Origin of the sequence: Bacteroides sp. D22 (genome assembly GCF_000163675.1) — a bacterium.
GTDB lineage: Bacteria > Bacteroidota > Bacteroidia > Bacteroidales > Bacteroidaceae > Bacteroides > Bacteroides xylanisolvens.
The window spans coordinates 11,613-55,273 of the sequence record NZ_GG774828.1 but is presented as its reverse complement, the minus strand read 5'-3'; the positions used below and the strand labels follow the sequence as shown (position 1 = coordinate 55,273).

Below are 43,661 nucleotides of genomic sequence, written 5' to 3'. Positions count from 1 at the left end.
CGCTTCCGGCTTTCGTTCCGGGATTGGGGAAGGACTTTCCTTCATTTCGGCCTCCGTTGAGGGAGCACCCAGAACCTGAACAGGAATTATCTTCTTGCGGGTATCCGTGTACCATTTGGCAAATAGGTTATAAGGCACTTTGTTAGACATACAAAATTTCTCAATAGAAACACCCGCAGGGATCCCTTCCAATTTATAGCGCAAAAATAGACGCTCAAAATCATTGTAACTATACATAAACTTGGATTTTGATTTAACGAAAGCAAAGATCTGGATTTTATATCGGTTATACTATACGGCATTTTTGGACGCTAACGCAAATCCTCTTAATTTATCAATATAATCTAATCTATTGTTCATGCATTTTCTAATAAATATTTATTAGCTCTCTCCTTTAATAATGTTATTTTTTCTTTAACAGTATTCCAGTCAATTTCTTCATTTGCACATGGTAGGGAATTTCGATCTATAATTCTATTACAAAGATTCAAAGATTCTAATAAAGCTTTAGCTCGTATGTCTCCACCATCTCCTTTAAAGAAGGCAAAGAAGCGCGTTTCCAACAAAATTGATAGCGCCGTTCCATGAAATGAAGAAGTTATTACACAAAATGCATTATGAACCAAATTCAGAAATTCTTTGGGACCAGCGACACATTGAGATATACCATCTTGAAAGCTATTGGCATAGAAATCACAGGAAATTACTTTGCAATGATGAATAGTCCCCAAAGATTTGGCATAATTCATCAAAGCATCGTCATCTCGCCCTTGATAAACCAATATGTATTTTTCTGATTCTATAGGCTTATCTAAAAACACACTCCAACTCTTCTTATCCAATAAAAGAGTGGGATCTACTACGGTTACTGCATCATTTACGCCATACTCACTCAACGTATTCTGCAAATCAACTTCCCTAACTGAAATTGAATCAAATCTTTTTATTGCTTCTAATACTTCTGGAATGTTAGTTTTAAACTTATTCACATCTCCAGCGCTTGCAGCATAAGTAATCACACGACCTTTAAAATTGGGAAATTGTCCATACCAAACACTATCCTTACCATTAAAGGTCTCACTCCAAACTTGGTCACTTCCAATAATAATCGTATCTAATGATGAGATAACTGAACTCAATTGATCATAATTCTTGCATTTTTTTGATAAATTGAGATGTAAATCGGAAAATTCTAAGAATTTATCAAATTGTCTCTGTAGCTTACTCGTGAATGATATGTATCTATTTAAAGATAAAATAGGATGCCTATTAACAAATGTACGTAAATTAACCTTTGGCCTTTTGGAGGCTAAATAAAAAGGGGTATAATTTATTATTGTGACATTAAAGCCTAACGATTCTAAATGCTTTTGCAAAGCATAGCACTGCAGAACTGCGCCATAATTGTAAGCACAATGAAATGTTAGTATACCAATATTCATGTTAATCTGATTATAAGTATTGTTATCTGCTTTATTTGTAAAACATCTAATTACTTCTCCCCAATACGAGTATACTTATATCCAAGTTCTTCCAATTCCTCGCGATTCCAGATGTTGCGTCCATCTACAATCACTCGACCATGCATTACTTTACAAATTACATTCCAAGTAGGCAGGCGGAATTGGCGCCATTCAGTCAAAAGCAACAAAGCATCTGCACCATCAGCACAATCATAAAGGTTTTCAGTATAGGTCACCACATCACCAATACGACGTTTGCATTCGGGCATGGCAATGGGGTCAAATACACGTACATTGGCACCAACTTTCAGTAATTTATCAATCACAACCAATGCAGGAGCCTCGCGCATATCATCGGTTTCGGGTTTGAATGCCAAACCTAACATAGCAACAGTTTTGCCATTAAGTTCAGGCATCATCTTTAAGAGTTTATCATATACAATACTCTTCTGACGTTCGTTGACACGCTCTACGGCTTCGATTACTTCCATGTGGTAATCATTATCCATACCGGTGTGAACCAAAGCTTTTACGTCTTTAGGAAAACAAGAACCACCATAACCGCAACCAGCATAAAGGAACTTCTGGCCGATACGAGCATCTGCACCAATACCTTTACGAACATGGTCTACATTAGCACCCACACGTTCGCACAAGTTAGCAATGTCGTTCATAAAGCTAATACGAGTAGCAAGCATAGCATTGGCTGCATACTTAGTCATTTCAGCACTTGGAATATCCATGAAAATAACACGGAAATTATTGATTAAGAAAGGTTGGTACAGCTTAGTCATAACCTCTTCAGCCTTCTTGCTTTCAGTACCTACAACTACTCGGTCGGGACTCATAAAGTCCTTGATGGCTGCACCTTCTTTTAAGAATTCGGGGTTTGAAGCTACATCAAAAGGAACTTGTACACCACGTTTGTCCAATTCTTCTTGGATGGCGGCTTTCACCTTTTGTGCAGTACCTACAGGTACAGTCGATTTAGTAACTAAGATGGTATATTTATGGATATTTTTCCCAAATTGACGTGCAACTGCCAATACATATTTTAAATCTGCCGATCCATCCTCATCTGGAGGTGTACCTACAGCAGAGAACACGACCTCTACATCATCTAGAACCTCGGTAAGATCTGTCGTAAAATTCAAACGACCATAACTAACATTACGTTTCACTAACTCTTCCAAACCAGGTTCGTAAATAGGCATTTCGCCAGCTTTTAGTTTGTTGATTTTGTTGACATCTACATCAACACATGTTACATGGGCACCCATTTCTGCAAAACAAGTACCAGACACCAAGCCTACATAGCCTGTGCCGACAATAGCAATATTCATTTTTTGTGTACTATTTATTATTATTCATTATATCCATTGAGAAGAAAAAAGGAAAAATAAATTTAAGAAATATACAAAAATAGAATTTTCTTTAGAACTATCTTGATGTTAAAAATGATATTCCTTTTTATCTTCCTAGTCCTATATCTCCAGCCTACATCTCCATAGTGATACATAACATATTTAAAGCCATGCTTAGCAAAATCTCTTTCAAAATCCATACGCTTAGGATGTATTTCCGACGGATGCTGTAAATTAGGCTGAATACAGTTCTCTATTTTTGCAGGAATAAAATCTAAATCATTCTTCACTGCTTCAAATAATCTGCGTCCTTTTTCTGTATTTACGAAAACCAACGATACACCTTTATCATCTTTGTTTATATTTGGATCTGTTTTCTGCCACCCCCAATAGTCAGCTATTGTGATATCACTAGGTCTTCGAGTATTACAAAAATGGCACTTACCACATGAATAACGGAATGTAATGTACTGATAAAATAAATATGTAAAGCTCATTTTATCCCCTCCATTAACAAATTTAAATGTTTCATGATGGGCGGCCCAACCATATGCTTGTTTATCTCTGAAGTTTACCCAACTGATCTTATCACCTTGTTCCTTTTCTAGATAGCACAAATAGCTATCCCACAACTTGGGTCCAGGTACACCATGACATACAATATCTAACAGATAAAGATTCTCACGAAGTTTTTTACCTACATAAGAATTGAGCCCTGATGTTTGGCAGGGGGTTCCTGAAAACAAAACGATTTTACCACCCTTAAGATCTTGTTTGACTTGTCGAAAAACGCCAGTCAAATCACTCTGTACGTACTTACTGCCTTTAAATTCATTACGTTCTTCCTTCGTCGTAGCACGTTTATGCACCACCCGAAAATGGTCGGCATAACCTGCACCATATACTACACCATCATGTTTTAATATCCAATCTGATATAGCTATAAAAGCTGCCCCACTGCGGCTAGTTTCTACTTCGCTCATATCTTTGTGCCGTGCTGCATAGGCTTCTGGTCGTGGCAGATTAAGCGAGGTGTCATAATTATCATTGAAAGCACATACCTTCTCGCATAAGCCACAGTCTGTACACTTGTCTTTGTCTACTACAGGGTAGAGAAAGCCTAATGCATCGGGCTGCATGGTGATGGCATTGTGCACACAGACACTCGCGCAAGCCGTACATCCGCAACAATCTGCAGGATTTGTGATTTGAATCATATGAATATGTAAAGTGATTATTTATTGAAGATTTTGTTTTGAATCTGACTGACCTTGTTCTTAATAAATATACGTTCTTGAGTAGTACATCCAATATAATATACAGATACTGATACAGAAAACACACATAATAAGCAAATAAGAATAAAACTGATGAATCCTTCTCTCAAATAATAAGATGCAATCATCGGAAGGATTACAGCACATACACTTACTGAAAGGACATTGAAATATACATTATGTAAATAATGGCGAGCTTTTAAACCTATCAAACCTCGGAGCATGTATAACCGTGATGCCAAGCAGCATTGCGAAATGACAATAGCTACAATAAGCACTGTTTCAGGTATCCACCCCATTCGCAACAATACATAAGAGATAGGTAGATTCATCATTTGAAGCCCTCCCACTACTAATTGATAATTACGAATTCTACCTGTAGCCAACATGACCGTAATCAAAGGGTTTGAAATAGACTCGCTCAAAGCAAATATTAAAGTAAGTTGAGCAAATAAAACTGTATGTTCTGGCACTTCTTTCAACCACAGCTGCAATATATAAGGTGTGTTACAGATAATGGGCAATGACAAAAAGAGGAGCATAAAAAATGACAGCCGTGCACCTTGATAGATGAGCGTCATCATATATGCACGATTACCAGATGCATAACTTTTAGTAATTTGCGGATTCACAGCTGTCATGAAGTTACTTACAAACCCCATAACAGCGCCATTGATTTGGCTAGCTATACCTCGTGCAGCATTTACTGTGGGACCACAAAACAGGTTGATTACTATATTTCCTCCTTGGTCGCGAAGCAAAGCCGATGAAGCCCCAATGAAATTCCACCCAGCAAAGCCAAACATGTTTTTCAGTAAGCTTAAATCCCACATCCAATGGAATGTGCATTCCTCGAAATAGCGTTTGCAATAGATGCCATAAATTAAGCGTAGCAGAAACGCGATAGCTGCTTGTAGGATGGAGTAGAAGATCAATACATCAAACGGGGTTATCTGGATTAAATATGCGATAGCCAACTTACCAATAGCTTCCACAATGCTTATGTAAGCAAAGGCTGACATGCGTTCGTGGGCAATGATGGCAGCATTGTAGGGAACGCTGATTAGGTTCACCACAAAGGTAAGGATAGAGAATTGCAGGACCCAGTTGGCCGCAACCATCCGGTCGACCGGAATGACCATCTTGGCATTCAGAAACCAAACGCCTACGGTCTCGGCTAAGAGCACAATGACGGCTCCCAAAAAAAATTGGATGGTAACTGCTGATGAAAATATCTTCTCTAGTTTTTCCTTGTTACCCGTGCCTAATTCATATGTAATAAATCGGCTGATGGCTGCAGATAAAGATCCAGAAAGCATGGAGAACATAGCCACCAAGCCACCCACTACATTATAAATACCGAAGTTATCTACACCTAGGGCCAAAAGTACCACTCTACTTGTATAGAGGGATATTACCATCAGGAACAGCATCCGAAAATACAGCAACAAGGTATTTTTCGCTATCCGTTTGTTGTTAGCTTGTTGTTTGTTCATTTATTATAAGTTATGCTATAATCTTTTCTTTTCTAGCTATATATATTAAGCAAAGAGTTGATACTAAAACTATTAAAGGACGGATATAAGCGTAAACCGACTCAGCATTTGAGCCATCTTGTAATATTTTACTTGAAACTTCCTGTGAATTAGCCCACAACTTTCACTAGTCTTCCTTTACCTTATGTTCTCCATACCCGTAACCATAGCCATAACGCTTACCATAACCATAGTATTTACCATATTTACCGTAACCGTAATAATAACCATATTTCTTCTTTTGGAGATCAAGACCATTAATAACGGTACAGATATTGGGAAGTTTATTATCAACAGCCAACTCATTAATCAAGGTAAACTCCGCTTTCCGGGTATAATCTGCACGGCATACATAAACAGATAAGTCAGCCACACGACCTATAAGCAAAGTATCGGTCACCATACCAACAGGAGCAGTATCCAAAATCACATAGTCAAAGTTCTCTTTCAAAGCTTCAATCGCTTTATCTAATCCATCACGAGCCAGTAATTCCGTAGGATTAGGTGGTACTGTTCCACCTGGAAGAATATATAAATTCTTACTGAAATCTGAAATCTGAACAAAATCCATTAGATTTTTCTCTGGATTCGACAGATATTGGGTGATTCCTTGCTCCTTTCGAGGGATATTAAAAATCTTATTCAAACCGGGTTTACGAATATCAAGCCCTACAATTACTACCCTCTTTCCTAACAGAGATAGACTAATCGCAAGATTTGAAGAAATAAAAGACTTACCCTCACCACTAACTGTCGAAGTCACTAAAATTACTTTCTGATCATTCTCAAGCATAAACTGAAGGTTAGTACGGATATTACGGAAAGTTTCGCTCATTAAAGTATTCTGATTCTCAAAAACAGCAATAGAACCAGCTTTTTCGCTGGTTAACGGTACATCACCGACAATAGGTAACCTTGTTAATTTCTCAACATCGCCACGACCTTCTATTTTAAATTTAGTCAGATCAATTAAGAAAATAGTACCGACAGGCAACCCCACTCCTACCACTAAAGCAATTAAGTAGATTATCCTAGGCTTAGGAGATACTGGCCCACCTTCAACCGCCGGCTCATCAATAATCTTCGCATTATTCGCAGTAGCGGCTAAAGTAATAGCATTCTCTTCACGTTTCTGCAAAAGCATCAAATAAAGCCCAGCCTTGATTTCCTGCTGACGTGCAATACTTACATACTGCCGTTCTTGCCCCGGAGCATCACTGATACGACGGGAAAAACGACTGGACTCACGATCCAAATCAGCCTTCACGATAAGCAAGCCTTGTAAAGTCCCATCAATAGCAGCTTTTACATTTGCTTTCATGGCACGAATACTTGTATCCAGATTTACAATCATCGGATTACTCTCCGTAGAAGTACGGAGTAAACGCTTACGCTCAATAATCAATTCATTATAACGATCTATTTGAGTAGTTAGCCCATTATCAGATAAACCGATATTACTAGGTAACACCTCATACTCATTCGACGGATTATTGATATATTTATTAAGATCACGAACTAAATTAATTTGAGTTCCATTTTCTACACGTTTTCTTTCATATTCAGCATTTCCCGATACTGCTAATTGGGCATCACTACTGATATCCGTCAATCCTGCATTTCTTTTAAAAGCTTCCAGTTTATCCTCTGTAGTACCAAGTTCCTCATCAATAATCTTAATACGTTCATTGATAAACTCTCTCGTCTTTTCGGCAACCTCATTTTTATCATTATTCGTATTCCGATTATACATTTCCATTAACTTATTGATAAAGTCCTGTCCTCGCTGTATATTCGTATTCATCAATGAAACAACTGCTACAGAAGTCGTTTTTGAGGTAGGTGCTATTTCCAATGCCCACTGATATCCTTTTGCCACTCCAAAAGGCTGACTAACTACAGCACTGATATTTCGTACTACACTTTGCCCTACTATCTTCCCATTTGATAAAGAATCTTTCAATGTAAACCCAAATGTCCCTGCATCCGTAGGTAACACCGCTGGAAGTTTATCAAAATGCTTATTATATTCATTCAAGCCTATCTTTAGATTTACATCCAAACCACCTTCTGGAGATAACTTCATATCAACCAAAGCTGCATTTGACAATTTATCCGCCTCTTGTGCCGTCAAATTCACAATTATGGGAGAGGTTTTATACAGCTCCTTTTTAGGAAACTCATCCTCATCATAATAAGTAATATAAAGTTCGAGATTATTAATAACTTCTTTCAATATTGTCTTTGAACGTAGTACTTCTATCTCGTTATCAATACTCTGCGCAGAAGTAATCATTCCACCTAATCCCAAACTTTCTATATCAGCAGCATTTCCGCTCCCACTCTTTTTATCATCTTTAATCATGATAGAAGCAGAAACCTGATACACAGGAGTCTGAAAATGTAAATACATCCAAGCACCAACCAAACAAGCTAAAACGGAAGCAACAAACCAAGGCCAGTGAATTATATACTTAAAGAGAATTTCCTGATAATTTACTTTCTCTTCGTCTAATTCACTCATATTATTGTTATACGAATTCTCTTTCATTACTAATTACTTATTTAATAAAATTACCAATATATTTGCAAGTGAAAACAAGATAGAAGTAGCAGAAACCCACAATCCCGTACTAGTTCCAATATTCGAATTCTTAGCCTTAGTCTTATTAGGTGTCACATAAATTACATCATTCTGTTGTAGCTGATAATAAGGAGACAGTACCGTTTCAGCCTTATTCAAGTCCATAGTAATAATTTCCTGCTTGTTATCTTGCCCTGTCCGGATCAGTTTCACATTATCACGCATACCATAAATGGTCAAATCACCTGCCATTGCAAGAGCTTCCAAGAGATTAATCTTCTCGTTAGAGACTACAAAACTGCCAGGCTTGGTAACTTCCCCCAATACCGAAATCCGATAATTAACAATACGCACAGTTACAAGCGGTGCTTCTTTCAAATAAGCCTTCAATTTCTCTATAATCAAGTTTTCTATTTCCAGTTTAGTCAATCCACCTACATGAATCTCACCCAATACTGGAAAGTTGATATTCCCCTGATTATCTACCAAATATTGCTGTAGAGCAGATGACGCGGTTCCTTGTCCCACCGTCTTTCCCTCCATTCCACTAGCAGTACCCGAATTTACCAGATTGAAAGGTGCAGCCAGTTCCGGAGTAAAACAAGACACGGCAATCGTCAACAAATCCTTTGGCATTACCTTCACACCTGTCTGACGAACACTCTGTTCTGTATCATTCACAAAAGCCGTATCCTGCAAATAAGGCACTTTCTTATATGATTGGCAGGATACCAGCAAAAAAGCAAGTAACGCACCCAAAGTCAATCGTTTCAGTTTTCTCATAACCACCTACTCATGTAATTTTACAACTATTGATTTAATCTTTATTCAATTTCCAATTCCTCACCTAATAAGCCTCTTTATCCCCGCGGATTACATTATACACAGTCTTATACATGATATATAAATCCAAAAGAAACGTCCAATGCTCAATATACCAGATGTCACGTTGCACACGTCCTTCCATCTGCCAAAGCTCCTTCGTTTCTCCACGGAAACCTGTCACTTGTGCCCAACCTGTAATACCAGGCTTTACAAAATGACGAACCATATATTTATTTATTAAATGAGAATATTCTTCTGTGTGCTTCAACATGTGCGGACGGGGACCCACTAAAGACATATCCCCCTTCAGGACATTAATAAATTGGGGAAGTTCATCCACATTCGTCTTGCGAATCAGATTACCGATACGGGTTTTACGAGGATCACATTCCGTAGCCTGAAGCGTATCACTTTGTGCATTCACCCGCATTGAACGAAATTTATAGCACCAAAATTCACGACCATCCTCACCACTTCGTTTCTGTTTGAAAAAGACAGGTCCAGGAGAACTTATCTTTATAGCCAGTCCCACAATGATGTATATAATCGGGAAAAGAGTACAAAGGAACAGTAGCGAGCAAACAATATCAAAGCTACGTTTCACAATACGATTTTCCAATAACTCAAGTGGCTCACGACGGATAGAAAGTACCGGGACATTACCTAACATTTCAAAATACATTCTCCGTTTCAGATAGTTCCGGACATTGGGAACGCTGAAAAAACGAATTAGATGATTCTCGCAATAGTTGATAATCGGCACAATTTCAGTACTACGGGCGGAAGGAAGACTGCAATAAAGCTGATCTACCTTTCCCGCATTACGGGTCAAATAATCAACAGCTTCGCACGGCTGTCCCAAATAAGCTATATTCATAGGATAGCGGTCTGATGGAAAATCTTCAAAATATCCTAGTACACGATATCCGGATGTCGGATCATCCGTCATGGAATGATAAAGTTCCTGCATATTTTCATGGCTACCCACCAGTACTACCTTTCGAACATTTTCCCCACTTTTACGATAAAGCTCCAGAATAGATCGAAACGTCAGGCGATAAGAAATAATAACGATAATGAGAACTACATAAAATGCCCCCAGCTGACGCAGGTTAACACATTCAAAATGGAATATGTACGAAAGCCCCAGTACTATCAATACAAAAGGAATCATATTCCGGGCCACCCGAAGCATGATTTGTTCCGGGCGAACCACCGGACGATGAAGGATCACTCCTGAACGGATGTTGCAAACCAGATAACATAAAGTCATCAAAGCCATGTTCTGGAAAAGAGGCATGGAAAACTCAAAAGGAGAACGGTTTCCCCAAAGAGAACCAAACACCCACAACAGTAAGTTCAGTAAGATGATGTCCCCTGAAAGGACAAAAGATTTTAGGACTTTATTAAAACGTTGGACTTCCTGCATTACTTTATTCTTGATTTAGATTTTCATCCATATCCTCATTTTTCTCCCTATACTCAATATAAAGTTCTCCCCATTCTACCATTTTGGCTCGAAACTCTTCTTTTGTGAGATTGTCATAGTAATAGGAAAAAAGACGGGTAAAATCACTTAGACGTAAATCTCCCCAGATGTCATCTTGTAATAAGTGGGTTTTCCCATGTGGATTTCTTTACGCATAGCCTCTATTGACAAGTGAGCACGTTCAAACTGCTCTGCGATGAAATGGCCCAGTACGGGATGATTAAATTTTTTCATGTTTATAATTTTATTAGTTGTTAAATACATTGTATTATATGTTAATTTTATGCATATCCGTTCAGACATGTCTGAACGATATATTTAAAAGCTATTTCTACCTTCGCACCGCGTTTTGAAAATTCAAGGCGATAACTTCAAATAATAAACATTATGACAAACGATTTTAGAATGTCTTATTTCATGCCTCCCATTGCTCCCATCAAAAATGAACAGGGACGGATTGTTACTCCTGCAACACTTATTCCCTCTTGCGAAGTCTCCGTAGAACAAGTTTTTCAAATAATAACCTGCAACGAGAATCTCAAAATTCTGACCGAACAAGTACGCAATTCCGGAGATATACGGACAGCAAAAGCATCACTATTGCCTTATGTGACTCCCTGTGGTACGTTCTCGCGTCGCAACAGCAAATGTTTCGTAGCTTCTTCACATCTGGTGGTGGTAGATATCGACCATCTCGATTCCTATCAGGAGGCAGTGGAAATGCGCAGTACATTGTTTAATGACCACCTTCTGCATCCTGTACTCACGTTTATCAGTCCCAGCGGACGGGGTGTGAAAGCAGTCGTACCCTACGATCATTTACCCATGGCTAACGACACAAACAGTATCATCGAAAATATGAAACTGGCAATGATGTTCACTGTGTTGCTCTATGGTACTGAAACACCTCCTCCATTCGGAGAAAAACGCAAAGGGGTAGACTTTTCCGGTAAGGACATTGTTAGGTCTTGTTTTCTTAGTCATGATCCGGGAGCGTTGTTTAGAAACAACAAATAATTAGATATTAAAAACTATAAATTAAAATTATGGACGAAATTGAATCGTTATGCCGCCTCTGTGAGGCGGTTGAAACTGCAGGAGCGGATATTGCCCCTACGTATGCTGAATATGTACAACTGGCGTTCGCCATCGCAACGGATTGCGGAGAAGCGGGACGCGAGTTTTTCCATCGGTTGTGCCGGGTGTCTGCCAAGTACGAACGGGAACATGCCGAACGGATATTCTCTAACGCACTTACTACCCGGCATGGAGATGTCCATCTGGGCACTGCATTCCATCTTGCTGAAAGGGCGGGTGTGACTCTCTGCAAAGAGGAAATGATGAACCACCGGAAAAATGCAAAAAATGCAGGAAATGCACCGTCCAAAAATCTCACACACACGCACGTGTATAATAAGGTGGACAATGAAGAACCGGACGAATCCGAAGAGCTGCAGGACGGGAGTGACCCGAACCAGCCATTGCCCTCTTTCACCGAAGCGGACTGGCCGAAAATCCTGTTGCTCATCATGAGTTATGCCACCAGCCCCACACAACGCGATGTCATGCTGCTCGGAGCATTGACCGCCATAGGTGCCAGCATGGAGCGATATGTGAGATGTCCATACGCCGGCAAACTCCAGTCTCCTTGCCTGCAAAGTTTTATTGTGGCTCCTTCCGCCTCGGGTAAGGGAATTCTTTCGTTCATCCGGCTGCTTGTAGAGCCTATTCATGACGAGATCCGCCAAAAAGTAGCGGAAGAGGTCAAGGCCTACAAAAAAGAGAAAGCCGCCTATGATACCATGGGAAAGGAGCGCTGCAAAGTGGAAGCTCCTCAAATGCCCAAGAATAAAATGTTTCTCATCTCGGGCAATAACACCGGAACAGGTATTCTGCAAAATATCATGGATGCCAACGGCACAGGACTTATCTGCGAAACCGAAGCGGATACCATCTCCGCTGCTATCGGTTCTGAATACGGACACTGGAGCGATACACTCCGCAAAGCATTCGACCACGATCGTCTGTCGTACAACCGGCGCACCGACCAGGAATACCGGGAGGTAAAGAAAAGCTATCTCTCCCTCCTGCTTTCCGGCACACCCGCACAAGTAAAACCACTCATTCCCTCGACAGAGAACGGTCTTTTCTCGCGCCAGCTGTTTTATTATATGCACGGCATATGGACATGGATCAACCAGTTTGAAAGTGGCGAAACCGATCTGGAAGCCATCTTCACAGGCATAGGCCTGGAATGGAAAAAGCAACTGGACCTGATGAAAGCACACGGGCTTCATACGCTCCGGCTCACTGATGAGCAAAAGCAAGAGTTCAATGCCCTCTTTGCCGATCTGTTTTTCCGCTCGGGACTTGCCAACGATAACGAAATGAGCAGTTCCATAGCCCGACTGGCTGTCAATACATGCCGTATCATGGCAGAAATAGCTATGATTCGTGCATTGGAATGCGACCAGCCTTATCAGTTCAAGGATTCTTCCTCCCCTCTGCTGACCCCTGACAAGGAGATTGCCGCCGATAATATCAAAGACGGCATTATCACCCGTTGGGATGTGACAATCACCGCTGAAGATTTCCATGCGGTGCTGGAGCTTGTAACTCCGCTCTATCGTCATGCCACACATATCTTGTCTTTTCTTCCTTCCACAGAGGTCAAACATAGAGCCAATGCCGACCGGGATGCACTTTTTGAAATGATGGGCAACCAGTTCACCCGCGCACAGTTGTTGGAGCAGGCTGAAAAGATGAAAATCAAACCTAACACTGCTCTTAGCTGGCTGAACCGTCTGATAAAAAAAGGATTGCTTATCAATACAGACGATAAAGGCGTTTATACGCGCACGCATGTGTGCGTGTGTTAGGGAACCCTCGGAAAAAGTGCATTTTTTGCATTTATATAACAACAGGACGTTTCATGAATCCTAAAGCGGCGCTTTAGAGGTGGTAAAGCATAGCTTTACGATTGCTAAAGCGGTGCTTTACTTTTCCGCTCTTCTAAGGTTCTCCCAAGGCATCTACAATCACTCTCACCTCCAACGGGGTGAATGAGCGGCGCTTTGATTCGTAACCTAAGTCGTACAGGCGTTGCAGAAGTCCGGGACATAAAGAGATCCATTTCTTCATCTTTCGATATGCAGCAATGTCAGTTAGTTCCGGAGAATAAAGTTGAGCCAGTTCCATGCGACCGTAGGCGCGTATTTTGAATTCGTTCATGATGAATAAGTTTCTGATTTACAATTACAAAAATAACAAAACATATTCACATATCCTACGTTTTTCCATTGAATAACCGACCGTTACTGCGCATAATTGACAACAATCGCGTGCAACTGTAGACTATTGATTTCTGCGGGTTTCAGGGTTGTATCTTTGTATCGTCGAAAGGGAAAAGAATCCCCCGGACACAATGTTTAACCCTTTAATTTATTGTTTTATGATTCGTTACAAAATTTATCAAAACCAACAGCAAAAAGGCCTGAATGCAGGCAAGTGGTTCGCCCGTGCGGTAAGCGACGAGACGTTTGATTTGGCTAAGCTTGCCGAACACATGTCAAAACACAATTCACCGTATTCCGGTGGTGTCATCAAAGGTGTGCTTTCCGACATGGTAGACTGCATCAAGGAACTGCTGCTCGACGGCAAATGTGTGAAAATCGACGACCTTGCCATCTTTGGTGTGGGCATCCGCAGTAAGGCAGCTGATACGCTGGAAGATTTCTCATTGGAGAAAAACATCACTGGTATGCGTCTGAAAGCCCGTGCTACCGGTAATTTGTCAACCACCAACCTGAAACTCGACAGCCAGTTGAAACAGCAGGCCGAATATCAGAAACCAACAACTGCCGGAGGAGGTTCTGATTCGGGTGATACCCCTGATCCGAAACCGGATGGTGGCGGTGAAGCGCCTGATCCGGCTGCTTAATCCTAAATCCTTTATTTTTAATCTTTAAAAAAGTAACATCATGAGTAATTCATCTTCTCCCCGCTCCGTATGGAGCTTCATCATCAAAGTGATTATCACCGTTGCCACCGCTATCGGAGGTCTGATCGGAGTACAGAGCTGTATGTAGCCTTATGCGTACCATCACTCTGATTATCATTCATTGCAGTGCCACGCCGGAAGGAAAGTCCCTTTCGGCGGAGGCTTGCCGTCAAGATCATATCCTTCACCGGAGATTCCGTGACATCGGCTATCATTTCTACATCACCCGGGATGGAGAAATCTACCAAGGCCGTCCTCTGGAAAAGGTCGGGGCACACTGCCGTGACCATAACACCCATTCGATAGGTATTTGTTACGAAGGAGGGCTGGATATGGCGGGACGTCCCAAAGACACGCGTACATTGGCACAACGGGCTTCTTTGCTCGGTCTGCTCCGCGAATTGAGGAAAATATTTCCTAAGACGTTGATTGTAGGCCATCATGATTTGAATCCGATAAAGGAGTGTCCGTGTTTTAATTGTACGGAGGAGTACCGGGAATTAGATGGTATTATCTAAGTATATTGACCAGCAAACTGGCAATAGATACCAGAATGGAAAATCCCGAAACCCACATCGTCGTACTTGTTCCGATGTCTGCGCTCTGCGCTTTGGTTTTATTAGGAGTGACATACAGGATGTCATTCTGTTGCAACTGATAGTAAGGAGATAATAACAAATCCGCGTCGTTCAGGTTGAGTGTAACAAACTGTTTATGCCCATTCCTGTCTTCGCGGATTAGTTTTACATTATCACGAACACCATAAATAGTCAAATCTCCTGCCATGGCAAGGGCCTCGAGCACATTGATCTGCTCATTCACTACCGGATAAACACCGGGAGAGGCCACTTCGCCCAAAACGGAAATTTTAAAACCGGACATACGGACTACTACCGTAGGTCTTTCTTTCACGTAAGATTTCAGTCTATCCGTTATCAGGTTTTCAGCTTCACGACTTGTTAAACCGTTCAAAGGAAGTTTACCTAAAACCGGATAATTGATATTTCCCTGATCGTCCAATAGAAACGTACTGCCTTGCGCATTGAAAGGCTGCGAAACAACCGGATCGGAAGTGGAAACAAGAATGGAAACTTCATCACCCGGTATCAGTCTTGCGTCCTGAACAGGCGCAACTTGCGTATTCGCCTGTTTCAAAATCTCCGCATCCTGCAAGTAAGGTACTTTCTTATAGGACTGGCAAGCCGAGAGAAAGAAGAAAAAGAATATCAGTGCAAAAGCACCGGATAATTTCGTATTCATGTAAATGGTGGATAAATGATGACGGGATTAGTTTTTCTCGCAGACAGCCTCGACATAGCCAATAGGCATATTAACGCAAGCGCATCCCAGCATATTCAGCCGGACGGCAATCTTGCTTTTGCCATCGACATTGACCAGTTCACCAACCAGCCCGGTCAGAGGTCCTTTCACAACACGGACCTTCTCACCACGTGCCAAAGGAGAGCTGTTCATACAAATAGCTTCCTCGGAATAGTCGAGCATGAAACGGAAACGAGCCATCTGCTCATCTGGAATCACCGCCGGAGAGCTCTCACCACGCATCACCATATAACGGCTCACTGTAGAAAAACCCAGAACTTCTTTGCGTTCTTTCGGATTTACGTGCACAAACACCATCATTGGAAGAAGGACAGACTCAACTACCTTGCGCCGGTCACTCCACTGATGAATTTCTTGTTGGACAGGGACGAAATTCTCGATCCCCATTTTGTCTAAACGTTCGGCTACCTTCTTCTCGTGGTGCATACGAACCAGAGCAACATACCAGCGTTTAGAGTGTGCTACGCCTTCCCCTGTCCCATCGCTAGGCCCAGCACTAAGTGATTTTGGTTTTGTTAAAATCATGTTTTTTTACCTCATGTTATTCCGTTACTTCTTAGGTAACGGACAATACACACACAAGGCGCGCGTCTCTATAAAAATGGAAATCACATATAGGAATAGGGCACAAGAAAGGAACTGCCTAATACTCAACAGGAAAAATCCAGAGATTAGGCAATAAAAAGTTTAGAACATGAAAATAAAGTTATTTCATGTTCGGATAGTTTTTTTCCTATATTTCAGATAAAACGAAAAAAAGTGGAAGAATATTTGCTTACTATTTATGTTTTTGTCTATCTTTGCGTCAAATTTAAGTTCCGTTACCTAAGAAGTAACACACATACTTTAGTTCTGAATACTAATACTTTGCACTTTTTGCCCTGCCTACACAACAGTTTTTAATGTAAGATAAATTCCCTTTATTTACCTCTGTACGTTCTTTAAGTCCAAAGCCTTTCAAATAGATTTGTGTGGTTTTTATAGATTTATGGCCCAATGATTCACTAATCATTTCAATAGGTACTCCCCGATACTTCGCTGTCGTTGCCCAAGAATGGCGAAGTGTATAGGAAGTGACTGGAGATTGCAAATGCAAGGCTCTTGCCAAGTCCTTCAAACAATTATTGAATTGGCGAAGAGCGGACTGATATTCCCGGTACCCTCTTTCATCCAGACGTTTTTGATCGCCGCTAAGGATGTCAAACAGATAATCCGGACAATCGGGTTGTGCATCTTCCCTATTGCGAAGCTGGTTAATCATTTCTCTGGCTGTATCAAGCACTTCCACACTCATCGGGGTTTTAGTTTTGATACGGTTGTATCGCAACACATTCTGTTCCAAAGCTGATTTCTCCAGGTGAGCCAGATCAGCGAACGACATTCCACAAAACTGGAACATCAGGGCAGCAATAGCCTGTGTACGACGCAAACGCTCCGACTTGGGGTCCTCATACAGAAGCTTATGCAATTCGACAGCAGGCAGGGCCTTCTTCTGGCGAACATCGACACCGGTATAAACATCATGAAACAGTCGCGGCACATAAGGCGCAATGCCCGCTTCTACTCCCCGGTTATAAATACTACGAAGCATACGCATATACGTAGAGATCGTGTTGGGTTTCAAGCCACACTCGTAAAGATACTGCCCGTAGCGTCGTAAACTTTCCCGGGTGACTTGTCTGAACGACACATTGAGCGTGCCGCAAAACTTGCTGAAAGAGAAGAGGGCATTCTTGTAGACATGCGCCGTAGAATAGCGTCCCTCCTTTCGCAAACGGCCGATGTAGAACTCTGCACATCGGCTAAATCCATTTTTGTTCCTCATTACATCACTAGTTATTTTATATATTATGCCATTTGGCAAGCGGCAAAAGAACGAATCTTTTTGTGTGTTCCAGATAAACTTTTTAATAAATATAGTTAAAGAGTTTTTTGCCGTTTTTATTCTATTAGTAATAAAAAAAGTCATCCGGCTTTGCCCATCATGAGGATGAAACAAAGTCGGATGACCTTCATTTTGTACGCTATTATCTTATACGTATGTTTCCAGCAATTTCACACTTCCTCCTTCGGGAGTGATAGTGACATCTTGCGTGGTAGCAGGCAACAGGATAGATTCTCCTGCACTAACAGTCAGTTCATTACCTTCATTGTCTCTCATTGTACATGATCCTTCCATACAGATAAAGATCACGAATGAATCGAGTTCGGAATAGTCACAACTGATTTCTTCAGTCATGTCATACAGAGAAGTCGTGAAGTAAGTGCAGGCAACCAGTTCTACCGGTTCGTCCTTCAACGGTTCGTATTTAGTACGATAGTCATCCAATACTTCGTAGTTGATGGCTTCACGGGCTAAATCGGTGTGAAGTTCGCGGGTTTTACCATTCGCATCTTTACGGTTGAAATCGTAGATACGATAAGTTATATCAGAAGTTTGCTGAATCTCGGCGATGAAAGAACCTGCCCCGATGCTGTGCACACGTCCGGCAGGAAGGAAGAATACATCACCCGGATGAATTTCATATTCCTGCAATACGTCGGTAATCGTATTGTTCAACACGCGTTCTTTATATTCTTTCGGGGTAATCTGTTCAGAGAATCCTGAACGCAATTTAGCTCCTTTGTCGGCATCTACCACATACCACATCTCGGTTTTTCCCATCGAATTGTGGCGTTTCTTCGCCAACTCATCTGTTGGGTGTACCTGGATTGACAAATCCTGTTTGGCGTCGATGAACTTAATGAGCAGTGGGAATTTATTGCCGAAACGGGCATAATTCGCTTCACCAACCAGTTCCTCACGATACTTTCTTACCATATCGGCCAAGGTTAAACCTTTATCCGGGCCATTAGCCACTACGGATTCATTGTTCTCAACACCGGAAATCTCCCAGCTTTCTCCTACTCCTTTCAAGTCTGAATTCAAATGCTTGAACGGAATAATTTTGTCGCCCCCCCAAAGCGTCTGCTTCAGAATAGGTTCGAATTTTAATGGATACATTTTTGTTTTTCTTGTTATAAACTTAGATTAAATTCGCTCGGATTGTTACAATCCGGGAACAAACATACAAAAAATAGTTCAGTTTTTAAGAAAAGGAGGATGAAAATTCATTTAAGAAATCATCTTTTGTCCTTGCATCCAAAGAAGATGAAGTAATAAAGCTAAACTTTCCTAAAGCACCTGTCATATTTAGTCGGAATAATTTGTGAGTAAGAAAGAATTTCCCTTTATTTGCAGGAAATTTTTAATAATACCAGACATGAATAACACATTCCCAACAGAAGGGAATCTATCAGGGCTCAGCCGGAAAGATTTCCAAAAGGATATAAATGATAAGAAAACTGATTTATTTATCCTCAAAAACACAAAGGGAATGGAAGTAGCTGTAACCAATTACGGATGCGCCATTCTTTCTATCATGGTACCGGACAAAAACGGTAAGTATGCTAATGTAATCCTCGGACACGACAGCATCGACCACGTCATCAACAGCCCGGAACCTTTCCTAAGCACTACTATCGGACGCTACGGCAACCGTATCGCGAAAGGAAAATTCACCTTGTTCGGCGAAGAACATGAACTCACGATTAACAACGGACCTAACTCTCTACATGGTGGACCTACCGGTTTCCACGCCCGTGTTTGGGATGCTGTCCAGATTGATGAGAGCACAGTGCAATTCAACTATGTTTCTGCTGACGGCGAAGAGGGATTCCCCGGCAATCTGGAAGTGGAAATGACTTACCGCCTGGAAAATGAAGTAAATGCACTGACTATCGAATACCGCGCTACCACCGACAAAGCTACAGTCGTTAACTTGACTAACCACGGTTTCTTCAACCTCGCCGGTATTTCCAACCCTACTCCTACCGTTAACAACCACATCGTTACGATCAACGCTGATTTCTATACGCCTATCGACGAAGTTTCTATCCCTACCGGTGAAATTGCCAAAGTAGAAGGTACTCCGATGGATTTCCGTGCTCCGCACACTGTAGGCGAACGTATCGACGACAAATTCCAGCAACTGATTTTCGGTGCAGGATATGACCACTGTTATGTACTGAACAAGATGGAAAGCGGTTCGCTCGACCTGGCTGCCACTTGCAAGGACCCGGAAAGCGGACGTATCATGGAAGTATATACCACCGAAGCGGGGGTACAACTCTATACGGGCAACTGGCTCAACGGATTTGAAGGTGCACACGGAGCTACATTCCCTGCCAGAAGCGCTATCTGCTTTGAAGCACAGTGTTTCCCGGATACTCCGAACAAACCTCATTTCCCATCGGCTACCTTGCTGCCGGGTGATGAATACCAACAGATCACTGTCTACAAATTTACGGTAGAAGAATAAGATTTGAAAAATAACTAACCTAATTTTATAAACTAACATTTTTTTTGAACCATGACACAAGAAAAAAAGAACGGTAATCTCGTCGCAATTATCACGATGTTCTTCATCTTTGCGATGATCTCTTTCGTAACAAACCTCGCTGCTCCATTCGGAACAATCTGGAGAAATGAATATGCGGGTTCGAACACTTTAGGTATGATGGGAAATATGATGAACTTCCTGGCTTACCTGTTTATGGGAATTCCTGCCGGTAACATGCTCGTTAAGATCGGTTACAAGAAGACTGCTTTGATTGCAATGGCAGTAGGTTTCCTCGGTTTGTTCACACAGTATCTTTCCAGCTTATTCGGAGCAGGTGCTGAAGTATTCGCATTCGGTGAGTATGTTATCAAATTAAACTTTGTAATCTATCTGCTTGGTGCATTCATCTGCGGTTTCTGCGTTTGTATGCTTAACACAGTGGTAAACCCGATGTTGAACCTTCTCGGTGGCGGTGGTAACAAAGGTAACCAGTTGATTCAGACTGGTGGAGCTCTTAATTCTTTGTCTGGTACATTGACTCCGCTTTTCGTAGGTGCTTTGATCGGTACTGTTACTTCAAGTACTGCTATGTCTGACGTTGCTCCTCTGCTCTTCGTTGCTATGGGTGTATTCGTTGCTGCATTTATCGTTATCTCATTTGTTGCTATTCCTGAACCACACCTTCAGAAAGGTGGAGTGAAGAAAGAAAAATTCTCTCACAGTCCATGGAGCTTCCGTCACACTTTACTGGGTGTAATCGGTATCTTTATTTATGTAGGTATTGAAATTGGTATCCCGGGTACACTGAACTTCTATCTTGCCGATTCAAGCGATAAAGGTGCCGGTATCATGATGAACGGTGCTGCTATCGGTGGTGCTATCGCTGCTATCTATTGGTTGCTGATGCTTGTGGGACGTACTGCAAGTAGTGCTATCAGTGGTAAGGTTTCCAGCCGTGCACAGTTGATCGCTGTTTCTGCTACTGCTATCATTTTCGTATTGATCGCTATCTTCACTCCGAAAGATGTAACGGTTTCAATGCCGGGTTATACTGTAGGTGAAGGCTTTATGATGGCACAGGTTCCTGTAAGTGCCTTGTTCCTTGTACTTTGCGGTCTTTGTACTTCTGTAATGTGGGGTGGTATCTTCAACCTTGCAGTAGAAGGCTTAGGAAAATATACAGCACAGGCTTCCGGTATCTTTATGATGATGGTTGTTGGTGGTGGTGTATTGCCGTTGATCCAACAAAGTATCTCTGACTCTGTAGGTTATATGGCTAGCTACTGGTTGATTATCGCTGCTCTGGCTTACCTGTTGTTCTACGGCTTGGTAGGTTGCAAGAATGTAAATAAGGATATTCCTGTGGAATAATCACATAGAATAGAATTCAATTTATTCACCTTTAAAATATAAATATCATGGATACAGAATACGTAAGAAGTCGATTCATTAAACACTTTGACGGAACTACTGGATTTTTATATGCTTCTCCGGGCCGTATCAACCTGATCGGTGAACACACTGACTACAACGGTGGATTCGTTTTTCCGGGAGCGGTAGACAAAGGGATGATTGCTGAAATCAAACCTAACGGTACTGACAAAGTAAAGGCTTACTCTATCGACTTGAAGGATTATGTAGAATTTGGTTTGAATGAAGAAGATGCTCCACGCGCCAGCTGGGCAAGATATATTTTCGGTGTATGCCGTGAAATGATTAAACGTGGCGTTGATGTGAAGGGATTCAATACTGCTTTCGCAGGTGATGTGCCTCTGGGTGCAGGTATGTCTTCTTCTGCCGCTTTGGAAAGTACGTATGCTTTCGCACTGAACGAACTGTTCGGTGAAAACAAAATAGATAAATTTGAATTGGCTAAAGTTGGCCAGGCTACAGAACATAATTACTGTGGTGTGAACTGCGGTATTATGGACCAGTTTGCTTCCGTATTCGGTAAAGCTGGTAGCTTGATCCGTCTGGATTGCCGTTCACTGGAGTATCAGTATTTCCCATTCCATCCGGAAGGTTATCGTCTGGTTCTGATGGATTCAGTTGTGAAACACGAATTGGCTTCTTCTGCTTATAACAAGCGTCGCCAAAGCTGTGAAGCTGCTGTTGCCGCTATCCAGAAAAAACATCCGCACGTAGAATTCCTGCGCGACTGTACAATGGCTATGCTAGAAGAAGCGAAAGCTGATATCAGCGCTGAAGACTATATGCGTGCAGAATATGTAATCGAAGAAATCCAACGTGTACTCGATGTTTGCGAGGCATTGGAAAAGGATGATTACGAAACTGTAGGTAAGAAGATGTACGAAACTCATCACGGCATGAGCAAGTTGTACGAAGTAAGCTGCGAAGAACTCGACTTCCTGAATGACTGCGCTAAAGAGTACGGTGTAACCGGTTCACGCGTTATGGGTGGCGGCTTCGGTGGTTGTACTATCAACCTTGTTAAGGATGAGTTGTACGATAACTTCGTTGAAAAAACAAAAGCTGCTTTCAAAGCTAAATTCGGCAGAAGCCCGAAAGTGTATGACGTAGTAATCGGTGACGGTTCTCGTAGACTGGAATAAGAATTTATTCGTTATTAAATAATTAAGAAGGGCGGCTTCCGTGATGGGAGCCGCCCTTACTTTTTACAATTAACAAAAATCTAAAATCTATTAATCTAATAACATCTAATTAGTTCTACTTATTTCTTCGTAAATTTATATACTGCAAACGTAGTGGGTTCCAATTCGGTAGTAAACACATTGCCTTCAATAGATACCGGAGTTTCCTGCGGAACGATGGCAAAAGGTTGTTCAAGTGTATTATCCTTATCCAAATCAAGCGAACGAAGTTTGATACAACGACCATTAGACAGTACATCTTGTTTCTTCAATCCTTCAAAATTCAAGGAAATCGGTTGAGCTGTGGCGGAGGTATTGGCAACCTTTACAATCAGTTCATTCTTATCCTTATCGTAAACAGCACTGGCAAAGAGTCCGTTCTGCCCTTCGGCTCCCGTTACATTTTTCTTATTCATGGTAAGGGGAAGCACATTTGTTCCTTTATTCTGCGCATACAGTTGTTGTACATAATAGCTAGTGGTACGCACAGAGTTCAGGTTATCGAACCAAATCATATCAGGACGCCATTGCCATCCTTCCACATGAGCGAAAAGCGGAGCATAGGTAGCCATGTGAACGATGTCAGCATTACGTTCCAATCCGGTCATAAAAGCAGCCTCTAGCAAAGCAGCATGGTAATGATTCCATTTCTTTCCTTTTCCATGGCAGGCATATTCACCGGCAAATACTTTCGGACCTTTACGGTCGTAGTTGTCATAGCGGGCGCCTTGAGCCAGAAACCAGCTTTCAGGACGATAGAAATGTTCGTCCACCAAATCAACTTTCAGACGTTTCATTTCAGGCCACAGATAATCAAAATCTTTTCCTTCGGAATTCGGACCGGAGCTACCTACTATTTTGATTTCCGGGTGAGCTTTACGAATGGCTTTGATAAACGGTTCGAGACGTTCGGGATATTCTTTCCCCCATTGTTCGTTACCGATACCGATAAACTTCAGGTTAAACGGAGCAGGATGTCCCATATCGGCACGTACTTTTCCCCACGTAGTATTCACGTCTCCATTAGCAAACTCAATCAGGTCGAGTGCATCCTGAATATAGTTATCCAAATCACAAACTGCTACGTGAGCTTTCGGATCATTATTCTGATATTGGCAGGAAAGTCCGCAATTCAGAATCGGCAGAGGTGCCGCACCCATTTCTTCAGACAGCAGGAAATATTCGTAGAATCCCAATCCATAGCTTTGATAATAATCAGGGAAGAATCGGTGAGTAAAAGTATACTGCCAACGATTTTCATTTAAGGGACGGTTCTCTACCGGGCCAACTGATTTTTTCCAGTCGTAACGAGTCTCCAGGTCGGTACCTTCTACGATACAACCACCGGGAAAGCGGAAGACTCCGGGATGAATATCCGCCAATGCTTGTGCCAAATCTTTACGAAGCCCATTTTCATGTCCTTTCCAGGTATCAACCGGAAAAAGGGAGACGTGCTCCAAATCTACTGTTCCTTTGGAGGTAAGGAAAATACGGAGTACGGATTTCGGATGAGTACTGCCGGGCTTCAAGATCATCTGGTATTTTTTCCAGTCCTTAGAATCAATCGTAAGATTCCCTGCAACAAGTGCCTGACGTTCGCCCATTGATTGGGTATCTACAAGTTCGATTCTCAATGTTTCTTTCGTACTTCCTTGCGGCAAACGCGCCCAAACAGAGAAACGATACTCCTCTCCCTTCTTGACACCGATGCCGAAGAAACCTTCGTTATCCAATCCGGTATGCTTATGTGCGTGTCCGGGGTCGGAAAGGCGCACATAATGCGGATTACGCTCAAAAGGACCATCGTTCATTAATGACACTTTTCCATACGTTTTCCATCCCATCAGGTGTTGTGGAAACTCAAAGGAACGATTCTTCACCAGTTCGGCATAAAGTCCGCCGTCGGCAGCGTAGTTGATGTCCTCAAAAAAGAGTCCATACATAGTAGGTTGGATTTCTGCACCCAGCTTCTTCGTCTGTATCACCAACTCATTGGTTTGCGCATGAAGGGCAAGGTTAGTAGACAAGGCTAATACTGCCAATAAATTTGCGTATCTTCTCATGGTTCTCAATAAAAAATTATATATAGTTAAAATGCAAAGATAATCAGATTCTCTATTTTCTCCGTACCCAAATTTATCATTAATAGGTGTTTATCGGTCAAAAAGGATCAAATTCCATTCATTTGCACAATTTTCCATCCGCATCTGATATTTATAATACGAAACCAGATTAAAAAGCACCTATTTGCACGCTCTATTATATGAAAAACAAACGGATGGAAAGCGTACATTTATATATAATAAGGTGTATGGAAAATCATAAAATACACCATTTATGCTGCACAACATATAAGAGTGTATTTGATACACCAAACGAAAGTGTTACTTTTACACCCAAAATAAGATAAGCATCTCATTTACATTAAAAATAAAACCATGAAAAAACATTTTCTACTTGCAGGATTTGCCGCGCTGATGCTGGCTGCGTGCAATAACAAGCCGGCTTCCGAGCTGACCTTGTCCGGTCTCGACCCGGTAAAATTTCAAACAGAAGTGAACAATGCCCAAACAGCTCTTTATACCTTAAAGAACAAGGCAGGTATGGAAGTATGCATCACTAACTTCGGAGGACGTATCGTGTCTGTCATGGTACCCGATAAGAACGGTAAGATGCAGGATGTAGTTTTAGGTTTTGACAGCATTGCTGACTATATTAATGTACCCAGCGACTTTGGTGCTTCTATCGGACGCTATGCAAACCGTATCAACCAGGGACGTTTCGCATTGGACGGTGATACCATCCAACTGCCGCAAAACAATTTCGGCCACTGCCTGCATGGAGGTCCGAAAGGTTGGCAATACAAAGTTTATGAAGCTAATCTGATTGATCCGACAACGTTGGAACTGACACTTGTCTCACCGGACGGAGACGAAAACTTCCCGGGGAATGTAACAGCTAAAGTGACCTATAAACTAACTGAAGACAACGCTATCGACATCAAATATAGCGCAACTACCGATAAAAAGACGATCATCAATATGACCAACCATTCTTACTTCAATCTGGCTGGTGATCCGTCAAAAGCTTCAACTGACAACATACTGTATGTGAACGCAGACTATTATACTCCGGTAGACAGTACTTTTATGACTACAGGCGAAATCGCTCCGGTAAAAGACACTCCGATGGACTTCACCACTCCGAAAGCGGTAGGCAAAGAGATCAACAATTATGATTTCGTTCAACTGAAGAACGGAAAAGGGTATGACCACAACTGGGTGCTCAACACTAAGGGAGATCTTTCTCAAGTAGCAGCCAAACTAACTTCACCTGAAAGCGGCATCACTCTGGAAGTATATACCAACGAACCGGGTGTACAGGTTTACACAGGAAACTTCCTTGATGGAACCGTAACCGGAAAGAAAGGTATCGTTTACAACCAACGTGCTTCTGTCTGCCTGGAAACACAACACTATCCAGATAGCCCCAACAAGGCAGACTGGCCTTCTGTTGTACTGGAACCGGGACAAACTTATAATAGCGAATGTATTTTCAAATTCTCTGTAGAGAAATAATATTAACTTATAAATCATATTTATTGTGGAAGCATTAGATTGGCTAGTAATCGGAGTCTTTTTTCTGGCTCTGATCGGTATTATTGTTTGGGTAGTCAGACAAAAACAAAATGACTCGGCGGATTATTTTTTGGGTGGACGCGACGCAACATGGCTTGCAATCGGTGCCTCTATCTTTGCATCAAACATTGGTTCGGAACATTTGATCGGACTGGCAGGAGCCGGAGCATCCAGTGGTATGGCTATGGCACACTGGGAAATCCAGGGATGGATGATCTTGATTTTGGGATGGGTATTCGTTCCTTTCTATACACGAAGCATGGTATATACAATGCCGGAATTCCTGGAGCGTCGTTATAATCCTCAATCACGTACTATTTTATCTGTTATTTCTCTTGTAAGTTATGTATTGACCAAAGTAGCCGTAACTGTTTATGCCGGTGGCCTCGTATTCCAACAAGTATTCGGTATCAAAGAGCTTTGGGGAATTGATTTCTTCTGGATTGCAGCTATCGGTCTGGTAGTGTTAACTGCGCTTTATACTATCTTCGGTGGTATGAAATCAGTTCTTTACACTTCTGTTCTTCAAACCCCTATCCTACTGCTAGGATCATTAATAATTCTAGTGCTCGGTTTCAAAGAATTAGGTGGATGGGACGAAATGATGAGAGTCTGCGGCGCTGTTACTGTAAATGATTACGGTGATACAATGACTAACCTGATTCGTAGCAACGATGATGCAAACTTCCCTTGGTTGGGTGCTTTGATCGGTTCGGCTATTATCGGTTTCTGGTACTGGTGTACCGACCAGTTCATCGTACAACGTGTACTTTCAGGTAAAAATGAAATGGAAGCTCGTCGTGGTACTATTTTCGGTGCTTATCTGAAACTGCTACCCGTATTCCTTTTCTTGATTCCTGGTATGATTGCATTTGCATTACATCAAAAATATATCGGTGCCGGTGGTGAAGGTTTCTTACCGATGCTGGCTAACGGAACAGCAAATGCTGATGCCGCCTTCCCGACATTAGTAGCCAAATTACTTCCTGCGGGCGTGAAAGGTTTGGTAGTATGTGGTATTCTTGCCGCTTTGATGAGTTCCCTTGCATCTCTGTTTAACTCATCAGCCATGTTGTTTACTATCGACTTTTACAAACGTTTCAAACCGGAAACTCCGGAAAAGAAGCTGGTGGGTATCGGTCAGATTGCAACAATTGTAATCGTTGTTTTAGGTATTCTTTGGATTCCTATCATGCGTAGTGTAGGTGATGTACTTTATACTTACTTGCAGGATGTTCAGTCTGTATTGGCACCAGGTATCGCTGCCGCTTTCTTACTGGGGATCTGCTGGAAACGTACTTCCGCCCAGGGTGGTATGTGGGGATTGATCTCCGGCATGGTAATCGGGTTGACCCGCCTCGGCGCAAAAGTATATTATAGCAACGCAGGTGAAGTAGCTGATTCTACATTCAAATATTTGTTCTATGACATGAACTGGTTATTCTTCTGTGGATGGATGTTCCTGTTCTGTATTATTGTAGTAATCGTAGTCAGTCTGGCAACAGAAGCTCCAACTGCAGAAAAGATTCAGGGACTAGTATTCGGTACGGCTACTAAGAAACAAAAAGCCGCTACACGTGCAAGCTGGAATCACTGGGATATTATTCATACGGTAATTATTCTGGCCATTACTGCTGCTTTCTACTGGTATTTCTGGTAAAAATAAGCTTCTCTTTCAACCCTCCTCTTGAGGAAGGGTTGAAAGAGAAGCCTGAAAATAGTCTTATCTACGGAAAGACTGTTTTATTATAACTAAAATCACAATCTAAATGGATAAAGATAATTCACAAGAGCCAATGATAACCTCTAATTCCCCCTCTTTGGAAAAGGGGCGGGAAAAGGTTTATTATAGCTCGAATCCGGCCTTCTATGTCGGCATAGACTGTATCATTTTCGGTTTCTACGAAGGGGAAATCAGCCTGTTATTGTTAAAGAGAAACTTCGAGCCGGCAATGGGTGAATGGTCACTGATGGGAGGATTTGTACAAAACAATGAAAGTGTGGATGATGCCGCTAAACGTGTATTGCATGAGCTTACCGGACTGGAAAACGTTTACATGGAACAGGTGGGAGCTTTTGGAGCTATCGATCGCGATCCGGGTGAACGGGTTATCTCCGTGGCTTATTATGCATTGATTAACATCAATGAGTATGACCGGAAACAGGTTCAGAAACACAATGCTTACTGGGTGAATATAAATGAACTTCCCCCGCTTATCTTCGACCATCCTGAAATGGTAGAAAAAGCACGGGAACTGATGAAACAGAAAGCATCTGTAGAGCCCATCGGTTTCAATCTATTGCCGAAGCTATTTACATTATCCCAATTACAAAGTTTATATGAAGCCATTTACGGTGAAACAATGGATAAACGGAATTTCCGTAAAAGAGTGGCTGAAATGGATTATATAGAAAAGACTGATAAAATTGACAAACTGGGTTCGAAACGTGGTGCTGCCTTATATAAGTTCAATAGCAAGGCTTACCGCAAGGACCCGAAATTTAAATTATAATCATTATGCTGGAAGAACTAAAAGAAAAAGTATTTCATGCCAATCTCGAATTGGTAAAGCATGGATTAGTCATCTTTACTTGGGGAAATGTTTCTGCCATCGACCGTGAAAGCGGATTGGTAGTAATCAAACCCAGTGGTGTAAGTTATGATGATATGAAAGCCGAAGATATGGTAGTAGTGGATCTGGATGGCAAGGTCGTTGAAGGACGGCTGAAGCCATCCTCGGATACTCCTACTCACGTAATACTTTACAAAGCATTTCCGGAGATCGGAGGAGTGGTACATACGCACTCTACCTATGCAACAGCCTGGGCACAAGCCGGATGTGACATTCCGAATATCGGAACCACTCATGCAGATTATTTCCATGATGCCATTCCCTGCACAGCGGATATGACAGAAGCGGAAGTGAAAGGTGCTTACGAGCTGGAAACCGGTAATGTGATAGTGAAACGTTTTGAAGGCTTGAACCCTGTACATACACCGGGAGTATTGGTGAAAAATCATGGTCCTTTCTCTTGGGGAAAAGACGCGTATGATGCCGTACACAATGCTGTGGTTATGGAACAGGTAGCTAAAATGGCAAGTATCGCTTATGCGGTGAATCCCAATTTAACAATGAATCCGCTGCTGATAGAAAAACATTTCAGCCGCAAGCATGGTCCGAATGCTTATTACGGACAGAAATAATTAAAGATTAAAAATTAGAACAATAACAATTAAAGCAATAACATTATGAACGCATTTAATCAATATGAAGTATGGTTCGTAACAGGAGCACAGCTTTTGTACGGAGGTGACGCAGTAATCGCAGTAGATGCACACTCTAATGAAATGGTTAACGGATTGAACGAATCCGGTAAACTTCCTGTAAAGGTGGTATACAAAGGAACAGCTAATTCTTCTAAAGAAGTGGAAGCTGTTTTCAAAGCAGCCAATAATGACGAAAAGTGTGTCGGTGTTATCACTTGGATGCATACGTTCTCTCCTGCTAAAATGTGGATTCACGGCTTGCAACAGTTGAAGAAGCCTTTGTTGCACCTGCATACTCAATTCAACAAGGAAATTCCTTGGGATACAATGGACATGGATTTCATGAACCTGAACCAGTCTGCTCACGGTGACCGCGAATTCGGACATATCTGCACCCGTATGCGTATCCGTCGTAAAGTAGTGGTAGGTTACTGGAAAGAGGAAGAGACTTTGCATAAGATTGCCGTTTGGATGCGTGTTTGTGCCGGTTGGGCAGATTCACAGGATATGCTGATTATCCGTTTCGGCGATCAGATGAACAACGTAGCTGTAACCGATGGTGATAAAGTGGAAGCTGAACAACGTATGGGTTACCACGTAGATTACTGTCCGGTAAGCGAATTGATGGAATATCACAAGGATATCAAAAATGAAGAGGTAGATGCATTGGTAGCTACTTACTTCAAGGAATACGATCACGATGCTTCTCTGGAAGATAAATCAACTGAAGCTTACCAGAAAGTATGGAATGCTGCCAAGGCTGAACTGGCTATACGTGCTATCCTGAAAGCAAAAGGTGCCAAAGGATTTACTACCAACTTCGACGATTTGGGCGACATTGAATACAATGGTTTCGATCAAATCCCGGGTCTTGCTTCACAACGTCTGATGGCGGAAGGTTATGGATTCGGTGCTGAAGGTGACTGGAAATCGGCTGCTCTGTACCGCACTGTATGGGTAATGAATCAGGGTCTTCCTAAAGGCTGTTCATTCCTGGAAGATTACACACTGAACTTCGATGGTGCAAACAGCTCTATCCTTCAGTCACACATGTTGGAAATCTGTCCGCTTATCGCAGCCAACAAACCTCGCCTGGAAGTACACTTCCTCGGTATAGGTATCCGCAAGAGTCAGACTGCACGTCTGGTCTTCACTTCAAAAGTAGGTACAGGCTGTACTGCTACTGTTGTAGATATGGGTAACCGTTTCCGTCTGATCGTGAACGACGTAGAATGTATCGAGCCGAAACCGCTGCCTAAGTTGCCGGTTGCTTCTGCTCTCTGGATTCCGATGCCAAACCTTGAAGTAGGTGCAGGTGCATGGATTCTGGCTGGTGGAACTCACCACTCTTGCTTCTCTTACGACCTGACAGCAGAATATTGGGAAGATTATGCTGAAATCGCAGGTATCGAAATGGTGCATATTAACAAGGATACTACGATCAGCTGCTTCAAGAAAGAACTGCGCATGAACGAAGTTTATTACATGTTGAATAAAGCACTTTGCTAAAAACAATTATTCAAGTTTCGCATGGCTTAATTATTTCGTTAAGTTTTTGCGAAACTTGATTTTTTTATAATGATCGTTATACCTTAAAATATTGATTTCAACATGAAATTAGATGCAAAATCAACCATCGAGGCAGGTAAAGCAATTCTTGGTATAGAACTCGGTTCTACACGAATAAAAGCTGTCTTGATCGACCAGGAAAACAAGCCTATTGCTCAAGGTAGCCACACTTGGGAAAACCAGTTAGTTGACGGACTTTGGACGTATAGCATTGAAGCCATCTGGTCAGGGCTGCAAGATTGTTATGCTGATCTTCGTACTAACGTAAAGAATGCATACGGCATAGAGATCGAGACTCTGGCTGCCATCGGTGTCAGCGCTATGATGCATGGTTATATGCCATTCAACAAAAAAGAAGAAATCCTCGTGCCTTTCCGCACTTGGAGAAACACTAATACAGGTCGCGCAGCGGCTGCTTTATCCGAACTATTTGTCTATAATATCCCTCTGCGTTGGAGCATTTCCCACTTGTATCAGGCTATTTTAGACAATGAATCACACGTTAATGAAATCGACTTCCTGACCACTCTAGCAGGTTATGTGCATTGGCAGATCACAGGCGAAAAGGTGCTGGGAATAGGTGATGCATCAGGTATGCTTCCTATTGATCCGACTACCCATAACTATTCGGCTGAAATGGTGGCTAAGTTCAACAAACTGATTGCTCCGAAAGAATATAACTGGAAACTGGAAGATATTCTGCCTAAAGTATTGTCAGCTGGTGAAAATGCCGGTGTCCTCACTCCGGAAGGAAGTAAAAAACTCGATGCATCGGGTCATTTGAAGGCAGGAATACCGGTTTGTCCGCCGGAAGGAGACGCAGGTACCGGAATGGTTGCGACTAACGCAGTCAAACAACGTACCGGAAATGTATCCGCAGGTACCTCTTCATTCTCAATGATTGTATTGGAGAAAGAACTGTCGAAGCCATACGAAATGATTGACATGGTGACAACTCCTGACGGAAGTCTGGTAGCCATGGTGCATTGCAACAACTGCACTTCTGATCTCAACGCATGGGTTAACTTGTTCAAGGAATACCAGGAGCTTCTGGGCATACCTGTAGATATGGATGAAATCTATAGTAAACTCTACAATATTGCGCTCACTGGTGATACTGATTGTGGAGGTTTGCTTTCATACAATTATATTTCAGGCGAGCCTGTAACAGGACTTGCTGACGGAAGACCTTTGTTTGTACGTTCGGCAAATGACAAGTTCAACCTGGCAAACTTTATGCGGACTCACTTGTATGCTTCGGTAGGAGTACTCAAGATTGGTAACGACATCCTGTTCAACGAAGAAAAAATCAAAGTGGACAGAATTACTGGTCACGGAGGATTATTCAGAACAAAGGGAGTAGGCCAAAGAATACTTGCTGCAGCCATCAACTCGCCTATTTCCGTGATGGAAACAGCCGGTGAAGGTGGTGCCTGGGGTATTGCCCTGTTAGGTTCTTACCTCGTGAACAATGAAAAGAAACAATCTCTTGCCGATTTTCTGGATGAAAGCGTATTTGTCGGTGACGCGGGTATCGAGGTATCACCTACGCCCGAAGATGTAGCCGGCTTCAATGCATACATCGAAAATTACAAGGCAGGATTGCCTATCGAAGAGGCAGCAGTCAAATTTAAATAATTGACAGTCGGCAATCCATTGTTGTTCATCAGAGATTGCCGATAAATCGCTGTTTATCAAGAGCCAATTCTAACTAAGTATTAACATTAATTATCTCCACCCCTCTCCTCTTTTGGAGAGGGAGATGGGGAGACTATTATCATGAAAACCACCTCGTTCATACTTGCACTTGTGCTGTCCATCTCACTGGGCAAAGCTCAAAACGCCCCACAAGTGTCTTACTTCCCTTTACAGAATGTGAAACTATTGGATAGTCCGTTTCTGCAAGCTCAACAGACTGATTTACATTACATACTTGCATTAGACCCCGACCGTCTGCTCGCTCCTTTTCTCCGCGAAGCAGGGTTACAGCCTAAAGCCCCCAGCTACACCAATTGGGAAAATACCGGATTGGACGGACATATCGGCGGACATTATTTATCCGCACTTTCCATGATGTATGCCGCCACCGGAGATACCGCAGTCTATAATCGCCTCAACTACATGCTGAATGAGTTGAACCGGGCACAACAAACTGTCGGCACAGGATTCATCGGAGGAACTCCGGGAAGCCTTCAACTTTGGAAAGATATAAAAGCAGGAAAGATCCGTGCCGGAGGTTTCGACCTTAACGGCAAATGGGTGCCTCTATACAATATACATAAGACTTACGCCGGATTGCGGGATGCATATCTCTATGCAGGAAGCGACCTTGCACGCCAAATGCTTATCGCTTTTACAGATTGGATGATCGATATCACTTCCGGCTTGAGCGACGAACAAATGCAGGATATGCTTCGTAGCGAACATGGCGGATTAAACGAAACGTTCGCTGACGTAGCCGAAATCACAGGCGACAAGAAGTATCTGGAACTGGCACGCCGTTTCTCTCACAAGCTCATCTTAGACCCGCTTATCAAAGAAGAAGACAAATTGACGGGGATGCACGCCAACACACAGATTCCGAAAGTGATCGGCTACAAGCGAATAGCCGAACTTTCACAAGACGACAAGAATTGGAATCATGCTGCAGAATGGGATCATGCCGCCCGTTTTTTCTGGAACACGGTAGTCAATCACCGTTCTGTCTGCATCGGAGGAAATAGCGTCCGCGAACATTTCCATCCGTCGGATAACTTCACGTCCATGCTGAACGACGTTCAAGGACCGGAGACCTGTAATACTTACAACATGCTCCGTCTTACCAAAATGCTTTATCAGAATTCTCACAATCCGAATCAAACAAACGAACCTGATCCCAACTACGTAAACTATTACGAACGTGCGCTTTACAATCATATTCTAGCGTCACAAGAGCCGGATAAAGGTGGATTTGTCTACTTCACTCCTATGCGTCCGGGACACTATCGTGTGTACTCACAACCGGAAACATCCATGTGGTGCTGTGTAGGTTCAGGCTTGGAGAATCATACCAAATACGGTGAATTTATCTATGCGTATCGGAAAGACACTCTTTATGTCAATCTCTTCATTCCTTCACAACTGACCTGGAAAGAGCAAGGCATTACTTTGACACAGGAAACCTGTTTCCCTGATGACGGCAAGGTAACTTTGCGAATAGATGAAGCGCCTAAGAAAAAACGTACTTTAATGATACGTATTCCGGAATGGGCGAACCAATCCAAAGGATATAGCGTCAGCATCAATGGAAAAAGAAAAATGTTCATTATGGCAAAAGGTAACCAATATCTTCCTCTCTCCCGCAAATGGAAAAAAGGAGATGTCGTTACTTTCCACTTGCCTATGAAAGTCAGCGTGGAACAGATTCCCGACAAGAAAGATTATTATGCTTTCTTATATGGTCCGATCGTTCTTGCAGCTTCCACAGGCACAGAACATCTTGACGGTTTATATGCCGATGACAGCCGTGGCGGACATATCGCTCATGGCAAACAAATTCCTTTGCAAGAAGTCCCGATGCTGATAGGAAATCCAGATTCAATCTGCAAATCTCTTCAGAAAGAACAGAATAGCCGGATTACTTTCAGCTATAACGGAGAGGTTTATCCTGCACAAGGCAAAGCATTGGAACTCGTCCCGTTCTTCCGCCTGCATAATTCCCGTTATGCCGTTTATTTCCGACAGGCAAGCGAAGAGCAGTTTAAAGCGATTCAGGAAGAGATGGCAACGGCTGAACGAAAAGCAACGGAATTAGCTAATCAAACCATTGACCTGATCTTCCCTGGCGAACAGCAGCCGGAGTCTGATCATGGCATCCAGTATGAGCAGGCAGAAACAGGGACGAATAAAGACCGGCATTTCCGACGTGCTAAAGGTTGGTTCGGCTATCAGTTGAAAGTGAAAGAAGAAGCAAGCCGCCTCCTGATTACGGTACGGAAAGATGACCGCAATAAAGTGGCTATTCTTTTGAATAACGAAAAGTTGGCTATTCATCCAACTGTCAGTGAAGCGGATAAAGACGGTTTCATAACCCTTTCATACGTTTTGCCTCAAAAATTGAATACGGGTAGTTGTCCGATACGTTTTATCCCTGACGGGACGGAATGGACCTCTGCCGTTTATGAAGTTCGTTTACTAAAATAGAAGTCACCACAGATTACACGGATTAACACAGATTATTTATGGGTTATAACATGATAGTAGTCAGAATAAAATCAATCTGTGATAATCTGCGTAATCTGTGGTAAAAAATAATCATTAAACAAATACCATTTATGAAAGCAAAACTATTAGTCAGCACGGCTTTTCTGGCAGCATCTGTATCTCTTTCTGCACAAAAGAGTGCTACCATAACCGTACATGCCGACCAAGGCAAAGAAATCATACCGAAGGAAATTTACGGCCAGTTTGCCGAACACCTGGGTTCATGTATCTACGGCGGTCTTTGGGTAGGCGAAAACTCGAATATTCCTAATATCAAGGGATATCGCACAGACGTATTCAATGCACTGAAAGACTTGTCCGTTCCCGTTCTTCGCTGGCCGGGCGGATGCTTTGCCGATGAATACCACTGGATGGACGGCATTGGTCCGAAAGAGAACCGTCCGAAGATGGTGAACAACAACTGGGGCGGTACCATTGAAGACAACAGTTTCGGAACACACGAGTTTTTGAATCTTTGCGAAATGCTGGGTTGCGAACCATACGTGAGTGGAAATGTAGGTAGCGGCACAGTGGAAGAGCTTGCCAAATGGGTGGAATATATGACTTCTGACGGAGACTCGCCTATGGCCAACCTTCGCCGTAAGAATGGTCGCGACAAAGCATGGAAATTGAAATATCTCGGCGTAGGAAATGAAAGCTGGGGGTGCGGTGGCAGCATGCGTCCGGAATATTACGCAGACTTATATCGTCGTTATTCTACTTATTGCCGCAATTATGACGGCAACCGTCTGTTCAAGATTGCCAGTGGCGCAAGTGACTATGATTACAAATGGACAGATGTATTGATGAATCGCGTAGGACACCGGATGGACGGTCTTTCTCTGCACTATTATACCGTAACCGGATGGAGTGGCAGCAAAGGATCAGCCACTCAATTCAACAAGGATGATTATTACTGGACGATGGGCAAATGTCTGGAAGTGGAAGATGTACTCAAGAAACATTGTACCATCATGGATAAATATGACAAGGACAAAAAAATCGCTCTCTTACTGGACGAATGGGGAACCTGGTGGGATGAGGAACCCGGAACCATCAAAGGACATCTGTATCAGCAGAACACGTTGCGTGATGCTTTCGTGGCTTCTTTAAGTCTTGATGTATTCCATAAATATACAGACCGCCTGAAGATGGCAAATATCGCACAAATTGTCAACGTACTTCAATCGATGATTCTGACGAAAGACAAAGAAATGGTATTGACGCCTACTTATTATGTCTTCAAGATGTATAAAGTACACCAGGATGCCACTTATCTTCCTATCGACCTGACCTGCGAAAAGATAAGTGTACGTGATAACCGCACTGTACCGATGGTGAGCGCCACAGCTTCCAAAAATAAAGATGGGGTGATCCATATTTCTCTTTCCAATGTAGATGCTGATGAAGCGCAGGAAATCACCATCAATCTGGGTGATACGAAAGCCAAGAAAGCTATCGGAGAGATTCTGACCGCTTCCAAACTGACCGATTACAATTCTTTTGAAAAACCTAATATTGTAAAACCGGCACCTTTCAAAGAGGTAAAAATCAATAAAGGTACAATGAAGGTAAAACTTCCTGCTAAGTCCATTGTTACTTTAGAGTTACAGTAATTTTAGAGCAATTACTTATTGTATCACAAACAAGAAGACCGTAAAATTGTCGATAAAAAAGATAGCTCTTTTGGATTGTTAAATCCACATAAAGAGTTATCTTTGCGAACAATCTGACAGAAATCAATTAAATTTTAATGATATGAACGATAACAAACTTATGAATCGTGCAGCGGATAACATCCGTATTCTTGCTGCTTCAATGGTTGAGAAAGCCAATTCCGGTCACCCGGGTGGCGCCATGGGTGGTGCTGATTTTGTAAATGTACTCTTCTCTGAGTTTCTAGTATACGATCCTGAAAATCCCCGTTGGGAAGGACGTGACCGCTTCTTCCTCGACCCGGGCCACATGTCTCCGATGCTTTATTCTACGTTGGCATTGACAGGAAAATTCACGCTGGACGAGCTGAAAGAATTCCGTCAATGGGGAAGCCCTACTCCGGGACATCCTGAAGTGGACATCATGCGTGGCATCGAAAATACTTCCGGTCCGCTGGGACAGGGACACACTTTTGCAGTAGGTGCTGCTATCGCTGCCAAATTCTTGAAAGCCCGTTTCGACGAGGTGATGAATCAGACCATTTACGCTTACATCTCTGACGGTGGTATTCAGGAAGAAATCTCTCAAGGTTCCGGACGTATTGCCGGTGCACTGGGATTGGACAACCTGATTATGTTCTATGACTCCAACGATATTCAGCTTTCTACAGAAACGAAAGACGTAACCGTTGAAGATACTGCCATGAAATATGAAGCATGGGGATGGAACGTACTTAGTATCAACGGTAATGATCCTGACGAAATCCGTGCGGCAATCAAAGAAGCACAGGCTGAAAAAGAACGTCCGACACTGATTATCGGTAAAACCGTAATGGGTAAAGGTGCACGCAAGGCAGACGGCAGCAGCTATGAAGCTAACTGCGCTACACACGGTGCTCCTCTCGGTGGCGACGCTTATGTAAATACAATCAAGAATCTGGGTGGTGATCCTACTAACCCGTTCGTTATATTCCCGGAAGTAGCCGAACTGTATGCAAAACGTGCAGAAGAACTGAAGAAGATCGTTGCTGAAAAGTATGCAAAGAAAGCTGCATGGGCGAAAGCAAACCCGGAACTGGCAGCAAAACTGGAACTCTTCTTCTCGGGCAAAGCTCCGAAAGTGGACTGGGCTGCTATCGAACAGAAAGCAGGTAGCGCTACTCGTGCTGCATCTGCAACCGTATTGGGCGCACTTGCTACACAGGTAGAAAACATGATCGTTGCCTCTGCCGACCTTTCTAACTCTGACAAGACTGACGGTTTCCTGAAAAAGACTCATTCTTTCAAGAAAGGTGATTTCAGCGGAGCATTCTTCCAGGCAGGTGTATCCGAACTGTCAATGGCTTGTATCTGTATCGGTATGTCTCTCCACGGTGGTGTGATCGCTGCTTGCGGTACATTCTTCGTATTCTCCGATTACATGAAACCTGCCGTACGTATGGCTGCTTTGATGGAACAACCGGTGAAATTCATCTGGACACACGACGCATTCCGCGTAGGTGAAGACGGTCCTACTCACGAACCGGTAGAACAGGAAGCACAAATCCGCCTGATGGAAAAACTGAAAAATCATAAGGGACACAACTCTATGTTGGTACTTCGTCCGGCTGATGCAGAAGAGACAACCATCGCTTGGAAACTTGCTATGGAAAATATGTCTACTCCGACAGGATTGATCTTCTCTCGCCAGAATATTGTCAATTTACCGGCAGGAACAGATTACGAACAAGCAGCCAAGGGTGCTTATATCGTAGCAGGTTCCGACGAAAATCCGGATGTTATCCTGGTAGCTTCAGGTTCTGAAGTGTCTACATTAGTAGCCGGCACAGAGTTGCTTCGCAAAGATGGCGTGAAGGTACGCATTGTATCTGCTCCGTCTGAAGGTCTGTTCCGCAACCAACCGAAAGAATATCAGGAAGCTATCCTTCCGGCAGATGCGAAGATTTTCGGTATGACTGCCGGCCTGCCTGTCACTCTTCAAGGTCTGGTAGGTTGCCACGGTAAAGTTTGGGGATTGGAATCTTTCGGTTTCTCTGCTCCTTATAAAGTATTGGATGAGAAACTTGGATTTACTGCCGAGAACGTATATAATCAAGTAAAAGCAATGCTCTAATGAAAACAATCGGATTAGCATGCGACCATGCCGGTTTTGAACTGAAAGAATATGTTCGCGGCTGGCTGGAAGCAAAAGGCTGGGCTTACAAGGATTTCGGAACTAACTCTACCGCAAGCGTAGACTATCCGGATTATGCTCATCCGCTGGCTCTTGCAGTGGAATCGGGAGAATGTTATCCCGGTATCGCTATCTGTGGCAGTGGAAACGGAATCAATATGACGCTGAACAAGCACCAAGGGGTTCGTGCTGCTCTCTGCTGGAATGCAGAAATCGCACACTTGGCTCGTCAGCACAATGACGCTAATGTATTGGTTATGCCGGGACGCTTCATCAGCACTGAAGAAGCGGACATGATTTTGACAGAGTTCTTCTCTACCAAATTTGACGGCGGACGCCATCAGAACCGTATTGATAAGATTCCGGTAAAATAAAGCTCGAAGATAAATCAAATAAGGTGTAAAGCTGTTCTTCTTTTTGAAGGGCAGCTTTATTTTTATACCGGTATAAGATTTTATCATATACGAGATTACAAAAGAAGGGCAACTTCGTCTTTATTACAAGACGATATTAAAAACTGAAATTATGGGTAAACTGAATATGAAAGAATGGATCAGCCAAACGATCCAACGTAAGGAAACGATTGCAATTCCGATCATGACACATCCGGGTATCGAATTTATCGGAAAAACAGTGCATGATGCAGTGACAAACGGACAGGTTCATTATGAGGCTATCAAGGCTCTTTGTGACAAGTATCCGGCTGCGGCAGCAACCGTTATCATGGATCTGACGGTAGAAGCGGAAGCTTTCGGGGCAGAGATTATCTTTCCGGAAAATGAGGTGCCCAGTGTGTCCGGCCGTTTGCTAGCGGATGAAGCTGCTATTGAAAAGTTGGAAGTTCCGGTGTTGAATAAAGGAAGAATCCCGGAATATCTTAAAGCGAATATGCTGACAGCCAGAAATGTAACAGACCGTCCGGTTTTTGCCGGTTGCATCGGTCCTTATTCGCTGGCCGGACGTTTGTATGATATGTCGGAAATCATGATGCTGATTTACATTAACCCCGATGCAGCCAATACGTTATTAAGAAAATGCAGTGACTTCATCACCCGCTATTGCATGGCATTGAAAGCAACCGGTGTGAACGGTGTAGTCATGGCTGAACCTGCTGCAGGACTGTTATCCAACGAAGATTGCCTGCAATATTCTTCTTTATTCGTGAAGGAAATAATAGAGAAGGTACAGGATGATCACTTTGCCGTAGTACTTCATAATTGCGGAAACACAGGGAATTGCACACAAGCGATGGTTTATACCGGTGCAGCCGCTTACCACTTCGGGAATAAAATTAAGATGGAGGAAGCGTTGAAAGAGGTTCCGGCCGATGCACTGGCAATGGGAAATCTGGACCCGGTGAGCCTTTTCAAGATGGCAGGTCCGGAGACTATGAAAGAAGCGACTTTGCAACTATTAGAGGCTACCCGTGCATATCCGAACTTCGTATTGTCAAGTGGTTGTGATATTCCGCCACATACGCCTTCTGTTAATATAGACGTATTTTATACCGCATTGGAAGAGTTCAATAATGGTTGAACAGGAACTTACTTACCAGAAACTGCAAATCCCATCGTCCGATATATACGAGGCGATGGGATATAAAGATTCTATGCCGGATGGAATGGTCATAGAAGAAATAAATACGTTACTTGACCGTATCACTCCCCTTCTTCGTCCCCGTTTTTTCTTTTTCCTCACTGACGGACTGCTTGACACTGAAAAAGCAACACTGACTGTAAAAGATACGGTTCTCACAATCGGTAAAACCATTGCCCGCCAACTACGGGGTTCGGAAGCCTTTGCCTTTTTTACCGCCACTGCGGGAGTTGAATTTGAGGAGTTTCAACATCTGCTTCAGCAAGAGGACGACATGGTGAAAGCATATATAGCAGACTCATTGGGGAGCATCATTGCAGAAAAGACTGCTGATTGCATGGAAGAGGAGTTGGCTACATTTATCGAAAAGAGAGGTTGGAAGCACACTAACAGATACAGCCCCGGTTATTGCGGATGGCACGTATCGGAACAACAAAAACTATTCTCCTTATTTCCGGTAGCTTCGCCCTGTGGTATTCAGTTGACAGATTCCAGCCTGATGATTCCCATCAAATCTGTAAGTGGTATTATTGGAGTGGGTTCTCATGTCCGTAAGCTGGAATATACTTGCGGGTTGTGTACGTATGAGAATTGTTTTCGCAGAAAATAGTTTCACCACAGAGGACGCAGAGGACACAGAGGAAAAATAGGGCGTAAACAAGTTATTCTAAATTTGGTTTACATACACTTCTTGCTTTGCCCTTCTAAAAATAGATATAAATTGAACAGAAAAACATATTATATATATTTTATTATTCAGAAAATTACTACCTTTGTAGTATGAACAATGTATTATCAAGATTAGGCAATATACCTGTGACGACTCCCATGCTGGAATCACTTTATCCGCATCTTAAAGGAGGAAATCAGAAAGTCAGGTTACTTGAGAGGGACGGAGAAATCATCCGTCTCAAGAGAGGCTTATATGTATGCAACCCGGAAATAACAGGAAAGGCATTGTCTACGGAATTGATAGCCAATCATCTTTATGCTCCCTCATACGTTTCCCTGTCGTCGGCTCTACGCTATTACGGGCTGATACCTGAAGCAGTATATACCACGCAATCAATGACCCTGAAACATTCCAGAGATTTTGATACTCCGATAGGAAGATTCGAATATATTTATATGCCAAGAGAAACCTTTTCTATTGGTCTGTCAAGTATCAAACAGGATGGATATGCTTTTGTTATAGCTACTCCCGAAAAGGCGTTATGTGATTTGATAGCTAATTCCCCTAATGTGAATCTTCGCTATCTGAAGGACGCGGAAGTTTATTTGGCAGAAGATATCCGGATGGAAATAGAAGATTTCAAGCAGATGAACACAAGCATATTTGAAAAGTATATTGAGATTGGCAAAAAAGCCGAATCGATAAAAACACTACTTAGATTAATGAAAAAATGAAAAATGAGATTTATGATAATATGCTTTCTGCATACGACTTGTCTACTGAACAAAAGAAGCGTAATGCTATTTTTGAAGTAAACCAACAAGTGATACTTGCCGGTCTTTATAATGGTGGTTTCTTTGGTGTGGCCACCTTCTATGGTGGTACTTGCCTTCGGATTTTCCATGGCCTTCAGCGTTTCAGTGAGGACATGGATTTTTCTCTTTTGATTCCTGATGATAAATTTGATTTCACAAAATATTTTCAACCTATTATAGATGAGTTTGCAATCGTTGGCAGGCTGGTGGATATTAAGAAGAAAGATAAGGCAAGCTTTGGAAAGGTGGAATCTGCCTTTTTAAAAGACAATACCGATGTTTATGATGTCTCTTTTCAGACAGATAAATCCATAAAAATCAAGATAGAGGTTGACACCCACCCTCCTTTGAAGTTTCGGACAGAGCAGAAATTGCTTTTACAACCACATTCCTTTATGACCCGTTGCTTTGTTCTTCCGGATTTATTTGCCGGAAAAATGCACGCACTGGTATATCGTACTTGGAAAAACAGGGTAAAAGGTCGGGACTGGTACGACTTTGAATGGTATATCCGCCACAATGTTCCTCTTGACTTCGTTCATCTAGCCGAACGTGTCCGCCAATTCAACAATAAAGAAATTGATAAAGATTCATTTGTGGCCCAATTGAAAGACAGATTATCCTCGGCAAACATCAATCAGGTAAAGAGTGACGTGCTGCCTTTTGTCAAAAATCCCAAAGAATTGGATATTTGGTCAAATGATTACTTCGTTCAGTTAGCTGATATGATAAAGTTTGAGTAAGATTGCAATAGTTCTCATATCCGTAAGCTGGAATATACTTGCGGGCTGTGTACGTATGAGAATTGTTTTCGCAGAAAATAGTTTCACCACAGAGGACGCAGAGGACACGGAGATTATTATCTAATAACAAAAGACCTGTGTCCTCTGCGTCCTCCTTTAGATTTGCACTGTGAAAAATAAAGGTTGAAATATTACCTTTGTGGTTAAAACAAGTTAACCAAGGAAAGTAGGTGACCCATTGTGTCCTCTAGGCAGAAGCCCTATCCACGGAATTAGTCCTTCTTTCCTTATCAGTTGAACAGATCCAATTAGAATTTTAGGTCGTTGGCCTATTAAAGGATATAGTTTGTTCAACCTATGGTTAACCCTTTAATAGTGCAAAAAATATGGAAAAGAAATGGTTTATTGGCATTGACA

Annotated in this window: 36 protein-coding genes and 1 pseudogene; 22 read left to right on the top strand and 15 right to left on the bottom strand. The window is 42.4% G+C overall.

Annotated elements, in window-relative coordinates:
- The 9 genes and pseudogenes from HMPREF0106_RS28365 to HMPREF0106_RS27575 all read right to left on the bottom strand — a co-directional run.
- Positions 1-237: pseudogene (locus HMPREF0106_RS28365) on the bottom strand (hypothetical protein); the annotation flags it as partial.
- 119 nt (positions 238-356) lie between these two features.
- Positions 357-1,442 (bottom strand): polysaccharide pyruvyl transferase family protein, encoded by a 1,086-nt coding sequence (locus HMPREF0106_RS01875; RefSeq protein ID WP_009041122.1) that lies wholly within the window; start codon positions 1,440-1,442, stop codon positions 357-359.
- 50 nt (positions 1,443-1,492) lie between these two features.
- Positions 1,493-2,806 carry a UDP-glucose dehydrogenase family protein gene (locus HMPREF0106_RS01880; protein ID WP_009041121.1) on the bottom strand — a complete coding sequence of 438 codons (1,314 nt, stop codon included), beginning with the start codon at positions 2,804-2,806 and terminating at the stop codon, positions 1,493-1,495.
- A 62-nt stretch (positions 2,807-2,868) separates the two neighbouring features.
- On the bottom strand, positions 2,869-4,044 hold the full coding sequence (locus HMPREF0106_RS01885; RefSeq protein ID WP_032851641.1) for a Coenzyme F420 hydrogenase/dehydrogenase, beta subunit C-terminal domain: 1,176 nt from the start codon (positions 4,042-4,044) through the stop codon (positions 2,869-2,871).
- A 17-nt stretch (positions 4,045-4,061) separates the two neighbouring features.
- Positions 4,062-5,600, bottom strand: a complete 1,539-nt coding sequence (locus HMPREF0106_RS01890) for an MATE family efflux transporter (protein WP_009041119.1) — start codon at positions 5,598-5,600, stop codon at positions 4,062-4,064.
- Positions 5,601-5,766: 166 nt separating this feature from the next.
- Positions 5,767-8,190, bottom strand: coding sequence for a GumC family protein (locus HMPREF0106_RS01895; protein ID WP_009041118.1), 2,424 nt, complete (start codon positions 8,188-8,190; stop codon positions 5,767-5,769).
- A 6-nt stretch (positions 8,191-8,196) separates the two neighbouring features.
- On the bottom strand, positions 8,197-9,012 hold the full coding sequence (locus HMPREF0106_RS01900) for a polysaccharide biosynthesis/export family protein (RefSeq protein WP_009041117.1): 816 nt from the start codon (positions 9,010-9,012) through the stop codon (positions 8,197-8,199).
- Positions 9,013-9,070: 58 nt separating this feature from the next.
- Positions 9,071-10,477 (bottom strand): undecaprenyl-phosphate glucose phosphotransferase, encoded by a 1,407-nt coding sequence (locus HMPREF0106_RS01905; RefSeq protein ID WP_009041116.1) that lies wholly within the window; start codon positions 10,475-10,477, stop codon positions 9,071-9,073.
- A 147-nt stretch (positions 10,478-10,624) separates the two neighbouring features.
- Positions 10,625-10,771, bottom strand: a complete 147-nt coding sequence (locus HMPREF0106_RS27575; protein WP_162487412.1) for a hypothetical protein — start codon at positions 10,769-10,771, stop codon at positions 10,625-10,627.
- A 153-nt stretch (positions 10,772-10,924) separates the two neighbouring features.
- Between HMPREF0106_RS27575 and HMPREF0106_RS01910 the strand changes: the two genes are divergently transcribed.
- The gene (locus HMPREF0106_RS01910) at positions 10,925-11,554 is read left to right on the top strand and encodes a BT4734/BF3469 family protein (protein ID WP_009041114.1); all 630 of its coding nucleotides are present in this window, start codon (positions 10,925-10,927) and stop codon (positions 11,552-11,554) included.
- 29 nt (positions 11,555-11,583) lie between these two features.
- A complete protein-coding gene (locus tag HMPREF0106_RS01915) occupies positions 11,584-13,416 on the top strand; it encodes a DUF3987 domain-containing protein (protein WP_009041113.1) in 1,833 nt (610 codons plus the stop codon).
- A 133-nt stretch (positions 13,417-13,549) separates the two neighbouring features.
- Here the strand turns inward: HMPREF0106_RS01915 and HMPREF0106_RS01920 are convergent, their stop codons facing one another.
- The gene (locus HMPREF0106_RS01920) at positions 13,550-13,768 is read right to left on the bottom strand and encodes a DUF4248 domain-containing protein (RefSeq protein WP_004297475.1); all 219 of its coding nucleotides are present in this window, start codon (positions 13,766-13,768) and stop codon (positions 13,550-13,552) included.
- A gap of 220 nt (positions 13,769-13,988) precedes the next feature.
- Here HMPREF0106_RS01920 and HMPREF0106_RS01925 point away from each other — a divergent pair, with 220 nt between their 5' ends.
- From HMPREF0106_RS01925 to HMPREF0106_RS01930, 3 genes are read left to right on the top strand one after another with little or no spacing between them, the layout of a single operon-like run.
- Positions 13,989-14,477 carry a DNA-binding protein gene (locus tag HMPREF0106_RS01925; protein WP_004307288.1) on the top strand — a complete coding sequence of 163 codons (489 nt, stop codon included), beginning with the start codon at positions 13,989-13,991 and terminating at the stop codon, positions 14,475-14,477.
- Between the two features lie 40 nt (positions 14,478-14,517).
- Positions 14,518-14,625, top strand: a complete 108-nt coding sequence (locus HMPREF0106_RS27265; protein WP_004297473.1) for a smalltalk protein — start codon at positions 14,518-14,520, stop codon at positions 14,623-14,625.
- 4 nt (positions 14,626-14,629) lie between these two features.
- The gene (locus HMPREF0106_RS01930; protein ID WP_004307289.1) at positions 14,630-15,055 is read left to right on the top strand and encodes an N-acetylmuramoyl-L-alanine amidase; all 426 of its coding nucleotides are present in this window, start codon (positions 14,630-14,632) and stop codon (positions 15,053-15,055) included.
- Here the strand turns inward: HMPREF0106_RS01930 and HMPREF0106_RS01935 are convergent.
- From HMPREF0106_RS01935 to HMPREF0106_RS01950, 4 genes are all read right to left on the bottom strand, one after another.
- Positions 15,048-15,797, bottom strand: coding sequence for a polysaccharide biosynthesis/export family protein (locus HMPREF0106_RS01935; RefSeq protein WP_004307290.1), 750 nt, complete (start codon positions 15,795-15,797; stop codon positions 15,048-15,050). The two genes, HMPREF0106_RS01930 and HMPREF0106_RS01935, sit on opposite strands and share 8 nt — an antisense overlap.
- 27 nt (positions 15,798-15,824) lie before the next feature.
- Positions 15,825-16,403, bottom strand: coding sequence for a UpxY family transcription antiterminator (locus HMPREF0106_RS01940; RefSeq protein WP_004307291.1), 579 nt, complete (start codon positions 16,401-16,403; stop codon positions 15,825-15,827).
- A gap of 334 nt (positions 16,404-16,737) precedes the next feature.
- Positions 16,738-17,703: a tyrosine-type DNA invertase cluster 3b gene (locus HMPREF0106_RS01945; RefSeq protein WP_004307292.1), complete on the bottom strand. Its 966-nt coding sequence runs from the start codon at positions 17,701-17,703 to the stop codon at positions 16,738-16,740.
- Positions 17,704-17,910: 207 nt separating this feature from the next.
- A complete protein-coding gene (locus HMPREF0106_RS01950) occupies positions 17,911-18,882 on the bottom strand; it encodes a type I phosphomannose isomerase catalytic subunit (protein ID WP_004309166.1) in 972 nt (323 codons plus the stop codon).
- A 259-nt stretch (positions 18,883-19,141) separates the two neighbouring features.
- Here HMPREF0106_RS01950 and HMPREF0106_RS01955 point away from each other — a divergent pair, with 259 nt between their 5' ends.
- Genes HMPREF0106_RS01955 through galK form a run of 3 tightly spaced genes read left to right on the top strand, consistent with a single transcriptional unit; the run spans position 19,142 to position 22,833 of the window.
- Entirely contained in the window at positions 19,142-20,239 is a 1,098-nt protein-coding gene (locus tag HMPREF0106_RS01955; RefSeq protein WP_004307294.1) for an aldose epimerase family protein, read from the top strand.
- 51 nt (positions 20,240-20,290) lie between these two features.
- Positions 20,291-21,631, top strand: a complete 1,341-nt coding sequence (locus tag HMPREF0106_RS01960; protein ID WP_004309167.1) for an MFS transporter — start codon at positions 20,291-20,293, stop codon at positions 21,629-21,631.
- Positions 21,632-21,678: 47 nt separating this feature from the next.
- Positions 21,679-22,833 carry a galactokinase gene (gene galK, locus HMPREF0106_RS01965; protein ID WP_004297463.1) on the top strand — a complete coding sequence of 385 codons (1,155 nt, stop codon included), beginning with the start codon at positions 21,679-21,681 and terminating at the stop codon, positions 22,831-22,833.
- Positions 22,834-22,952: 119 nt separating this feature from the next.
- Here galK and HMPREF0106_RS01970 read toward each other — a convergent pair whose 3' ends face one another.
- Positions 22,953-24,935: an alpha-L-arabinofuranosidase C-terminal domain-containing protein gene (locus HMPREF0106_RS01970; protein ID WP_008648244.1), complete on the bottom strand. Its 1,983-nt coding sequence runs from the start codon at positions 24,933-24,935 to the stop codon at positions 22,953-22,955.
- Between the two features lie 375 nt (positions 24,936-25,310).
- Between HMPREF0106_RS01970 and HMPREF0106_RS01975 the strand changes: the two genes are divergently transcribed.
- From HMPREF0106_RS01975 to HMPREF0106_RS02040, 14 genes are all read left to right on the top strand, one after another.
- Positions 25,311-26,450, top strand: coding sequence for an aldose epimerase family protein (locus HMPREF0106_RS01975; protein ID WP_004297460.1), 1,140 nt, complete (start codon positions 25,311-25,313; stop codon positions 26,448-26,450).
- A gap of 25 nt (positions 26,451-26,475) precedes the next feature.
- Positions 26,476-28,170 carry a sodium:solute symporter gene (locus tag HMPREF0106_RS01980; protein ID WP_009041112.1) on the top strand — a complete coding sequence of 565 codons (1,695 nt, stop codon included), beginning with the start codon at positions 26,476-26,478 and terminating at the stop codon, positions 28,168-28,170.
- 136 nt (positions 28,171-28,306) lie between these two features.
- The gene (locus tag HMPREF0106_RS01985; protein ID WP_049703387.1) at positions 28,307-29,023 is read left to right on the top strand and encodes an NUDIX hydrolase; all 717 of its coding nucleotides are present in this window, start codon (positions 28,307-28,309) and stop codon (positions 29,021-29,023) included.
- Positions 29,024-29,028: 5 nt separating this feature from the next.
- Entirely contained in the window at positions 29,029-29,715 is a 687-nt protein-coding gene (locus HMPREF0106_RS01990; protein WP_009041111.1) for an L-ribulose-5-phosphate 4-epimerase, read from the top strand.
- A gap of 45 nt (positions 29,716-29,760) precedes the next feature.
- Complete coding sequence (araA, locus tag HMPREF0106_RS01995) at positions 29,761-31,287, top strand: L-arabinose isomerase (protein ID WP_009041110.1); 1,527 nt, start codon at positions 29,761-29,763, stop codon at positions 31,285-31,287.
- A 102-nt stretch (positions 31,288-31,389) separates the two neighbouring features.
- On the top strand, positions 31,390-32,985 hold the full coding sequence (locus tag HMPREF0106_RS02000; protein WP_009041109.1) for a xylulokinase: 1,596 nt from the start codon (positions 31,390-31,392) through the stop codon (positions 32,983-32,985).
- A 141-nt stretch (positions 32,986-33,126) separates the two neighbouring features.
- Entirely contained in the window at positions 33,127-35,529 is a 2,403-nt protein-coding gene (locus tag HMPREF0106_RS02005) for a glycoside hydrolase family 127 protein (protein WP_032851640.1), read from the top strand.
- 131 nt (positions 35,530-35,660) lie between these two features.
- Positions 35,661-37,205, top strand: a complete 1,545-nt coding sequence (locus tag HMPREF0106_RS02010) for an alpha-N-arabinofuranosidase (protein WP_009041107.1) — start codon at positions 35,661-35,663, stop codon at positions 37,203-37,205.
- Between the two features lie 142 nt (positions 37,206-37,347).
- A complete protein-coding gene (locus HMPREF0106_RS02015; protein ID WP_009041106.1) occupies positions 37,348-39,357 on the top strand; it encodes a transketolase family protein in 2,010 nt (669 codons plus the stop codon).
- Positions 39,357-39,791, top strand: coding sequence for a ribose 5-phosphate isomerase B (gene rpiB, locus HMPREF0106_RS02020; protein WP_004297448.1), 435 nt, complete (start codon positions 39,357-39,359; stop codon positions 39,789-39,791). Before HMPREF0106_RS02015 ends, rpiB begins: the two co-directional genes overlap by 1 nt.
- A gap of 151 nt (positions 39,792-39,942) precedes the next feature.
- On the top strand, positions 39,943-40,953 hold the full coding sequence (locus tag HMPREF0106_RS02025; protein WP_009041105.1) for a methylcobamide--CoM methyltransferase: 1,011 nt from the start codon (positions 39,943-39,945) through the stop codon (positions 40,951-40,953).
- Entirely contained in the window at positions 40,946-41,623 is a 678-nt protein-coding gene (locus HMPREF0106_RS02030; RefSeq protein WP_009041104.1) for a vitamin B12 dependent-methionine synthase activation domain-containing protein, read from the top strand. Before HMPREF0106_RS02025 ends, HMPREF0106_RS02030 begins: the two co-directional genes overlap by 8 nt.
- A gap of 170 nt (positions 41,624-41,793) precedes the next feature.
- Positions 41,794-42,420 (top strand): hypothetical protein, encoded by a 627-nt coding sequence (locus HMPREF0106_RS02035; protein ID WP_009041103.1) that lies wholly within the window; start codon positions 41,794-41,796, stop codon positions 42,418-42,420.
- On the top strand, positions 42,417-43,244 hold the full coding sequence (locus HMPREF0106_RS02040) for a nucleotidyl transferase AbiEii/AbiGii toxin family protein (protein ID WP_009041102.1): 828 nt from the start codon (positions 42,417-42,419) through the stop codon (positions 43,242-43,244). The genes HMPREF0106_RS02035 and HMPREF0106_RS02040 overlap by 4 nt, the downstream gene beginning before the upstream one ends.
- Positions 43,245-43,661 lie beyond the last annotated feature (417 nt).

Bases quoted from the DNA above. Each gene is read 5' to 3' on its own strand.
- HMPREF0106_RS01875 (WP_009041122.1), bottom strand. From the start codon at position 1,442: ATGAATATTGGTATACTAACATTTCATTGTGCTTACAATTATGGCGCA.
- HMPREF0106_RS01880 (WP_009041121.1), bottom strand. From the start codon at position 2,806: ATGAATATTGCTATTGTCGGCACAGGCTATGTAGGCTTGGTGTCTGGT.
- HMPREF0106_RS01885 (WP_032851641.1), bottom strand. From the start codon at position 4,044: ATGATTCAAATCACAAATCCTGCAGATTGTTGCGGATGTACGGCTTGC.
- HMPREF0106_RS01890 (WP_009041119.1), bottom strand. From the start codon at position 5,600: ATGAACAAACAACAAGCTAACAACAAACGGATAGCGAAAAATACCTTG.
- HMPREF0106_RS01895 (WP_009041118.1), bottom strand. From the start codon at position 8,190: ATGAAAGAGAATTCGTATAACAATAATATGAGTGAATTAGACGAAGAG.
- HMPREF0106_RS01905 (WP_009041116.1), bottom strand. From the start codon at position 10,477: ATGCAGGAAGTCCAACGTTTTAATAAAGTCCTAAAATCTTTTGTCCTT.
- HMPREF0106_RS27575 (WP_162487412.1), bottom strand. From the start codon at position 10,771: ATGAAAAAATTTAATCATCCCGTACTGGGCCATTTCATCGCAGAGCAG.
- HMPREF0106_RS01910 (WP_009041114.1), top strand. From the start codon at position 10,925: ATGACAAACGATTTTAGAATGTCTTATTTCATGCCTCCCATTGCTCCC.
- HMPREF0106_RS01915 (WP_009041113.1), top strand. From the start codon at position 11,584: ATGGACGAAATTGAATCGTTATGCCGCCTCTGTGAGGCGGTTGAAACT.
- HMPREF0106_RS01920 (WP_004297475.1), bottom strand. From the start codon at position 13,768: ATGAACGAATTCAAAATACGCGCCTACGGTCGCATGGAACTGGCTCAA.
- HMPREF0106_RS01925 (WP_004307288.1), top strand. From the start codon at position 13,989: ATGATTCGTTACAAAATTTATCAAAACCAACAGCAAAAAGGCCTGAAT.
- HMPREF0106_RS27265 (WP_004297473.1), top strand. From the start codon at position 14,518: ATGAGTAATTCATCTTCTCCCCGCTCCGTATGGAGCTTCATCATCAAA.
- HMPREF0106_RS01930 (WP_004307289.1), top strand. From the start codon at position 14,630: ATGCGTACCATCACTCTGATTATCATTCATTGCAGTGCCACGCCGGAA.
- HMPREF0106_RS01935 (WP_004307290.1), bottom strand. From the start codon at position 15,797: ATGAATACGAAATTATCCGGTGCTTTTGCACTGATATTCTTTTTCTTC.
- HMPREF0106_RS01940 (WP_004307291.1), bottom strand. From the start codon at position 16,403: ATGATTTTAACAAAACCAAAATCACTTAGTGCTGGGCCTAGCGATGGG.
- HMPREF0106_RS01945 (WP_004307292.1), bottom strand. From the start codon at position 17,703: ATGAGGAACAAAAATGGATTTAGCCGATGTGCAGAGTTCTACATCGGC.
- HMPREF0106_RS01950 (WP_004309166.1), bottom strand. From the start codon at position 18,882: ATGTATCCATTAAAATTCGAACCTATTCTGAAGCAGACGCTTTGGGGG.
- HMPREF0106_RS01955 (WP_004307294.1), top strand. From the start codon at position 19,142: ATGAATAACACATTCCCAACAGAAGGGAATCTATCAGGGCTCAGCCGG.
- HMPREF0106_RS01960 (WP_004309167.1), top strand. From the start codon at position 20,291: ATGACACAAGAAAAAAAGAACGGTAATCTCGTCGCAATTATCACGATG.
- galK (WP_004297463.1), top strand. From the start codon at position 21,679: ATGGATACAGAATACGTAAGAAGTCGATTCATTAAACACTTTGACGGA.
- HMPREF0106_RS01970 (WP_008648244.1), bottom strand. From the start codon at position 24,935: ATGAGAAGATACGCAAATTTATTGGCAGTATTAGCCTTGTCTACTAAC.
- HMPREF0106_RS01975 (WP_004297460.1), top strand. From the start codon at position 25,311: ATGAAAAAACATTTTCTACTTGCAGGATTTGCCGCGCTGATGCTGGCT.
- HMPREF0106_RS01985 (WP_049703387.1), top strand. From the start codon at position 28,307: ATGATAACCTCTAATTCCCCCTCTTTGGAAAAGGGGCGGGAAAAGGTT.
- HMPREF0106_RS01990 (WP_009041111.1), top strand. From the start codon at position 29,029: ATGCTGGAAGAACTAAAAGAAAAAGTATTTCATGCCAATCTCGAATTG.
- araA (WP_009041110.1), top strand. From the start codon at position 29,761: ATGAACGCATTTAATCAATATGAAGTATGGTTCGTAACAGGAGCACAG.
- HMPREF0106_RS02000 (WP_009041109.1), top strand. From the start codon at position 31,390: ATGAAATTAGATGCAAAATCAACCATCGAGGCAGGTAAAGCAATTCTT.
- HMPREF0106_RS02005 (WP_032851640.1), top strand. From the start codon at position 33,127: ATGAAAACCACCTCGTTCATACTTGCACTTGTGCTGTCCATCTCACTG.
- HMPREF0106_RS02010 (WP_009041107.1), top strand. From the start codon at position 35,661: ATGAAAGCAAAACTATTAGTCAGCACGGCTTTTCTGGCAGCATCTGTA.
- HMPREF0106_RS02015 (WP_009041106.1), top strand. From the start codon at position 37,348: ATGAACGATAACAAACTTATGAATCGTGCAGCGGATAACATCCGTATT.
- rpiB (WP_004297448.1), top strand. From the start codon at position 39,357: ATGAAAACAATCGGATTAGCATGCGACCATGCCGGTTTTGAACTGAAA.
- HMPREF0106_RS02025 (WP_009041105.1), top strand. From the start codon at position 39,943: ATGGGTAAACTGAATATGAAAGAATGGATCAGCCAAACGATCCAACGT.
- HMPREF0106_RS02030 (WP_009041104.1), top strand. From the start codon at position 40,946: ATGGTTGAACAGGAACTTACTTACCAGAAACTGCAAATCCCATCGTCC.
- HMPREF0106_RS02035 (WP_009041103.1), top strand. From the start codon at position 41,794: ATGAACAATGTATTATCAAGATTAGGCAATATACCTGTGACGACTCCC.
- HMPREF0106_RS02040 (WP_009041102.1), top strand. From the start codon at position 42,417: ATGAAAAATGAGATTTATGATAATATGCTTTCTGCATACGACTTGTCT.